Origin of the sequence: Streptomyces sp. NBC_01381, from assembly GCF_026340305.1 — a bacterium.
GTDB lineage: Bacteria > Actinomycetota > Actinomycetes > Streptomycetales > Streptomycetaceae > Streptomyces.
In genome coordinates this window covers 554,304-609,338 of record NZ_JAPEPI010000003.1, presented here as the reverse complement: position 1 = coordinate 609,338, position 55,035 = coordinate 554,304, and the positions used below count along the sequence as shown (strand labels likewise).

Below are 55,035 nucleotides of genomic sequence, written 5' to 3'. Positions count from 1 at the left end.
CCGCCGCGAACGCGACGGAAAGCAGCGGGAACAGCCACAGGATCGGACTGCGGTACGTGATGAGCAGCAGGACGGCGACGACGATCCCGGTGGCGATCATCAGGGTCGAGTCGAGGCTGTCGAAGACCGCGACCGAGTCGGTGAGCGAGCCCGCCGGGCCGCCGACCTCCACGTCCACGCCGGGTGGCGCGTTGGCGTCGGCGATCTCGCGGAGCTCGTCGATCTTGTCCGTGATCTCGTCCTCGGTGTCCAGCGGGACGACGGTGAGCAGTGCCTCGCCGTCGTCGGACGGAACGGGTCGCGAGACCTCTTCGCCCTTCGCTGCGAGCTTCTGGAAAGCGGCCGTGTCCGTGGCCGCGGACTTCTCCCGCGCACCGTCGCCCGTGTAGACGACGACAGCCGGCATGACCGGGTCCGTACGGAGCTTCTCCAGCTCCGTGTTGACCTGTGCGGACTCGGCGCCGCGCGGCAGGAAGGCATTGGCGCTGGAGTCCTCGACGTCACCGAGCTTTCCGGCCAGCGGGCCGAGGGCCACGGCAAGGATCAGCCAGGCGGCGAGGACAAGCCATTTGGAGCGACGCCCTGCGGGTGCACCGGCGACGCGCTGGAACAGCGGACGCATGAGTGGTCTCCTTGTGTGTGGTGATCGCGCCGCCGGTCTCGGCGACCGGCACGAGGCGCACGGGGCCCGCACCACGGCGCAGAGGTTGTGAGGACCTGCCGTGGCGTACGGGATGTGTGTGTCAGGGATGCGTTGTTCGCCCTTGGTGCGGCCGGGAGTTGGCGCTCCCGGCCGTACCGACAGCACTCGGGGAGTGCTATTCGATCTCGCGCATCATCTTCTCCACCGAGGCGAGGGACTGCCGGGTCTGGGCCAGCTCCTCGCGGGTGATCCGCATCTCCTCGGTCGAACGCCGGTGCAGCTCGACGTTGTCCTCAAGCAGCTGTGCGTACTTCAGGGCCAGCGTCTTGTACTGCTCTTCGCGTGAGGCCAGCATCCGGGCCCGCCAGGTGGCGGCGATCTGCCAGACGATGACGATCAGCAGGAGGAAGACTCCGGCCGCGCCGACGGCGCCGACCCAGTCGCCGACATACCCGTCGGCGGCGAGTGTCACCAGTTCTCCGTTCACTTCGCTTCCTCTTTCGTGGGTTCCGCAGGTGTGCGTGCGGTGGTCTCTTCGGGGCGGGTGTCGGTGAGGGTCCGGGTCGCCCGCGCCACCAGCTGTGGCGTCAACTCGTAGAGAAAGGGCGCCACTTCGAAGTACTTCATGGTCTTGCCGTCCTCACTCGTCTCCAGCGAGCCGACGATCAGGCCCGCACCCTCGAGGAGTTTCAGGTGCATGTGCAGCAGCGGGCGGCCCATGCCGATCTCGCGGGCCAGCGCGCTGACGTAGTTGCGGCGCTCGGTGAGCGCCGCAACGATCCGCATGCGGTGCGGATTGCTCAGCGCGCTGAGCGCCTTCAGCAGCTCGTCACCCGTCGGCTCCCGAGCCGGCTTCTCGGCCATCGCTGCCTCTCTCCTCCATGCCTGTCAAGAAAAGCTGACATCGGTCCAGGGTGCCTGTCAAAGATTCCTGACACATCTCAGGGGTATCTGGGGGGAAACTCAGGGTCGGATCGGGTGCATCCCCGACCTCGGCCACCGCTGGTGGCCGCGGCGGTGGGGATGTTCACCGGTCCGGACGCGGCGGTCAACGACCCCGGATACCGGCAGGCGGACCGGCCGCCAATAGCGATCCATCCGGCCACCCAGTCCGCAGCCATACCGTTGTTCCTCGGTGCCCTTGGAGCGGCCGGCAGTTGGGAGCTTCTCGCCGTACTTCCGCGACGGTCACCCGAAGGGCTCGACGCCCGGGCCGAGTTCATCGGATACGCGCGGTCGCAGGAGGTCTGTCTGGAAGAGCGCCATACGGGGCGCCCCGAGGCCTTCGTCCTCTGATCAAACCGCTAACCTCCGTACGTATGACCGATTCTCAAATACGCGACCGGGTCGCGGGTGAGCTCGCGAGACCGCCGGCTCGCCGCGTCCTGTGGCTCGCCGCCGGCGGCACCGCGGCCTTACTCGTCGCCGACCTCGCCACGCGCGCCTACAACCGGTACGACCCCATACCGACCGTCCGCAAGTTGGTGAACGTCGACGTCGAGGCCAACCTGGCCACCTGGTGGAACAGCACGCTACTGCTGGCCGTGACGGGCATGGCGCTGATCGCCGCGCTGCTCAGCGGGCGCGGCGCGCGCCCGGGGCGGTCGTCTTGGCTGGGTCTTGCCGCCGCGACTGCTCTGCTCAGCATCGACGAGACGGTCTCCTTGCACGAGCGTCTCGGCGAGGTCGGCCGGTCGTGGAAGGAGTGGGCCGGAGGGTCGCTGCCCACGCACGCCTGGGTGCTGCCCGGCGCGGTCCTCGCGGCGGTGGGCACCGTGTGCGCCGTGCTGTGGGCGCGGAAGCTCCCGCGTGACCTGCGGTCCGGGCTCCTTGCCGCGCTGGCGGTGTATCTGGGCGGGGCGCTGTTGACCGAGGCGTTCAACGGCTGGGCGCACGCGAACGGCCACAGCACCGTGCTCATGCTGGGAACGATCGTGGAGGAGGGTCTGGAGATGAGCGGCTGCATCGTCGCCCTCGCCGTCCTCAGCCGGTACGTGGTGCTGGAGCCTGCCCCGGCGTCGGGGCGCGCGGCGGTCCGGCTGCGGGGCGACTAGGCCCTTTCGTCGGGGCCAGTGAGCGGGCCCAGAGGAAGAGACGCGTGCAATGTGGAGTCCGGTCGGATAGATGGTTGCGGGGGTCCTCTCGCAGCAACAGCTCGATCCGCGCCCATTGCACGTCAGTCGACGGATCCCCCGAGCAACGATCAGATGATCCGGACGAAACGTACGAGGCCAGACGGAGGCGGACCCACCAGACGCAGAGGCCGGCCAGGACAGCGGTGCGGCCGAGACCGCGCTCTAGCCGAGGCGTTTGTCGGCGAACCGAGTCGTTGCGCTGTCGCGCGGACCGCGAACGCCTGGTCCGGCAGCCGATGATCGCCCTGCTCAACGAGGTCGCGGACGCCGACCCCCGGTACGAGGACTTCTCCGTCTGGCACTACCGCACCGACTCCTGGTGGTGGCAGCACCAGAGCGCGGTGATCCGGCTCGGCCGCAAGATCGAGATCAATCTCCGGTTCTCCCTGGACGGCCTGCGGATCCAGGGCGCCTGGTGGTACCCCGATCCCGGCCAGGTGGACCTGTTCCGCAAAGCCGTGGCCTCCGAGGGGAGCGGCCGCGAACTGTCCGCCATCGTCGAGGACGTACGGAAGAAGGGCTACGACATCTCCGGGGACGTGATGAAACGCCCCCCGCGCGGCTATCCGACGGACCACTCCCGTACGAACCTGCTGCGCCACCGTTCGCTGATCGCCGCCCGTCCCCTCGGCTGCGAGGAGTGCCTGCACACCCCCGAGACGGTCGGCCGGGTCCTCTCGGCCGCCGCCGACCTGGACGCCCTGCTGACCTGGCTGGTCCGCCACGTGAAGCACGCCGCCTGACATCACGAGAGCGCCGCGCGGCACGGGAGGAACAACACCCGGGGGCGCGCCCCCGGATCGACGCCCCCGGAGGGCACATCCGGCAGGAGTTGGGAATGCAGGCGCGGACCGGGGCGATGGCGATGCCCCGCGCAGCGCGATGTTGCGGTCGAGCATCCGGCGGCGGAACGACCCCCGCGTTTCCCGCCGTACGGCACCCCCACACAGCCGACCGCACCGCTGTCCCGGGTGATGGCGGGCCGTGAGACACCGAAGGTCAGCAATCTTGCCCGCCTGGGCCATCGCTCGGATCCGTATCGAGTTCGAGCCGTCACGACAAGCTGCACGCCCCGCTACTGCGTATCTGCATCCGCGACATCGGGCCCGGCATGGACACCCGCACTGCCCGCACTGCCCGCACGACCGGCGCCGACGCGGCTGAGGTCGACGGGCTCACGAGCAGCCCGCCCATCCTGCTTGCCGAACTCCACCCCGATACCCTTCTGCCCGCTGACGGCCTGTCGCTCCTGGCCACGTGCGCCAACGCCGCCACGCCGGACGTCTCACCGACCCACTTGGCACGCTCATCGCGCGTGCCCGTACGGCGGGATTCCGCTACCTGCAGCACACGGTCATCGTGCACGGCCACGCCGTCGGTGCCTCACTCTGGTTGGGCCACAAGTCGATCAAGACGGCCGTCGACATTGTGCCGATTGAGCAGCTCCACACGGCGGCCGAGTCGGCCGTATTGGAACGCCCTGACAAGTGCTGAGGCTGAGGCACACCCTGCGCACGCGTGCGGCAAATTCAGTGCTTGACCAGGACCTTCGCGCCCACGAGGACCAGCCCCACGAAGAGGTTGACCGCACCGGTCATGGCGACCAGCTGGCGCGGGGCACCGGCTCTGACGAGGGCCACGGTGGCCCAGCCGACCTGCTCGGCGAGGGCGACGCCGAGGGCAACCCACCCGGTGCCTTCGGGGCCGAGCCCCAGCGAAGGACACACCACCACGGCGGCAGCCGGCGGGAGCGCGACCCCGACGATCGGCCATTCCCTGCGTGCCTCGCGGCGGATCACCTCCCACGACAGCGCCTGATGCGCCAGCTTGTCGCCCACAATGCGGGCGTAGACGTGCGTGATCCAGAAGACCAGACCGTTGGTGAGCAGCATGACCACGAGCTGGAGCCGGGGGAAGGGACCCAGCGTCCCCACCGCGGCAATGACTGAGGCGGCAAGGAGCGAGCCGTAGACCGCGCCGGAGTAGTCCCGGGCCGCTGCTTCTGCCGGTTCGAGGCTGCGATGATCCATGCCCTCAGAATGCCGAGCGATCTGGGCCGCACGTCGACACCGCGCCCGGCAGGATCTGGTAAGCGGCACGGTCGCGTCGTACCGCCGCTACCGCGTCCGGAGGACCTTGACACCATCGCCCGCGCCCACGGCGCCAAGGTCAGACCCGCAGTCGGGTCACCCAAGCCTTCAGAGGGGCGCACCCTCACCAGGCGTACGTCGAGGGCGCGCCCGGGATGGTCGTCGCGGTTCAGCGAGCTGGGCGAGGGTTCCTGTCCCAGCCGATCGTGCGCTCGACCTTCTACCGGCCGGGGGGGGCAACGCCGCAGCCGCGAGCGTTCCTTGGCCGACGCCCTTGCCTGGCGCCGCGTCGTGTGTGCGCGAGGACCACGGCGACGAGTGCGAGCCGCTCGCCCTGCACGCGGACACCCGGTGGTGTGGGCGGAAGTGGGAGTACCCGCAGAGAGCTGTACGGAAGGGTTTGGCCACCTCGGGGCCAAACCCTTCGTGCTGTCTGTCCCTACGTCGCCGGAGGTCCGTGCCAGTGAACCGGTCCCTCCAGCAGATGCGCCTGTCCGGGAGGCCTCTTCCAGGGTCAACACGGCCGCACGTCACCGCGCATACTCCGGAGTGGTGCCCCGACGATCGTGCGCCGGGGCACACAGCGATTCGATCTGTGAGATCACTCGCAGGACATGGTCACGCTTGCCCGGAAGATGTGGCCGTAGTTCGGGTCGTCGAATACCTCGAAGACCTGGGGCTCACCATCGAGTTCACATTGGAACCTGCCGTCCCCGCTCGCCGAGACTTCGGCGTCGTCGATCGCGCCCTGCACCGCGACCTCGGCTGTCGGCCCGCGGCCGGCGCCGCAGTAAAGTGCTGCCGAGCCGGCGGTTGCGGGCGTGGCGACGGCCAGCAGGGCGGCGACTGCTCCGGCTACGAGGAGCCCACCCCGGGTCGTCCATCTGATTGGTCGCAGCATCTTCGATCCCTGCCTTTCAGCGGTCGGCCCCGTCGTATGACGGGCATCGGGTCGCGCGCTCAATCAGTGATACGGACGCCGCATGCCACATGTTCACCGCCTGGCCGCAGGCGGCGAGCGCGAAAGAGATGGGTTTGTGGATGGCGTGTCGGCCACAGAAGGCGCCCGACCCGCCGCGCCGCAGCACCTTGGAGTATGAGCGCGCCGACAGTCGTCCATCCGCCCGCCGGTTCTGGTGGCCGACGGGTGACGGTGCGCGAGGAGATCCTCGGCCTCGCGCACTCGGATCGTGACGTCGTCGAGTTCCTGCCCCGGGGTGGTGCGCCGGACGCGGAGGAGCCGCTCGACGACCCGGCGTAGGTGACATGGCGGGGCGGGCGGGCGCACCACTACGAGGCGGCGTAGCTCGGCGACGACGCAGGTACGGGCCCTTGGCTTACGGACACCTTGGGAGAGAGCCGCCCGGCACGGCGACAAAGCTTCACCCACCCCCCCCACTCGGTGTCAGCTCCCACCAACATTTCCGGCTCTGCGATCAACAAGTGCTGCCCAGACTGTGCTGGGTTCCACTGCTGTCCAGACGCACAGGATCACCGCGTCCGAGCGTCGCGCCGAGGAGGTGAAGGCGCCGGGCGCCGTCGCTTTATGCCACCTACGGTTGCGCAGGCCGCGCAGACCAGCCTCAGGAGGCCGCCTTCGCCGTGCGCGCCTGGATCCACGTGCGGATCGCGGACACGGTGGTTTCCGCGTGCTCCCGCATCATCGTCAGGTGATCGCCGGGGACGTCCACGACCTCGTGCGCCGACGGCCAGGACGTCCGCCAGTCGTCGGCGTCCGCGGAGGCCGTCATGGCGGGCGTGGGGAGCGAGGCGCGGACCAGGAGGGTGGGCGTGGCGACGGGCTCGGGATCCCAGTCGAGGAAGATCCGGTTGTAGGCGCCCACCGCGGCCAGGGTGCTGTCGTCGTCGGCGAAGTCGGTCCCTCCGGTCTCGCGCGGCGGTGGGGCGGCCAGGGACAGCAGCCAGTCCTTGCCGCTGTTGCGTGGGGTGATGTGGTACGTGTCAAGGAGTACGAGGCCGGTCGGTGCCCGGCCCATGCCTTCCAGGTGGTGGGCCACCAGGTGCGCCACATTGCCGCCCGCCGAGCGACCCACGATCGCGAAGGGCCCGTCACCGACATGCCGCAGCACGCTCTCGGCCTGGGTGCGCGCCAGGGCGGCGCGGTCCTCCGGCACCGCGGCACCGGCGCCGATGCCGATGCCGGGATGTGGGAACTCCAGGATGTTCAGGGTGCCCAGGTCGTGCTGGTCGTTCTGGAGTGCGTTGTGGAAGCGGGGGAAGTCTCCGCCGTCCGGTGCGAGCGACGGATGGTAGGCCGGGAAGTAGACGACGGTCGGCCCTCCGGGGGCGCGGCGTGCGTGGGCGCGGCGGCGCGGTGGCAGGGCGTGCTCGTGGCCTTGGGTGGCCGTGAAGGTGGGCAGCGCCCAGGAGGCGGTGACGAGCAGGTGCATCGCCGCCACCGGTTGCCCGGCGGCGCTGACCGTCCGGAAGAGAGAGGAGAGGGTGTACGTGGGGCGCTCGGCCCCGGGGGTTTCGGGCGCCCCAGGGGGCTCAGGGGCGGCTGCGGCAACTGCTTCGTCGTCCAGCATGCCGAGCAGGTGGCGTGTCAGTTCCTCGGCGGTGCGGTGCTCGAACACCACTGCCACCGGCAGTCGGACCTTGAGCGCCATGCTCAGCCGGTTGCGGAGCTGTACGGCGGTCAGGGAGTCGAACCCCAGCTCGGCGAGGGACTTGCCGACCGGCAGTGCGTCGGCGTGCGGGTACCCGAGCACCGCGGCCACGTCGGCCCGCAGCAGTTCCACAAGCGCCGACTCCCGTTCGTCCGGGGGCAGCTGGTCCAGGAGATTCCGCCAAGCTCTCGGCTCAACGGCCTGCTCGGAGCCGGAGCCGGAGCCGGAGCCCGAGGTCGTCGGGGCCGCGGTCGGCCGCTTCCGGTGGACGAATCCCCGTAGCGGCGCCGGGAGTTGCTGCTCCGTACTTGCCTGGAGCGCGGCTCGGTCGAGGAGTATCGGCGCGAGTACCGGCTCCGTCGAGCGCAACGCGGCGTCGAACAAGGCGAGGCCCCGCTGAGTCGACAGCGGCACGAGCACTTCACGTGGCTGTGGACGTTGTCGGGAGTGGTCGGGAACCAGCCCCGCCGCCATGCCGCCGGAGTGCTCCCACGGGCCCCATGCCAGCGAGAGCGTCGGCAGTCCTTCGGCGGCGCGGCGGTGGGCGAGGGCGTCCAGGAAGGCGTTCGCGGCCGCGTAGTTGCCCTGGCCCGCCCGGCCGAGCAGACCGGAGACGGAGGAGAACACGACGAACGCCGAAAGGCCCATGCCCCGGGTCAGTTCGTGCAGATGCCAGGCTGCGTCGGCCTTGGGCCCCAGCGCGGCCGCCATCCGATCGGGGGTCAGCGAGTCCAGCACGCCGTCGTCTAGGACCCCGGCGGCGCGCACCACAGCCGCCAGCGGCGGATCGCAGCGCTCGAAGACCCCGGCCAGCGCGGCACGATCGGCCGCGTCACAGGCGACGATGCCGACTTGCGCCCCCAACTTCTCCAGATCGACGCGCAGTTGCTCGGCTCCGGGCGCCTTCGGCCCACGGCGTCCGGTCAGCAGCAGATGCCGTACGCCGTGTTCCGCGACAAGATGACGCGCCACCTCCGCACTCAGCGCGCCGGTTCCTCCGGTGATCAATACCGTGCCGTCCGCACCGAAGGTGGCCACCACGGTGTCTTCGGCAGCATTACTGACCGCGGCCAGTCGCGGAACCGTCACCTGCCCGTCCCGTACCCGGAGTTGCGGCTCACCGGTGGCGACGGCCGCGGGCAGCAGCCGCAGTGACTCGGGACGCCCGTCCACATCCACCAGGACGATGCGACCGGGCAGTTCCGCCTGGGCCGTACGCACCAGTCCCCACATCGCCGCACCCGCCAGGTCCGGCACCGGGGCAGTGGCATCGCGCGTCACCACCACCAGCCGTGAGCCTGCCGCGTCCGGATCGCCCTGCCAGTCCTGCAGTGTCGTGAGCATGCGGTCGGTCGACTCGTGTACGGCCGACAGCAGGTCGGACCCGGTCGCGGCGGCGGAGACGGCGCTGACGGCTACGAACTCCGGGTGTGCGGCGGCGGTGGGCAGGAACCCGGCGAGGTTCAAGTCGTCCCGGCCCCGTACCGCCCATCCGCGGTCATCGGCGTCACCGGAGAGTTCGAGAGCGACCCATTCGGGGCGCAGCAGAGCCCTTGCCGCGAAATCGTCCGTCATCTCGGCCCGGTCGGCGGGGAGTTGACTCGTGGTCTCGGCCGGGAGTTCCCTCGTGGTCAGGGAGTCCACGGAGGCCACGAGTCGCCCGGCCGGGTCGGCGAGCGTGAGTGAGACCGTGTCTGCGCCGGTCCGAACCACCTGGACTCGCAGTTCCGTGGCTCCCGAGGCGTGCAGGCGCACCCCGCTCCACGCGAAAGGCACCCGCACCGTGCTCGTGCCGGCGGGTGCGGCGAACAGACACGCGTGCGCCGCGGCGTCGAACAGCGCCGGGTGCAGCCCGAAGCGGCCCGCTTCCCCGATGTGCGCCGCGGGCAGCCGGACCTCCGCGAAGACGTCGTCGCCGCGCCGCCAGACCGCGCCGACCCCCTGGAAAGCAGGCCCGTAGGCGAGTCCGGCATCGGCGACCGCGGCGTACGCGTCGGTGAGATCGAGTGCCTCGGCGCCAGGGGGAGGCCATTGGGTCAGCTCGTGCTCGTGCTCCGCCGTAGGCTCACTGCCCAGCCGACCGGAGACGTTGTGGGCCCAAGGGCCTTCGCCTTCCGACTCGCTGAACCCGTCGGACCCGTTGAACCCGTCGGACCTGTCGGACCTGTCGGACCTGTCGGACTCGCCGGACCCGACGGACTCACCGGACCCGACGGACCCACCGTAACCATTGAACTCGTCGGACCCATCCGGCCGCGAGTAGACGTCGACCGGCCGACAACCTGAGTCGTCCACCGCGCCCACCACGACCTGGACACGCACCCCCGCCGAACCGGACAGGGCGAGTGGCGACAGCATCACGAGCTCTTCGACCGCCTCGCAGCCCACCTCGTCGGCTGCCCGCACGGCCATCTCCACGAAGACCGTGGCCGGCACGATCACCCTCCCGGCGACGCGATGGTCGGCGAGCCACGGGTGCGTCACGAGGGACAGAAGGCCGGTCAGTACGGTCCGGTCCGTGCCCGGCACCGGAAAGGCGGGGCCCAGCAGCGCCGGAGCGTCGACGGCGGCCGTCCGCGGCGCGTCCAGCCAGTACCGTCGGCGTTGGAAGGCGTACGTCGGCAGGTCCACGAGCCGCGCGCCGGAGCCCGCGTACACCGCCGCCCAGTCGACATCCGCCCCGGCCACATGCAGCCGCGACACCGCTGACAGGAGCGTCTCCGGTTCGTACGCATCGCGGCCGGTGGCCGCGACGAGCACGGAGCCGCCATCGAACGCATCGCCCAGACAATCGGTGGCCGCCGCGGTGAGGGCGGGGCCGGGGCCGAGCTCCAGGTACGCCGAGACTCCGTCGTCCGCGAGCCTGCGTATGGCGTCGGCGAAGCGCACGGGCTGCCGTGCATGCCGCGCCCAGTACTCGGGCGAGCACAGCTCCGCGGCCTCTGCGACCCGGCCCGTCACGGTGGAGACGACCGGGATGCGCGGTGGCCGGAAGGTCAACGTCCGGGCGACGCCCAGGAATTTGTCGAGCATCGGATCCACCAGGGGTGAGTGGAAGGCGTGACTCACCCGCAGACGTACGGCCCTGCGGCCGCGCTCCTCGAGGTCGGCCGCGACCGCCAGCACCGCGCTTTCCGCTCCCGAGATCACCACCGAACGAGGCCCGTTGACCGATGCGACGGCCACCTGATCCCCGAACTCAGCCATATCCGCGAGGACTTCCTCCTCGGTCGCGTCGAGCGCCACCATCGCGCCGCCGTCGGGCAGCGCCTGCATCAGGCGGCCACGAGCGGCGACGAGCGTCGCGGCGTCGGGCAGATCGAGTACGCCGGCGACGTGCGCCGCCGCCAACTCGCCCACGGAATGGCCCACGAGGCGGTCGGGTCGCACGCCCCACGACTGAAGCAGCCGGAACAGCGCCACCTCGAAGGCGAAGAGTCCGGCCTGGGTGAAGTCCGTACGGTGGATGAGGTCCGCCTGGGGCGAGCCCGGTTCGGCGGACAGCACCGCGCTGAGCGGCTGGGGGAGACGGTCGTCCAGGTAGTGGCAGACCTCGTCGAAGGCTTTGGCGAACACCGGGAAGGCGACCCGCAGTTCGGCGCCCATCCGGGGGCGCTGGGCCCCTTGTCCGGTGAACAGGAAGGCCGTACGGATCCCCGGGTTCGCCACGCCTTGTACGACTCCCGGCGGGCGCCGCCCCTGCGCGAGTGCGCTCAGCGCGTCCACGAGCTGTGTCCGGTCACCGGCCGGCACCATCGCCCGATGAGTGAGTGCGGAGCGCGAGACGGCCAGCGAGTGGGCGACATCGGCGGGCAACAGGTCCGGCCGGTCCGCCAGTTCGGACGCCAGCCGCCGCGCCTGGGCGTGGAGGGCAGGTTCATCGGCGGCGGAAAGCAGCCAGGGAGCGGGGATCGGAGCCGGCACCGGTGCGGCTGTCTCCTGGCGGACCGCCGCCTCGTTCCGCGGCGGCTCTTCCAGGATCACATGCGCGTTGGTCCCGCCGATCCCGAAGGCCGAGACCCCCGCACGCCGCGGCCGGTCCGAGGCGGGCCAGGGGCGGGCGGTCGTCAGGAGCTCCACCCGGCCCGCGCTCCAGTCCACGTGCGGTGTCGGCGAGTCGGCGTACAAGCTCCCCGGCAGCTCGCCGTGCCGCATCGCCTGCACCATCTTGATGACGCCGGCGACTCCGGCGGCCGCCTGTGTGTGCCCGAGGTTGGACTTGACCGATCCGAGCCACAGCGGCTGCTCGCGGCCTTGTCCGTACGTCGCCAGAATGGCCTGCGCCTCGATGGGGTCCCCGAGCCGGGTGCCCGTGCCGTGGGCCTCCACCGCGTCCACGTCGTCGGCGCGCAGCCCCGCGTCCGCGAGTGCTCGCGCGATCAGCCGCTGCTGTGCGGGACCGTGGGGCGCGGTGAGCCCGTTGGACGCGCCGTCGGAGTTGACGGCGGAGCCGCGGAGCACGGCAAGGACCGGATGACCGGCCCGCCGCGCGTCGGACAACCGCTCCAAGAGGACGAGTCCCACACCCTCCGCCCAGCCCGTGCCGTCGGCAGCCGCCGAGAACGACTTGCAGCGACCGTCCGGCGAAAGGCCGCGCTGGCGGCTGAAGGCGAGGAAGGGGTTGGGCGTCGCCATGACCGTGACCCCGCCGGCCAGCGCCATCGAGCACTCGCCCGAACGCAGCGCCTGCGCCGCCCAGTGCAGCGCCACCAGCGAGGAGGAGCATGCGGTGTCGACCGTGATCGCGGGACCGCGCAGACCGTACACGTACGAGATCCGCCCGGAGGCCACGCTGCCGGTCGAGCCCAGGCCCAGGTGCGCCTCCAGCTCGTGGGGGCGGGTGAAGCGGGCGGCGTAGTCGCCGTGCATCACGCCGACGAACACCCCCGTGTCGCTCTCGCGCAGCGACGCCGGGTCGATCCCGGCGCGCTCCCACACCTCCCAGGACGTCTCCAGGAGCAGCCGCTGCTGCGGGTCCATCGCGAGCGCCTCGCGCGGTGCGATCCCGAACAGACCGGCGTCGAACTCCGCGGCCCCGTGCAGGAATCCACCATGCCGGGTGTACGAGGTGCCTATCCGGTCGGGATCGGGGTCGTACAGGGCGTCCAGATCCCAGCCGCGGTCGGCCGGGAACTCGGAGATGGCGTCCCTGCCCTGAGCGACCAACTCCCATAAGTCATCGGGTGAGTTGACGTCACCGGGATACCGGCAGCCCATCGCGACGATCACGACGGGATCGTCCTCGGAGGACTCGTGGTTCCGGCCCTGCCCGCCGTACGGCCGCGGGTGCTCCATGGGCTCGCCCTCGAAGAGCGCGACGCGCAGATACCCGGCCACGTCGGCCGGCGTCGGATGGTCGAAGACGAGCGTCGCCGGCAGGCTCAGCCCGGTCAGCGCACCGAGCCGGTCCACCAGCTCGACCGCGCCCACGGACGTCATGCCGAGATCGGCGAAGGTGCCGTCCGTGTCGGGCAGTTGGCCCGGCGCGCAGCGGCAGACCTCGGCCGTCTCGGTGAGCACGGTCTTGCGCAGGGCGCGTTCCTGCTCGTCGCGCGAGAGACGGAGGAGCCGCGCGCGCAGAGCGGTTTCGACCGTGACCGAGGCCGGCGGGGCAGGGGCGGCCAGCTTGTGGCGGGCGGTCTTGCCGGACGCGGTGCGCGGGACGGCGGCGATCTCGTGGATCTCGGTCGGCACTTTGTAGTCGGCGAGCCGGGTACGGCACCCGGCGAGTACCTGCCGTGCGTCGATCCCGTCCGGACCCGGTACGACGAAGGCGACCGGCACCTCGCCAAGCACGGCGTGCGGCACCCCCACCACCACGGCGTCGGACACGCCGGGGCACTGCAGCAGCGCTTGCTCGACCTCGGTCGGGTGGATGTTCTCGCCGCCGCGGATGATCAACTCGCTGACGCGGCCGGTGAGTCCGAGGTGGCCGTGTTCGACGCGGCGGCCGAGGTCGCCGGTGCGATACCAGCCGTCCCGCAGTGCGGAGGCCGTGGCCCCGGGCTGCCCGTGGTACCCCGTCATCAGGTTCGGCCCGCGCACCCAGACCTCACCCTCGGCTCCGTCCGGGACGCCCTCGCCGCTCCTCGGGTCGACGATGCGCACGTCCACGCCCGGGACGGGCAGCCCGCAGGAACCGTCGACCCTGGACCCTTGGGGACGGTTCGCCGTGATGGCGCCGCAGGTCTCGGTGCTGCCGTACATGTCGAGCAAGGGTGCCCCCGTGGCCTCCTCCACGGCCGCGCGCAGAGCGGGACCACTCGGTGCACCGGCCACGACACACACCCGGAGGGTTTGCGGGGCCTCTCCGGCTGAATCGACAAGCCGGTGATACGTGGCGGGCACGCCGGCCAGCATGGTGAAGGGCCCACCGAGCGCCTCGTACGCCGTGTGCAACTCCTGTCGCAGACCGTCCGGCGGCAGCAGCACATCGGCGATTCGGGCGCTCGCGCCCACGGCCGTGACGCCCAGGATCGCCAGCGAGTGGCTGAAACTGTGGAACAGCGGAAGGGGCCAGAGCAGTCGGTCGTCGGACGCGAGGCCGAAGATCGGGGCGTAGCAGGCGGCCACGGACCACAGCGCGGCCCGCTGCGTGGACAGCACGCCCTTGGGCCGGTTCGTGGTGCCGGAGGTGTAGAGCATCCAGGCCGGATCGTCGAGCCCCAGCAGGTCGATCTCGGCGGCACCGACACTCTCGGGAGCACCGACACTCTCGGCGGCACTGCCACTCTCGGCCGCGCTCTCGAACCGCGGGGCGCCGTCCGGCACCGGATCCGCCCCCGTGACCAGCACACCCAAGCGGTCGTACGGCGCTCCCAGGCGCCGGAGTTGCGCGAGGCGCGTGGCGTCCACGATGACGAAGTCGGCACCGCTGTCCTGAAGGAAGTGAGCCAGCTCGGTGTCGGAGGACCGCGGGTCGAGCGGGACGCCGACCATCCCGGCCCGCAGGACGGCGAGACAACTCTCCACCATCTCGACGCAGTTGCCGAGGCAGATCGCGACGCGGTCACCGCGGCGGAGTCCGGTACGGGTGACGTACCCCGCCAGCGCGCGGGTGCGCCGCTCCAGCTCGGAGTAGGTGACGCTGCGCCGGGAGTCGGTGTACGCGACACGCCGGGGCGCCGACTCGGCGTGCTCCTTCAGCAGTGCGGGAACCGGCCGGATCAGCTCGTCACGCGTCATGCTCCGCCTTCCACCTTCCTTGCGGTGTACGGGTGTTGAGCCTACGCGGACGCGGAACGGTGGCCGTCGTGGATCAGCCGCGTGAGCGACTCCACCCAACGCCGGAGGCGGAGAGCGGCGCCGCGGACGCCTACGGGTGCCCCCATTCTCGTACCGGTATAGTTTGACCGGTATAGTTATTGGCTACATGAGGAGGGCGCCGCATGATCGAGATCCTGAACCCCACCCTGCTGGCCCGGGCGAAAGACACCGGCGCCCTGGTCGCCGACATCCTGCAGACACTGAAGGGCCGAAGCGCGGTCGGCACGAACCTTCTGGACATCGACCGGTGGGCCGAGAAGATGATCGTCGAGGCTGGGGCGCAGTCCTGCTACGTCGACTACGCGCCGTCCTTCGGGCGCGGCCCGTTCGGCCACTACATCTGCACGGCCGTCAACGACGCCGTGCTCCACGGACTGCCGTACGACTACGCGCTTGCCGACGGCGATCTGCTGACCCTCGACCTCGCCGTCTCCAAGGGCGGAGTCGCAGCGGACGCCGCCATCAGCTTCATCGTGGGCGACGCGAAGCCGCCGCAGAGCGTCGCGTTGATCAGTACGACCGAGCGCGCGCTGGCCGCGGGGATCGCCGCCGCCGGGCCGGGGGCCCGCATCGGTGACATCTCCCATGCCATCGGCACGGTCCTCGGCGAGGCGGGGTACCGGATCAACACCGAGTTCGGAGGTCATGGCATCGGATCGACGATGCACCAGGACCCGCACGTCGCGAACACCGGGCGGCCCGGCCGCGGATACAAACTGCGCCCTGGGCTGCTCCTCGCCCTGGAGCCGTGGGTCATGGCGGACACCGCCCAGCTCATCACCGATCCCGACGGGTGGACACTCCGAAGCGCGACGGGCTGCCGGACGGCGCACAGCGAGCACACCATCGCCATCACCGACGACGGAGCCGAAATCCTCACCCTGCAGCAGTAGGCGCGGTCATGAGGCCGCGATGACCGCGCCGCCCGGTGAGCACGCTCACCCGGTGGGGCCGCCGGCGGCCTCCCGGCGTACGGTTTCGGCGACGCCGGAGAGTGCCGCGCCGAAGTGGCGGCGCTGTGCGGCGGTCAGGGGGTCGAAGACGAGTCGGCGCACCTGCGCGACATGCCCCGGCGCGCTGTCGGCCAGCTTCTGCCGGCCGCTGTCGGTCAGCGTGGCCAAGGTGTAGCGACCGTCGCTCGGGTCGATTCGGCGAGCGATCCACTCTCGCGCCTCGAAGCGGTCCATCAGCTTTGACAGTCGCGGGAGAGTGCTGTCGCAGTCCCGGGCCAATTCGCTGAACCGCATGGTGGCCTGATGCGCCATCGACAGTCGGGCGAGCACGCCGTACTCGAAGTTCGTGATGCCCGCGTCGCGCCGCAACTGGCGGTCCAGGGCCGCAGGCAGTGCGATCACGACGGTGAGAAGGTCCTGCCAGAGTTTCTGCTGCTCGGCGTCGAGCCACGGTGACGGTTCGTCCATGTGACCCATCCTACTTGCCTGGGCAAGAGACATCTGTTGCCCAGGCAAGTCAGTGCGGTCTACCTTGTGAGTTGCCCAGGCAAGTCAAATGCGGCCTCAAGGAGCTCTCTGTGATCAAGCTCAGCATCTTCCTGACCCGGCGGGCAGACCTCTCTCACGAGGAGTTCGTGGAGTACTGGACGCAGAAGCACACCCCGCTGCTCTCGAGCCTGCCCGCCGGAGAGGTCCCGGTCCGGCGCTACGTCCAACTCCTGCCCACCGACGACGAGATCCCCGGCATAACCACCGCCGCCTACGACGGCGTCGCCGAGGTGTGGGTCGACGACATCGCCGACGCCGCCCGCTGGTTCACCTCTGACACGTACACCACGACCGTCGCCGCGGACGAGGAGAACTTCCTCGACCGCTCCCGGACCCGTTTCCTCTACGCCACCGAGAGCGCGATCTTCGGCTGAACAACACCGACGCCGGGGGGCGAATCACCTGGGGGTTCTAAGTGACCGTGAGCACGATCTTGCCCTGGATGTGTCCTCGGGCGGCGCGTTCGTGCGCGGCCCGGGCGTCCGCGAGCGCGTACGTGCTGTCGATCGCGACGCGGACCGTTCCCGCGTCGAGCAGGCGTCCCAGTTCGGCGAGTTGCGCGCCGTTCGAGCGGACCTGTGCGACCGAGACCGTGACGCCCAGTTTCGCGGTCTCCTCTTCGTCGAATTCGCCGGGGAACACCGGGAAGAGGGCGCCGCCGCGCTTGAGCGTGCTCAGGAAGCGGCGGCTGTCGGGGCCGCCGACGGTGTCGAGAACGAGGTCGATGTCGTGCACGAGTTCCTCGGGGCGGCTCTTCGTGTAGTCGATGAACTGGTCGGCGCCGAGCTCGCCCAGGAACGATTCGTGCGCGCCCGATGCCACCGCGATGACGCGTGCGCCCTTCCATTTCGCCAGTTGCAGCGCGAAGTGCCCCACTCCGCCCGCGGCGCCGTTGATGAGCACCGTCGTGTCGCTGTCGAGTGCCGTCGGGCGATGCCACGCCTTCTGGAAGGGCGAAGGGCGGTCGTGTCCGAGCTCGATCAGGAACTGCCATGCCGTCAGTCCGGCCATGGGCGCACCGGCGGCGTGTACGTGGTCGATGCCGGCCGGCTTGCGTGCGAGGTCCGAGACGGGCGCGGTCACATATTCGGCGTATGCGCTGCCGTCGAAGCTGGGAAAGCGCAACAGGCCGAAGACCTCGTCTCCCACGGCCAGGCCGGCTGCCTCTGCCGCGTCCCCGGCGACGGCCTCGACGACGCCCGACACGTCCGTCCCCGGGATCACCGGCAGCCTGACCGTCGCTTCCGGCTCCCCGGGCACCTCGGTCAGCCCGCCGCGCAGGTACCAGTCCGGAGGGTTGATGCCGACCGCGTGTACGCGCACCAGAACCTCGCCCGGCCCCGGCTCGGGAATGGGTAACTCGTCGTCATGACGCAGAACTTCAGGGCCGCCGTGCTCATGGAGGCGGACCGCCCTCATCGTGTGTGTCGGCATCGTCTTCTCCTGCTCGCGCCGCGGGATACGCTTATGCGGATCAGCGATCCACATAAATGGATCAGTGATCCGAATATATGGACCGCTGATCCGGATAGTCAAGAGGGACAGATGCGGGCCGACGCCAGGAAGAACCGCGACCACCTGCTCGCCGTAGCGGGCACCGCCATCACCGAGCAAGGCGTCGACGTGTCCCTGCGCGACATCGCGCGCAGGGCCGATGTCGGGCTCGCGACGCTGCTGCGGCACTTCCCGACGCGCGAGGCGCTGCTCGAAGCCCTGCTCCGCACGAGCTTCGACGAATTCACGGCAAAGGCAGGCGAGTTCGAGACGTCCAGCTCACCCGAAGACGCCCTCGTCTCGTGGCTGCGCGACTGCGTCGCCTGGACGACCGAGTATCGAGGCGTGACCGTGCTGATGGCGGCCGCCATCGAGGACACCGAATCCGCACTCCACGCCTCGTGCGTCACCCTGCGCGCGGCCGGTGCGCGGCTCCTCGCCCGCGCCCAGGCCGCCGGCGTGGCGCGCAGTGATGTCGATGGCGCCGATCTGTTCGCGCTGGTGGCCATGCTCGCCTGGCTCGGCGATCAGCCCTCGCTCGCGCCGCGCGCCGACCGCCTCTTCGACGTTGTCGCGAGCGCGATTCTGACGAACGCAGGGAGCGGTCATGCCGAGCGGGAAAGCGGCTGACAGGCCTTACGAGCGGCGGCCGTCATGAGTGGTCGGTCTCCGCCCGGCGGAGCCCCACGGGGTCGAGGGTGAGGTAGAGGCCGGCCGACGCCTGTTCCGGTCGGGTGGGCAGCGGGACCATGTGGCTGGTTCCGTGGCCGGCGAGGCCCTGCGCGCGGTGGCCGTCGAGTGGTCGGCGGAGTCTGTCGATGAGGGTGGCGACGGCCTCGTCCTGGGCGTCGCCGAGGTCTTCGGCACCGGTCACGATGTTGAGGAACGACTCGTGCAGACGCAGGTCCTGCTGGTCGCGGTGGCTGAGGGTCTGGGCCTTGCGGAAGTACGCGTCGCGGCCGTCGTGGATCCGGTAGAAGGCGCCGACCAGGATGAGCAGGCGCTCGTAGGCGTGCCGGTAGGCGGTGCGGTAGAAGCGCTGGGCCGAGGCCTCGTCGATCTCGCCGCGCAGCACGCTGCCGATCGCGGCGGCGGAGAGCAGCCCGCTGTACATGGCCAGATGGACGCCCGTGGAGAGCAGGGGGTCCAGGAAGCAGGCGGCGTCCCCGGTGAGGTAGTAGCCGGGGCCGCAGAACTCCTCGGCCACGTAAGAATAATCGCTCTCCACCTTGAGGCCTGAGACGCGCTGCGCACCGTCCAACATGCGCTCGAGCAGCGGACATTGGGTGAGCGCCTGCGCGTAGAGGCGGTCGACGGAGCCGTGTTGATCGCGTGCCCGGTTGAAGGAGTGCTTGTCCGTCACCAGGCCGACGCTGAGGGTGCCGTCGTGGAGGGGGATGGCCCAGATTCATCCGTGCTCGGGCAGGGAGAAGACGCCGATCGCGCCCTCCGGTGTGTCCGGCAGGGGCGCGGCGCCGCGCAGTATCCCCAGGCGGCGACATTGCGGAAGACGTCGTGGAACCGGCGGGTGCGCAACTGGCGTGCGGCCAGGACTCCGGCCCGGCCGGAGGCGTCGACGAGGCACCGGAAGTGCGTCTGTCCGGCGCGGCCGTACCGGGAGGTCCAGGTGGCCGAGGTCGTGCGGTATCCGTCGAATCCGACACGGCGTACCTGTGTCTCCTCGCGCACCCGTACTCCCTGCGCGCGGGCATGCTCCAGGAGCAGATGGTCGAACTCGGAGCGGATGACCTGGAAGCTGTAGGCGGCGGGCCGGTCCGAAGTGTCGAACCGCAGTTGCCACTCCTGCCCGCTCCAGCCGTAGAAGGCTCCGGTCTTGCGGGTGAAGCCGTGGCGCTCGACCGCTTCGCGTGCGCCCATCACGTCCAGTACGGGCAGCAGCGAGGGCAGCAGGGACTCCCCGATGTGGTAGCGGGGAAAGCGGTCCCGTTCCAGCAGGGTCACATCGAAACCCTGCCGGGCGAGGAGGGTTGCGGCGGTGGCGCCTGCCGGTCCGCCGCCGGCGACCAGCACCTGGGTCCGCTCGTCCACGCCAAGCTCCTCGTCGTAGGGGGACCCGCGCTCCTCGTCGTAGGGAGCCGCGCCCGGCCCGCCCGGCGGCATGCCCGGAATGCGCCCTCCCTGCGGTTACCGGCCGTGACATCATGGTCACCGCCCCTGCCCAGTGGAGCCGGAGCCGCCCCCTACGCGCAAGACCGCCCCTTGCGGCCGACATCGAGGGAGGACGTCCGTGCAGGCAGCGCCGGAACATCTGACGGTGGGTCTGGAGGAGGAATACCTGCTGGTCGACCCGGTGTTCCGGAAGCTCGCTCCGCACAGCGTGAAGGTGGTGGCCGCGGCCGCGCCCGAACTCGGCACGCGGGTCGGTACGGAACTGACGCGCTATCAGGTCGAGGCGCGGACCGATGCGCACACCGACCTGTCCGCACTGGCGGAGCAGGTGCGCGCCATGCGGGCCGCGGTCGGCGTTGCCGCCGAACAGCAGGGGGTGCGCGCCATCTCCAGCGGAACGCCCGTCATCGACGAGCCCGCGCCGCCTCCCGTCGTCCCGGACCCGCGCTACAGGCGGAGCGTCGCGGACTTCCGCGCCCTTGACGACGAACAGACCGTCTGTGCCTGCCACATCCACATCGGCCTGCCGGACCATCCGGCAGGCACGCTTCAAGTCAGCAACTGGCTGCGGCCCTGGCTCCCGGTCCTCGTCGCCCTCCTCGCGAACTCGCCGTACTGGGCAGGGCGGGACACCGGTTACGCGAGCTGGCGCACGATGGTCTGGGCGCGGTGGCCGGTCGCGGGCCCACCGCCGTACTTCGAGTCCCCGGCCCACTTCGACGAACTCGTGGGCCGCTGTGTGGCCACCGGCGCGATCATGGACCGCAGCGCCCTGTACTGGGACATCAGGCCCTCCCATCACGTGCCCACCCTGGAGGTCCGCATCGCCGACGCGGCGTGCGCCGTCGAGGACACCGCCCTGCTCGCCGCCGTCGTACGGGCACTGGCGGCCACCGCGCTCCGCGCCATCGCGTCCGGTGAGCCGGCACCGCGGCCCGAGCCGGAGTTGCTGCGCGCGGCCTGCTGGCGCGCGGCCCGTGACGGGCTGACGGGCCACGGCGTCGACCCGCTCACCGGCCGTCTCGTCCCGGCGCGGACACACGTCCAGCGGATGCTGTCCTGGATCCGGCCCGCCCTGCACCGCCACGGCGACCTGGAGGTGGTCAGGGCCGGCTGGGCACGCCTGTGCGCGGAGGGCAACGGGGCCGACCGTCAACGGGCGGTCCACCGCCGCCGCTCGAACCTGCACGACGTGGTCGACCACTTGTCCTTGTCCATGAGCCCGCCGGCGGTGTCAACGGGGGACTGACCCTCCGGCGTTCCGGCCGTCTGCCGTTCGGCGGTGGCCGGCCAGGACGGGCAGCGCGCCTGCGGCCAGGAGGACGGCCAGAGCCGCGTAGCCGTAGGTGAGCGTGGCGGCGGTGGCGACGCCCGCCACGAGCAATGGCCCCCCGGCGTCGCCCAGTTCGCGGCCGAGTTCGGCCGAGCCCATGGTCTGGCCCATGCGCTCCTCCGGCGTCGATGCGGCGAGGGCGGCGAAGCCGAGCGGGGTGATCAGACCGGTGCCGGTGCCGATGAGGGCGGCGGCCGGCAGGACCCCGGCCAGGCCGGGCAGCATCGCGGCGGCGAGTCCTGCGGCGGTGATGAGCAGTCCGGCCAGTAGTCCGGTACGGGTGCTCAGGCGTCCGGCGTCCAGGGCGCGGCCGGCCTTGGGCTGGACGACGGCGGCGGTGGCGGCGAGGACGGAGACGGCGGCGCCGGTGGCCACGGTGCCGAGCCCGGCCGCGGCTCCCGAGACGGGCAGGAAGCCCACGCCGACGGAGAGCGCGGCGGTGGCCGCGGCGAGCGCGGCGGTCGGGGCGAGGAAGGAGCGGTCGGCCAGGCGCCGCGCGAGGTCGGCGACGGTCTGGCGCTTGCGGGGCAGCGGCGGTACGGCGGGGACGGCGAGCGCGGCCCACAGTGCGACGGCCGCCGCGCACACGGCCATCACCGTGAACAGCAGGCGCAGGCCGCCCGCCCAGACCAGGACGCCGCCGAGCAGCGGGCCGAGGGTGTAGCCGATGGACTTGTAGAAGCCGTAACTGCCGAACGCACGCCCGCGCTTGGCCGCCGGGTTGAGGCGGGCCACCAGCGCGGAGGCGGACGGGGAGAACGCGGAGGCCGCCGCGCCCTGGCCCAGGCGGGCCGCCCACAGCCAGCCGGGGCTGTCCGCGATGGCGTACAGGGCGGAGGCGGCGGCGAACGCGATCAGGCCGCCGAGCAGGACCGGCTTGCCGCCGATGCGGTCGGCGAGCGAGCCGAACACCGGCTTGAGGATTACCTCGGCGCCGTCATACAGGGCGAGCAGACCGCCCAGGACCAGGAGGGAAGTGACGGCGTCCGCGGAGAAGCCGCCGAGGTTGGCGGCGATGCCGTGCGCGCCGAAGGCGGTGGTGAACCCCGCCGCGTACAGCGGCCACATGGCCCGCTTCGGGGCGGCAGGGGCTATGGGCGGATGGCTCACGATGGGTCCTCGTCTCTGGCGTGCGGCGCGCCGAAGAGGCGCTCGGCATCTCCCGTACCTGGCTATGGGGCAACGGCACCGGCCGAGAGGAGTGTCGCAGCGGCGAGGCTGCCCCAAAGGGCGGTCGGGCCGTGGGGTGCCAGAGCGGTGATGACCGCCGGGGAGACGGCGAGGCCGAAGCCCGTGGAGAGCTCGAAGCGGGCGAGGGTGCGCCCCAGGGCATGGGCCGGGGCGAGGGCGGTGACGAGGGCGGTGGCGCTGCCCGCGTAGATGATCTCGCCGATGGTGCAGAGCACGGACACGGCGGCGACGGCCGGGGCGCCCCAGCCGTGTCCCGGCGAGGTGGCCGCGAGGAAGCCGAGGTAGGAGGCGGCGAGCACCACTCCGCCGAGAGCCAGGACGGTCCGCCGGGAGTAGCGGGACAGCAGGACGGTGACCGGTACCTGCAGGGTGACCACCAGGACCGTATTGGCCACGAAGATGCCCGCCGACCAGACCGGCGATGCGTGCAACTGCGTCACCAGGACCAGGGGGAGCGCGATTTCGGGGACGTTGAGGCAGAAGACGTAGACCACATTGGCGGCAAGCAGCGTGCCCATCCGAGGTGCGGGGCCGTCGGCCTCGGCGGGGGCAGCAGCCGGGCGCGCGTGCAGGTGGACCGACCACGCCAAGGCCGCCGCGGCGAGATAGGCGAGACCCGTGACGGCGGCCAGCGCCTGCAGGGCGGTGCTGCCGCCCGCCAGGCATGCGGTGGCGATGAGCGCGCCCACGCCCATGCCGGCGTTGCGCAGAGCGCGGCCTCCGGCGAGCGCGGCGTCGCGTTCCCGGCCGTGGGCGACCGTGGCGACGAGGGCCGCGTGGGCGGCCGGCCAGGCCTGGTTGCCGATGCCGAGGAGCAGCGCGGCCGTCGCGAACAGCCAGACGTGGCCTGCCGGGGTGGCGAGGAGCAGCGCCACGCCGGCGACCCGCACCAGCATCGACGCCGCCACGACCGTGCTGCGTGCGCCCCGGTCAAGCCAGCGGCCCACCGCGGGCATGCACACCAGGCCCGCGACGATGCCGGCCGTCATGGCGATGCCGGTGGCCGGGGCCGAAAGTCGAAGCACCGTCACGCCGTAGAGCAGCAGAAAGGGCCGCAGCAGGCCGGTGCCGAGCGCGTCCACGGCCAGGGCGGCGGCATAGCGGGGGCCTCCGGACGCACGGACGAGGGCGCGGGGGCGGATCTTGGTGGTGGTGGGCATGGAGCACACCGTGCGGTCGGCCGCCCGATGGGGCACGTGGGTTGACGGACTCCGTCAACCCACGTCTTCACCGGCCGTGCGGCCAGCGATGATGAAGGGATGACGTTGCGCATCGACATCACCGGCCTGCCGTCCGAGCACGTGCGGTTCGCGACCTCCCCGCTGGCCGAGCTGACCGCGATGCTGCACGTCCTTGCCGAACCCGGGCATCATCCGCGGCTCGCCGACTGGGCCGCGGACGTCTGGGCCGGCCTGGCGCCGGAGCTCGCCGAGCGGCTGCGCGAGTCGGAGTTCCTCTGGCGGTCCTCACAGGCCGACTTCCTGCTCCCGGCCCGGCCTCGGCCGAGCCTCGCCGAGGAGTTGGACGACGTGGACCGGATCGACGACGAAACGTATGTGACCGCCGCGCTCATCACCACCTGCGGCAGCAACCGGGTCCCCCTCGCCGTGCCGTCGCCGCTCACCGACGCGACCGCGCGCGAGCGGGCCCTGGACCTGGCCCAGGCCCGCGGCCCGCGCCAAGAGGCCTTCGTGGAACGGCTGCTCGCGGACCCCGCCGCCGTGCGGGCACGGGTGCGCCACAGCCTGGAACTGTGCGCCGGGGCTTTCTTCGACGCCGCCTGGGCGGGCGTCGCCGTACAGCTCGCCACCGACCTGCGCGTGAAGAACGATCTGCTGAAGCGCCAGGGCCTGGCGGCGGCACTCGCGTCGGTCTCCGGCGCGCTCACCCTGGCACCGGACGGCGACCACATCACCGTGGACAAGCTCCAGGACAAGGCGACCGCCGCCCACGGCAGCGGGGTCACCTTCATCCCCAGTGTCTTCGGCAGTCCACACCTGGCGGTGGTCCACACGCCCGGGTGGCAGCCGGTGGTGCAGTACCCCGTGGCCGAGCCGAACCCGCCGGTGCCGGTATCGCTGGAGACGGTCGGGCTGCGCCTTGAGGCGCTTGCCCATCCGATACGGCTGCGCCTCCTGCGCACCCTGGCCCGCGGCCCGCACACCACCGGCGAACTGGCCCACGCCTGGGAGCTGACGGCCCCGGAGGTCTCCCGCCACCTCGCCGTACTGCGCCGTGCCGGCCTGCTGACGGCCCGACGGCAGGGTCGCTACATCCGCTACACCCTCAATTTGCCCGCGATGACGACGCTGGGCACGGATCTGCTGTCGGCCGTGCTGCGTTAGGGGCCGTGGCGACGACCCGGCTCGTCCGCGTACCCGAGAGCGCCGCGACCGAGACCGCCGCGAGCGCGAGCACGACGCCCGCGACCGTGGCCGCCGTGACGCGCGTGTCACCGTGCGGCAGCAGCAGGTCGAGGGCGAGGGAACCGACCAACTGGCCGGTGATCGTGCACAGTCCGAGCACCAGGACGCCGAGCTTCTGCACCGTGGCGACCGCGATGGTGATGAAGGTGATGCCGACCAGACCGCCGAGATAGAGGTACGGCTCGGCCGGCAGGCGGGAGGGAAGCCCCGTCGCCACGGCGTGCACCAGGAAGACGGCGCTCAACGCGCCGGTACCCGCGAGGAAGTTGAAGAACGTTCCCGTGTAGGCGGATCCCGCGGCGTTCTTCACATGCCCGTTGACCGCCTGCTGCCAACTCACGCAGACGCCCGCCACCAGCGGGAGCGACAGCATGGCGTACGGGAACCCGCCGCCCAGTTTGTCCGCCATCGACAGACCCACGGCCGCGAGCACCAGCACCGCGCCGACGACCCGGCGCCGCGTGGGCCGCTGCGGTCCGGCGGGCCCGAGCCCCATCCGGTCGAAGAGCAGCCCTCCTGTGACCTGGCCCGCGACGATCGCGACCGTGAACAGGGCGACGCCGAGCGCGCCGACCGTCAGCCCCTGCGTGAGCACAAAGGCCGCACCGCCGAATCCGCCGAGCACCTGCCACCACTTGAGCCGCCCGCCGCGTACGTCCGAGAGCACCAGGCCCGCGCCACGGCGGGGCTTTCGCAGCACAAGGAGACCGAGGGCCAGCACCGCGAACCCTGAGCCGAACGAGATCACCGCGGCGGCGAAACCGTCACCGCCGAGCCCGGCGGCGAGCTCCCCGGTGATGCGGGCCTGCAGGGAGATCAGGGTGCCGGAGAAGACGGCGAGGAGCAGCCAGGGGGCTGCGGCGGCGGGCATGTGTGTACGACCTCTGGGTGGGCTTCGACGGTGGGTGGAGCGGCGTCCCGGAGGCGCCCGCATCGGGGAGCGGCGGCCGGGTCCATACCTTTCTAACCGATCAGCTCGCCATCGGGCAGGGCGGGCCGGATGACGAGACGGCGGGTCCCACCTCGGCGCAGGCCGCGACGGCAGGCGCACACCCCCCCCGCGACCGGCTGCGTCCGGTCGCGGCCGGGACCGTCGACCGGCCGCCCTGGGCCTCTGTGAGCATCGGGCTCCCAATGGCGGCGCGGCTCAGGAGACCGGTATGCGTACAGGGCAGGAATGGACGGCAGCGGTGCGGCTGTTGTGGCGGGCCGGGCCCCGGCACACCGTCGCACTCGCCCTGACCGTGGTCTGCGGGGCGCTCACCGGCCCGCTCGTCGTGGTCGCGACCGGGCGGCTCGTGGGCGCGCTGCCCGGAGCCGTGGAAGCGGGCGCCGGGTCGGCCGAGGCCCGGCACGCCGGGGTCGTCCCCACCGTGTTCGCGGCGCTGATTCTCGTACGTACGGGACTGCGCGCCCTGGAGGGCGGGCTCGCGGCGGTGCTGCGGCTCCGGGCGGCCGGCGTGGTGGAGGACCGGGCCATCGCCGCCGGGACGGGGCCGGACGGCATCGGACACCTCGAGGAGCCGGGCTACGCCGATACGCTGCGCCTGGCCACCGAGCCGGGCACCCGGCCTGACCAACTCGCCGCCCTGCTGCCGGAGATCGTGCGTCCCCGGCTCGAAGGGATCGGCCTGCTCGTCCTGTTGGCGCCGCTGGCATGGTGGGCGCCGCCGCTGCTCGGGCTCGCCGCGGTGCTGACCTACCGCTCCTATCTGCGTCTGTCGCGCCAGGTGCACGGCAGCATGGAGGCGGCCGGCGAGGTGATCCGAAGGGCGGGCTATCTGCGGTCACTCGCCGTGGATCCCGAGCCCGCCAAGGAGATACGTGTCTTCGGGCTCGGTGACTGGCTCGCCGACCGGATGACGGCCGTCTGGCAGTCGGGCATGGCCAGGGTGTGGGCCACCCGCGGGACGGCCGCGCGGCGCGCCTATGGCGCGGTCGGGTTCGTGGTGCTCGCGGAGGGCGTGGTCCTCGGGTACGCGGCGTTCGCCGCCGCGCGCGGCGACCTGAGCCTCACCCAGCTCGTGATCAGCGTCCAGGCGGCGCTCGCCCTGCCCGCGCTCGGCTGGATCGGCGATGACGACCTCATGGTGCGCGATGCGCTCCTTGGCCTGCGGTCGCTTGCCGCCCTTGAGCGGCGGGGGACCGCCGACGGCGCCCGGAAGGGGCACACGAGCGGCGGGGCGACGGAGGTGCGCCGCCGCATCGCCTTCGAGTCGGTGGACTTCGCCTATCCCGGCACGGACAAACCCCCCGTGCTGCGCGGCCTCGACCTGGAGATCCAGGCAGGGACGTCCGTGGCGATCGTCGGGGCGAACGGCTGCGGCAAGACGACGCTGATCAAGCTCCTAGCGCGGCTGTACGAGCCGGACGCCGGGCGCATCACCGTGGACGGCGCGGACGTGCGGGAGTGCGACGCACGGCAGTGGCGCCGGGGAATCTCCGTCGTCTTCCAGGACTTCGTGAAGTATCCGCTGACGCTGCGCGACAACGTGGCGATCGGCGCCGCGGACACCGGCGGCGACCCGCGCGCCCTGGAAGGCGCCCTGCAGCGCGCCCTGGAACTGGCCGACGGCGCCGAGCTGCCCCGCACGCTCGGGGCGGGCTGGGACACCGTGCTCTCCCGGCAGTTCGCCGGCGGCGCCGATCTGTCCGCGGGCCAGTGGCAGCGGGTCGCGCTCGCCCGCGCGCTGCTTGCCGCACGCTCGGGGGCCGTGCTCGTGCTCGACGAGCCCACCGCCCATCTCGACGCGCGCGCGGAGGCCGCCTTCTTCGACCGGTTCCTCACGGTGAGCGGGGGCGCCACCACGATCCTGGTCTCGCACCGCTTCTCGGGCGTACGCAAGGCCGATCTCATCCATGTCATGGACGGCGGGCGGATCGTGGAGAGCGGCACGCACGACGCGTTGATGGCGTCGGGCGGCAGGTACGCCCGGATGTACCGGCTGCAGGCGGAGCGATTCGTCGACGGTGACAGCGGACTCGACGATGCCGAGTTGCGGGACGGTGTCGCTGCCGACCGTGCACCCCGGGCGGCACCGCCTGCCGTGGCGGAAGGCCCCGCCGGATGCGACGTCCCCGAGGTCTCCGGACGCGGTTGGCGCGATGTGCTCGACGCGCTGCGCACCCTGGTCGTCGAGTCCTTCCGGGAGTCCTGGAAACTCGCCGTGCTCGGACTGCTGCTCGTGCCCGCCGCTGCCGGACTCGCCGCCCTGCAGGCCCTGTGGCTGAGGTCCATGGCCGAGGGCGCGCAACAGGAGCTGCTTGAATCCACGGTGACGGCGGCGCTCCTGCTCGTGGTGAGCCTCGGCGTGTGGGAGGCGGTCGAACTCGCCGCCATCGGGGCAAGGATCGGGCTCAGCGAGCGGGTGGGCTTCGCCTTCGACCGTCTCCTGGCCCGGCTCGCCGCGGGCATTCCCGGGCTGCGCCACCAGGAGTCACCCGCCTTCCAGGACCGGCTCCACCTGCTGCGCGACCGCACCCTGGCCATGGGCGCGCTGCTCAACTGGGTGCTCAACCTGCTCGAACAGCTCGGCGGCTTCCTGGTGACCGCCGCGCTCCTCGCCACCGTCCACCCGGCCCTGCTCGTCCTTCCGCTCATCGGGGCGATCGCCCTGCGTCTGCAGATCTCCGCCCGCGGCGTCATCGCCCGCTCCCAGGAGGCGACGGCGGCCGACTACCGGCTCGCCGCGCGCCTCGCCCGCCTCGCCACCTCGCCGGCGGCGGGCAAGGAGCTGCGCGTCTTCGACGCGGGGCCCGAACTGTGGGCCAGGGTAAGGGAGTTGCGCAGCCGCGCGGACGGGGTGAAGAGCCGGGCGCAGTGGCGGGTCACCGCGATCGGCTGCGCGGCCGGACTGCTCAACTCGATCGGCCTGATCGGCGCGGTCGCCTTCGTCGTGCATCTCGCGGTGACCGGACACACCGGCCTGGGTGCCGTGCTGCTCGCCGTCGTCCTTGCCGGAAGGTTCACCGCTCATGTCGGCGGACTCGTGCAGGCCACGGGCGCCGTCGTCGAACTCCTGCAGAGCGCCGAGCGGTTGCGCTGGCTGCGCGCGTACGCGGATCAGGCGAGCCTCGCGCCGGCGACGACCGCAGACTCGGGTACCGCATGGGCGCCGGTGCCTTCGAGGCTGCGGCAGGGCATCGCCGTCGAAGGTCTTTCCTTCCGCTATCCGGGCACCGCGGCGGCCACGCTGCACGACGTCGAACTGCTGCTGCCGGCCGGGGGAGTGGTGGCCCTTGTCGGTGAGAACGGCTCCGGGAAGTCCACCCTGGTCAAGCTGTTGTGCCGGATGTACGAGCCGACGCGGGGCCGGATCACGCTCGACGGGGTCCGCATCGACGCCCTCGCCCCGGAGCGGTGGCGCGAACGGATCGGCGCCGCGTTCGAAGACTTCGTACGCTTCGAGTTCACGCTCCGGGAGACGGTCGGCATCGGTGATCTGCCGCGCATCGACCACCCGCGGACCGTGGCGGCCGCTCTTGACCGGGCCGGCGCCGCCGACCTGCCCGGCACCCTGCCGGACGGCCCCGACACCCAGCTGGGCAGCCGCTGGGAGCGCGGCGTCGATCTGTCGACGGGCCAGTGGCAGAAGCTGGCGCTGGCGCGCGCCCTGATGCGTCCGGCACCCCTGCTGCGCATCCTGGACGAGCCGACCGCGTCCCTGGACGCGGAGACCGAGCACGTCATCTTCGAGCGGTACATCGAGGCCGCGCGCCGCCCCTGGCCCTACGGCGGTGATCCGGGCACGGTCACGCTGCTGGTCTCGCACCGGTTCTCGACCGTGCGGGGCGCCGACCTCATCGTCGTACTCGACCAGGGCCGGGTCGCCGAGACGGGCCGGCACGACGAACTCCTCGCCCAAGGCGGACTGTACGCGCAGATGTACGGAATCCAGGCGCGCGCCTACCGCTGACGGGCACACGGAAAGGAGCGCCGGCCCGGGCCGGCGCTCCTCCTGTTTCCACCCGCGGACTGCCTACGGGCTTTCTGCCCACCGACGGCTACGCGGCGGCGCCCTGCGGCACCACCCACGCCGGGTCGCGGGGCTCCACCTTGTTGGCGAAGGCCACGATCTGGGCGTACGCGGCCAGGTCGGCCATCGCGGACTGGATCCGGGTCAGCGCGGTGTCCGCGGCCGGGTCGTCGGTCCGCTCCAGCCAGTCACCGATGAGCACGGCCACGGCGAGAGTGCGCTCGCGCATGTCGTGGCAGATGCCCAGCGGGCCGCCCGTCCTGGCCTGCCAGGTGAACTCCTGCCACAGCTCGGCCGAGTGCGGCACCTGGCCGAGGCTGATGCCCGAGCGGTAGAGCCGGTCGTAGTCGAGCCTGCTGGCCCACGCGGCCGTCTCCGGGGTGAGGGTGCCCGTCGCGAGGATGTCGGCCACCTGGGCCAGCATCCGGGCGGCGGCGCCGAGCCGGTCCTTCGCGGCGGCGGCGTACACCGAGGCGGCGGCAAGACCGTCGCCGTGCTCGGCGAGTTCGAGCGCCCGGCACACCTCGCTGCTGGCCGCGGTCAGTTCGGTGCCCGCTGCCTGCGCCAGCTGCTTCTTGTCGCGCAGGTCCTCCGCGCTGAGGCTGAGGTACTTGTTGCAGACGGCGCTCATATCCTGTCGCTCCTTCCGTTTCCGGCGCCGACGACCGCGACGGCGCCGGGAGTCATGCCGAGGATGTTGATGACGGCCAGTGCCTGGCCGTAGATCCGGATGCGGTCGAACGCGGTGAGCAACTGCCAGGCCACGCGCTGCCAGTCGGCGGGACCCGCCTCGTCGGCGGATGCCGCGAAGCCGTCGAGGTCCGCCGAGAACGCGGAAAGCGCGGTGACGAAGTGGCCGAACGCCGCCTCGTCCCCGCCCTCTTCGTAGCGGAGCGCGATGGCCTCGATGGCGGCCCTGTCCAGCTGGACAAGGTCCGCGTCCCGCGCCGTGCCGAGCGTCTCGCGCACCGGGGCGGACCCGCCGCCCGCGGCCCGCAGCCGCTCGTCGTGGACCGGGTAGAAGCCCAGTTCCTGGGCGGCGCGGTGGGACGTGCGGTACTCCACGAGCCCGGCCTGGACCGCGGCGGCGGCGCAGCGCACCCGCAGGGCGGCCTGGCGCACGTCGTTGAGCTCCAGGTCGGAGTGCATCAGGTGAAGCTCACTGCCCGCCCGCATGAAGTGGGCCGAACCGGTGGCGATGGGCCCGTCCACGCGCTGGTACAGAGCTTGTTCGGCCACGCTGCCGTCAGGCAGGTTGGGGGCTTTGTTGCAGACCCTACTCATATAGGTCGTGCCTCCTTGGATGTCCGGCGCCGGTTCTCCGACGTCGGTCGTGCGGTGTTGCGGCGCCCGGTGTCCGGCACCCGGCGGGAAGCGGCACCAAACCGGCGGACGGCATTCCACGAATGCCGTAGTGACAGCCGGTGCGGTGCCCGGTCGCCGATACGCGGGATCCGAGCGGTAGTCGGATGTTCGCAACGAGCCCCTGGGGGCGGTCCGCCAAGTCGGGCACCACCGGACAGATCCGGATGGCCTCGGCCAGGCGACGGTCACAGGGCGTCGCCGGCGCGAGCCGGTGCGGAGGGTGCGAACGGTGTCTGAGACGACGGGGGCGGCGGAACACCCGCCGGACGGGGGACTGCGGGAGACGTCGGCAGGCGTCGGCCCGGTGGACCACGTGGACACGACGGACGCGCTGGCGGCGTTGCTGCGCCAGCTGCGCAGGCGCGCGGCGCGCAGGAACGGCGGCGCCCAGCTCACCTACCGGCAGCTCGCGGCGCGTACGGGCTGGGCGCACGGGGTGATCGGCGACTACTTCGCGGGCAAGACCCTTCCGCCGACGGACCGCTTCGACACACTGGTCCAGCTGCTCGGCGCGACCGGCCGCGAACTGCGGCTCCTCGCGACGGCCCGCGACCGCGTGGAGGAGGCGCGCCGCTCCCGCCTTGCCGTGGGCGGACGCACGGGCTCACCCGGCACGGACGACGCGGGACCGCTTCCGCCCGCCCCGCGCCAGCTGCCCGCGGATGTCCCTGAACTCCTGGGCCGTGGATGGGAGTTGGACGCGCTCGACGTGCTCCGCCCGGGGCCGCGGGGCGGCGGCCCCGTCGTGGTCGCGCTCGACGGGCCCGGCGGTGTCGGCAAGTCGGCGCTCGCCGTGCATGCCGCCCATCGGCTCGCCGACCGGTTCCCCGACGGTCAGCTCTATGCCGACCTGCGGGGTTCACGCCACGACGAGCGTCCCGTTCCGCCCGCCGACGTCCTGCGGCGATTCCTCTGCGCGCTGGGTGCGCCGAGGCTGTATCCGTGCCGCGCGGCGGACGCGGCGGCGGCCTACCGCACGCTGCTCACCGAGCGCCGGGTCCTGATCGTCCTGGACAACGCCCGCGACGCCGCCCAGGTTCGCCCCCTGCTGCCCGCGGCGCACGGCTGCGCGGTCCTGGTCACCAGCCTCGGTGTCCTCGCCGCCCTGAACGGCGCGAACCACCTCCACCTGACACCGCTGCGGCCCCCCGAGTCCATCGCGGTGCTCGAACTCTGGGCGGGGCAAGGGAGGTTGGGCGCCGAACGTGACGCCGCCGAGGCGATCGCGCGCCACTGCGGTCACCTCCCCCTGGCCCTGCGCATCGCGGGCGCCCGCCTCGCGGCACGCCCCCGCTGGCCGGCGCGGGAACTCGCGGGGCGGCTCGCCGACCCCGCGCGCCGCCTGGCGGAGCTGTCCTTCGCGGACCTGGACATGCGTGCGGCCCTGGAAGCGGGCCACAGAGAGCTGCTGACCCGCGGTCCCACCGGCCGGGCGGCGGCTCTCGCGCTGCCGCTACTGGCCCTGGAACAGGGCGAGTTGACGGTGGCGGAGGCGGCAGCGACCACGGGCGGCGCGCCGTCGGCGACCGAGGTGATCCTGGAGCAGCTGCTCGACGTGCAGTTCCTGGAGTCGCGGGCGCCGGGCCGCTACCGCTTCCACCCGCTGACCCGGCTGTTCGCCCGGATGCTCCCTTGAGCGGCCCGGTCAGTCGGCCAGTGCCGCGAGCTCCGCGTCGGCGCGCTCGGTGACCAGGGCGAGGACGCGGCCCGCGGCGACCAGGTCGTCGGAGGGTATTCCGCCCCAGATACGGGCGGAGACGGGTGCGGTCTCCGCGCCGACGGCGGCGGTCAGCTCGCGCCCCGCATCCGTGGCGCGAAGGTGCGCGCCGTCCACGGCCAGCAGCCGCTTGGCGAGGAGTTCGTCGAGCGTGACGCGGATGTCGGCAGGATCGGCCTTGAGGGAGCCCCGGACCTGGGCGACGAGCTCGTCCGGCGTCTGCGGGCCGTCGGCGGTGATGGCGGCGCGCAGCGCGATCTGCTGCTGGTACGTGATGCCGTGCCGGGCAAGGACGTGCTCCAGGACGCCCCGGGCGGCGTAGTGGGCCAGGGCGAGGTCGCGTGCGTTGGCGACAGGTGCGGTGGTGGATGCGGTGGTGGTCATGGTGGTGTCCCCTGAGTGCTCTCGTCGTTCGGTCGGGATGGAGCGAGAGGTGCGTCGAGCAGGGTCTTCAGTTCGTCGGTGAACGCGCGCGTCCGCTCGGCGTCGAGCCCGCCGAGCGGCTCCAGCAACTGCTGAAGCAGTTCCTGGACCACCGAGATGGCCTGCCGCGTGACGGCCTGGCCCTGCTCGGTGAGGGCCAGCTGGACGGCACGCGGATCGCGGGGATCCCGGGTGCGCTCGATCAGCCCGGCCGACTCCAGCGCACGCGCCAGCTTCGATACGTACAGCGCCTCCAGGCCGGTGTGGTCGGCGAGCCGGCGCTGGCTGGGCCGCTCGCCGGTGCGCTGCATGCCGTACAGCGAGGCGACCAGTGAGTACTGCGCGTGGGTGAGGCCCAGTGGAGCGACCGCGCGATCGACCGCGACGCGCCACTTGTTGGCGAGTCGCCATACCAGGAAGCCGGGCGTGGGACCCGGTGAAGCCTTGCTCATGGCAAATAGAGTACATGGCTACTATGTCCATGGCTACTAATTTCGAGTTCGGATGCGGGCCGGGTCCGGAAGCTTCCGGCGGCTTCCGGCGGCTCTACGCGATGTTCACCAGCTGATTCCGGCCGCCACCGGCAAGTGGTCGCTGCCGGTGGCCGGCAGGGTCCACGCGCTCGCCGGCTGCACGCCCCTGACCAGGATCTGATCGATCCGCGCCACCGGGAACCTCGCCGGCCAGCTGAAGCCGAAGCCGTCCCCGGCCGCGTCCTGGACCGAGTGCAGCCGCGAGGTGATGCCGGCGAACGCGCGGTCGTCCGTGGTGCCGTTCAGGTCGCCGAGCAGCACCACCCGCTCGTTCCGCTCGGCGGCGACGGCCTCGGCGAGCGCCTGCGCGTTGCGGTCCCGGCTCTCCGTCCAGAAGCCGCTCCTGGGCATCACGCGTACGGACCCCAGGTGGGCCACGTACACCGCGAGCGGCCCCTGGTCCGTGGCCACCGTGGTGCGCAGCGCCCGGTTGGAGGCCAGCTTGACATCGGCCGGCTTGGTGTCACCCAGCGGCCCGACGTCCTGCTGGGTGTCGACCGGCCGCGTGTCCGACAGCGGCAGCTTGCTCCACAGCCCGACCGTGCCCTGCACCGTGTGGTGCGGGTAGGTCTTCGCCAGTTCCTTCTCGTACGCGCCACGGGCCCGCGGGGTGATCTCCTCCAGCGCCAGCAGGTCCGCACCGGAGGCGGCCAGGTCGCGGGCGGTGCCGGACGGGTCGGGGTTCTCGGCGCCGACGTTGTGGCTCACCACGGTGAGGTCGCCGCCCGAGTGGGACTTGTCGGTGAGCAGCCCGCCGAAGAGGTTCAGCCACACCGCAACCGGCAGCAGCAGCGCGACCACCGCGGAGGCGGAGCGTCGCCAGAGCCCCGCGGCCAGCAGCACGGGGACGAACAGGCCGAGCCACGGCAGGAGGGACTCCACCAGGCTGCCGATGCCCCCGATCCGGTTCGGGATCCGCGGGTGCAGCAGCAGGAGCAGACCGAGCAGCAGCGCCGTCGCCGCGAGCAGCGGGCCGCGCTTCCAGGGCTCCGGGCGGGAGAAGGCGCGGATCGCCCGGCGGATGCGCGTGCGCCAGGTGCCGGAGCCGCCCTGTCCTGTCTCCGCCGTGGCTGCCGTAACTGTCGTGTCCGCCGCGTTCGCAGTGTCGGCAGCGCCCGCCGTGCTCGTCCGCGTCATCGTCTGTCCTCGTTCACTGCCGGTCACTGCTGCATCCTCGGGTCCTGGGTGGGGTCGGCGTACATCCGCGGGCAACCACGGTCGATCGCGTCGGTGCGCAGTTCGTAGTGCCAGGGTTCGTTCTTGTAGATCTGGCACAGCCCGTACTCGGCACCGTGCTCGGACAGCCACGCCGTCGCATCGGAGCGCCCGATGTCGACCGCGTCGCCCGACACGTGCGGCGACGTCTCCGCGGTGGCCACCCAGCGAGCGGCCTCCTCTTCGGACCCGTACTTGGAGACCGCCTCGCGAAGGAGCTGATTCTGGTGCTCCGGGGAGCGCCAGCCGCTGTTGACGTGGAACTCGACCCCGTCGTCCGCGGCGGCCGTCGCGGCCTGGCGGAGGGCCTTGAGCAGACCTGGATCGAGGTTGGTCACGGCCGGACTCGAGTCGTCTAAGGACAAGGGAGGGGAGAGCGACGAGCGGGCCGAGGAGGACGAGAGCTTCGGCACCTGGTGGACGAGGGCCGCGGCGATCACCGCCATGACGACTGCCAGGCCGACGGCAAGGAGCCATCGAAGCCGGCGGTTCGGTATCCGGCGGTTCGGCGTTCGTGCTGCTGGTGGGGTTCGAGTCATGGTGCCAGTCAAGGCAGCGCGATGTTGCCGGCCCGTATGCGGTTTTCGATACGTCGGCGATATGCCCCGGCTCGTAGCCTTGATGACATGCGTGTGCTGATTGTCGAGGACGAGCCCTATCTGGCAGATGCCATCCGCGACGGCCTTCGCCTGGAAGCGATCGCCGCCGACATCGCGGGTGACGGCGACACCGCTCTGGAAATGCTGAGCATCAACGCGTACGACATCGCCGTCCTCGACCGCGATGTCCCCGGCCCTTCCGGTGACGAGATCGCCCAACGCATCGTCGCCTCCGGCAGCGGCATGCCGATCCTCATGCTCACCGCGGCCGACCGGCTCGACGACAAGGCCTCCGGGTTCGAACTCGGCGCCGACGACTACCTCACCAAACCGTTCGAGCTTCGAGAGGTCGTCATGCGGCTCAGGGCGCTCGACCGCAGGCGCGCCCACACCCGGCCACCCGTGCGCGAGATCGCGGGCCTGCGCCTTGATCCGTTCCGCCGCGAGGTCTACCGCGACGACCGCTATGTCGCGCTCACCCGGAAGCAGTTCGCCGTGCTCGACGTCCTCGTCGCTGCCGAAGGCGGTGTCGTCAGCGCCGAGGAACTCCTGGAGCGCGCGTGGGACGAGAACGCCGACCCGTTCACCAACGCCGTGCGGATCACCGTCTCGGCACTGCGCAAGCGTCTCGGCGAACCCTGGATCATCGCCACCGTGCCGGGCGTCGGCTACCGCATCGACACGCAGCCGGAGACCGGACCCGAGGGAGGCGAGCGTGGATAGGGCACCTGGGCGGAGCGTTCGCCTCAAACTCACCCTCAGCTACGCCGGATTCCTCATGGTGGCAGGCGCCTTGCTGCTCGCGGCGGTGTGGGTGTTCCTCCTGCGGTACGTCCCCAATCGCGCGACGCTCATCAACCCCGACGACAGGCCCGACGGTGTCTTTCCCGTCCGGTCCGTCCTCCTTGACGTCTTCGCTCCGAGGGCGGCCGCCGTACTGGTGTTCCTGCTGGTGTTCGGTCTCGTCGGAGGGTGGATCCTCGCAGGACGCATGCTCGCCCCGCTGACCCGCATCACGGACGCCACCCGCATGGCCACGCACGGATCGCTCTCGCACCGGATCCGGCTGCCGGGCCGCAAGGACGAGTTCCGCGAACTCGCCGACGCCTTCGACGCGATGCTCGCCCGGCTCGAAGCGCACGTCGCCGAGCAACAGAGATTCGCGGCCAACGCCTCGCACGAGCTGCGCACCCCACTGGCGATCTCGAAGGCACTTCTCGACGCGGCCCGCGCCGACCCGGACCACGACACCGGCGAGGTCATCGACCGCCTCCACACCGTCAACACCCGGGCGATCGACCTCACCGAGGCGCTGCTCCTGCTCAGCCGCGCCAACCAACGCTCCTTCACCCGGGAGCGCGTCGACCTGTCCCTCATGGCGGAGGAAGCCACCGAGACACTTCTGCCCCTCGCGGAAAAACACGACGTCACCATCGAGACCCGCGGTGACATCACCCCCACGACCGGATCGCAGGCGCTTCTGCTGCAGCTGACCACGAACCTCGTGCACAACGCGATCGTCCACAACCTGCCGGAAGAGGGCGCCGTGTGGGTCACCACCACCGTCCGCCCCAAGACCGTGGCGCTCACGGTCGAAAACACCGGCGAGCAGCTCACCCCACAGCAGGCCTCAGCACTCACCGAACCGTTCCAGCGCGGGACCGAGCGCATCCACACCGACCACGCGGGCGTCGGCCTCGGTCTGGCGATCGTCAAAACCATCGCCCAGGCACACGACGGCACCCTCACCCTCACCCCACGTCCCACCGGCGGGATCCGCATCACTGTGGAGCTGCCCGCGGCATCCCCGCACGCCGACAGGTGAGGAATCAGGGCGCAAGGGGCACCCTCACTGCTCGTACCAGCCCAACGCGCCGCCACCCTCCGACGGGTCGAACGACTGGTGCAGGCCCACCAGGGCGGTGACCAGGCGCGGGTCCCAGTCGTCGCCGAGCACCCGGTACTCGTCCGCCACACCCCGGAAGACCAGACGCGCCCGGCCCGACGGGTCGCGCCAGATCACCCGGCGCGGCGCCCCGAAACCGCCGTCGCCCTCGCCCAGCAGAGACGTGATGCCCCACACGACGCTCAGCGGCAGGCCGATGGGCCACCACACCGCCCACCACAGCAGACGTCCCCGATAGCCGCGCAGGGCAGGGCCGTTGACCGGCTCCACGGTCCACTGCGTACGGCCGAACCGCAGCAACGGGCGGCGGCGGAGCGTGATCCGGGCGAGCGGTGCGCCGTACGGGTCCTCGACGCGGTAGACGCCGGCACGTCCGCTCACGCGGGAGCCGAGGGGTTGCTCGGTCGTCACCCGCGCGATGGGGGCCTGCCCGTCGGCCACGATGTGGAAGGCGCGCTCGGAGCGCCGCCGCGCGGGCTCGGGCGCGCCGGGGTCACGGCACAGCCGGCCGATCTCGCGCGCCGCCTCGCGCCGTTCGCCTTCGCCGAGGCTCACGACGATCGGTGGCGTCGTCGCGTATCTGACGTGGTACGTCACTCGCCCTTGGGCCACGTTCTTGCCTCTCCCCGTTCCCCGGCTGTCCGCCGTCATGATCTCACCGCCGGTCGGCGGCCTCGGCTCCGTATGATCGCGTCATGTTGGTTACGACTGTTTCCGGAGGCTGAACAGGCATGACAGAGCGCAGAGTTGTCATCGTCACGGGTGGCGGGACGGGCATCGGTGCCGCCACCGCCCGGCAGTTGCGCGCGGCCGGGCACGAGGTGGTCGTCTCCGGGCGTCGCCCCGAGCCGTTGCGCCGCGTCGCCGAGGAGACCGGGGCGCTCGCCCACCCCGCCGACGCCGCTGATCCCGCGGCCGTCGCGGGACTCGTCCAGGCGGCCACCGAGACCTACGGACGCCTCGACGGTCTGGTGCTCAACGCCGGGATCGGCCGCAGCGGAGCGGTCGGCGACATCTCCGACGAGGACTGGGACGCGGTCCTGCGCACCAACCTCACCGGCCCCTTCCAACTGCTGCGCGCCGCGCTGCCGCACCTCCTTGACGCGCGCGGCTCGGTGGTCGCCGTCGCCTCGGTCGCCGCGCTGCGCAACGGCGTGGCCAACGCGGCGTACGCGACGTCCAAGGCGGCGCTGCTCCAGCTGTGCCGGTCCCTCGCCGTCGACTACGGCAAGGACGGCCTGCGCGCCAACACCGTCTGCCCCAGCTGGATACGCACAGAGATGGCCGACCGGCGGATGAACCGGTTCGCCGAGGAGGCCGGGCTCGGGGACGGCGGCGCCGACGCCGCGTACGAAGAGGCGACGCGGCTGGTCCCGGCGGGCCGCCCCGGGCAGCCGGAGGAGGTCGCCGAGGCGATCACCTGGCTGCTCTCGCCCGCCGCCTCCTTCGTCAACGGTGCGACGCTCACCGTCGACGGAGGGGTGACGGCCGTCGATCCCGGAACGGCCGCGTTCGACTTCAGCATTGCGCCGCGCGGCGGGGGCGCGGGCCAGGCCGGGAACGCGGGCCAGGCCGGGAACGCGGGCTAGGAGTAGCGCTCGATGCGGAGTTGGGCCGGTGGGTAGGGCGCGGAGGAGGTCGTGCCCACCGACCAGTAGCCGCCGTCAGGGCCGGGGATCCGGGTCAGCGCCTCCGGCATGAAGGTGGTGGCGGTCTCCGGGCCCCGCTCGCTGACCCAGGCCGTGCCGTCCCACCGCAGATAGTGGGCGCGCTTCTGGTCCCAGAAGTCCCAGCCGGCGATCCGGTCCGGCCTGCCGTCGGCGTCCCCGACGATGCCGCTCAACAGGCCGACGCCGAACGGGGCCTTGACGTCGGTCCACTGCGTGCCGTCCCAGTGCTGCAGCGTGACGCCGGGCGGCTTGCCGGGCGGTCCGCCCACGCCGTACGCGAAACCGGTCAGCCAGATGTCGTCGTGCGCGACCGGCAGCAGACCGCTCACCGAGGCGCGGATCCCGAGCTGGCGTGGCACCACCGTCCAGGCGCCGTCCCACCGGGCGATGATGTCGCCGAAGACCCACACATCGCCGCCGGGCGCGACGTGGACGCCCGTCGGTGTGGGCGCGGCCTCGTCCGGCAGCGGACTGCACCAGCGCCATGTCCGGCCGTCGCCGTGCAGCAGCCCGGCACGGTCGCCGTGCCGCCCCGACACCCAGAAGTCGCCGTCGGTGCCGGACGCGACGTCCGTGAGCCGTGTCCCCGGCTCGCCCCGGCCGGGGAAGTCCGTCTCCCGCCAGGTCGTGCCGTCCCAGGCGAGGAGCTGGTCGTGTCCCGCCGTGTCGGTGCCGAGCGCCCAGGCCGCGCCGCCGGGCGGGCCCGCGGCGACCGCGCGCAGACCGCCGCTGTACGTCAGGTGGGAGAGGTCGGTGGGCGACCAGGCGGAGCCGTCCCAGCTGAGGGCGACCGGGGTGCCGAGGGTGCCGCCGTTGCGGCCCTGCTCGCCCACGGCCCAGGCCGCCGCGGGCCCCGCGGCGGCGACCGCGGCGAGATGGGCGGCCTCCTGCCCGGCCGGGGCGGGCACCTCCTGCCAGGAGCCGGCGGCTAACGGTCCGGTGGCCGATGTCCGTCCCGTGGCGGCGCCGGCCGACGGCAGGGGCACGGCCAACCCGGCGCCGGCGGCGGCAAGTCCACGGACGAATGCGCGTCTTCGCATGAAGAGTCCTTCCTCGGATGGGTGCCCGGTCACCCTGAACCGGGCGCCGTGCGGTGTCTATGCATGCGTATGCGTAATTCGGGGCGTCGGTAGGGTGGGCGGCTTGAGGAAGGTGACTTCCCTGAGGGGGACTTATGAGTGCCAGACCGAATCGATCGACGCGGACGAAGATCGCTCCGGTGAGTGTGCAGGTCTGTCCCGTCGGCCCCGTCGTCGACATCGTCTTCAGCCGCTGGGCCACGCCGATCCTCTGGACGCTCAACGAGTACGGCCGCCAGCGCTTCGTCGAGCTGGAGCGGGGCATCGAGGGGATCACCCCCAAGGTGCTGACGCAGCGGCTGCGGCAGCTGGAGCGCGACGGCCTCGTCGTCCGCACCTACTACCCCGAAGTGCCGCCGCGCGCGGAGTACGAGATCAGCGAACTGGGGCGCAGCCTCGGCCCGTTGTTCGCCACGCTCGCCGAGTGGTCCACCGCCAACCTGGACCGGATCGAGCAGGCCCGCATCGACTACGACGAGCCCGCGGAACGGCCGTCGGCTCAACACCCTTGATAACGTCGGGCGTTCACTGAGGGGTGGACACAGAAACATGACAGTAGCGAGCGGCACCTTCCGCATCGGCGGCGAAATCGGCGTACGGCGGCTGGGGTTCGGGGCGATGCGGCTGCCCACCGAGCACGGGGCGCCCCGGGAAGCCTCGATCGCGGTGCTCCGGCGCGCCGTCGAGCTGGGCGTCACGCTGATCGACACGGCGTTCATGTACGGATGGGGCGCCAACGAGGAGCTTCTGGCCGAGGCTCTGTATCCGTACCCGGACGACGTGCTCATCGCGACCAAGGTCGCCATCGAGCAGCCGGCTCCCGGTGCGGAGGCACAGATCAACGGGCGGCCGGAGTTCCTCAGGGACCAGGTCGAGCAGGCCCTGCGCCGGCTGCGGACCGAGCGGATCGAGCTGCTCCAGATGCACCGGCTCGACCCGAAGGTCCCGCTCGCCGATCAGCTCGGCGTGCTCCGGGAGCTCCAGGACGACGGCAAGGTCGGCCACATCGGCCTGTCCGAGGTGACCGTCGACGAGCTCGCGGAGGCGCGGCGGACCGTCGATGTCGCGAGCGTGCAGAACCGCTACAACCTGCTCGACCGCGAGCACGAGAGCGTGCTCGACGCCTGTGCCGCCGCGGGCATCGCCTTCCTGCCCTGGCGCCCGGTGCACCCCGCGGCATCGGCCGACACGGCCGAGATCGCCGCTGTGGCGGCCGAACTCGACGCCACGGCCGCGCAGATCGCCCTCGCCTGGCTGCTCGCGCGCTCACCGGTCGTGCTGCCGATTCCGGGCACCGCATCGATCGCCCACCTGGAGGAGAACGTCGCCGCGGGAGGCCTCCGGCTCAGCGACGAGCAGTGGCGGCGCCTTGACGGGATCGGGGCGCGGTGAGCCGCTACGGCTGCTCGGCGGGGCGGTCGATCCGGTAGAGGTGGTGAGCGCGGTCGTCGACGGGATTGTCCGGCTCGAGATCGACGTCGGCGACGCGGCGCATGCCCGCCTTCTCCAGGGCGCGCCAGGACGCGGGGTTGCCCACGTGGACCGGGACGAGCATCGCCGTCGCGTCGGGATGGTCGCTCCAGGTGGCCTCGATGACCGCCCGGAGCATGAGCGTGCCAAGGCCGCGGCCGGCCCGGCGGGGGTCACCGATGAGGTAGTCGATGGACACGGCACCCGCCGGCACCTCGGCCTGGTCCACCAACTCGGCCACATACTCGGGGTAGTCGGCGAGGCGGCAGCGCTGTACGAGACCGAACGGCTCGCCGTCGAGCAGCATGAGCAGGTCCTCGGACGGCTCGTCCCCGCGCGCCGCGGGACCGAAGTCACGCGCCACCGCCTCGGGAGAGGTCTCGTGGTTCCACCACCGTGCGACGTGCGGCTGCAGCAGCCACTGCCGCAGCAGCGGGAAGTCACGCTCGGCGAGCCTGCGCCAGGTGATCTTCGGGGCGCCTTGTGGGGTCGGGGAGTCTGGGCCGGTCATGGAGCCGACGGTAGTGCCCCCAGGCCGTTGGAAGTACCGCACATGCTCGCCCTGGCGGGGCCTGCCGTCAGGCGGGCGATGCACCGGCGTTCGAGGCCGTGATGGGAGGTATCCGTGTTCCGCGAAGCGGGCAGGGAAGGCCGACGACCAGGCCCGCTTCACGGAACACGGATGCCGTCCTGGCGGACCGCGCGTATGCGTCCCGCGCAGGCGTCCCGCGCAGGCGGATGAGCGGGCCGTCGCCCCCCCAGGCCGCACTCCACCTCGCCGCCGTCCTCATCTGGGCGCGGTGCCGACCGAGCAGGGATGACGATCAGCTGTCGCAGAAGAACAGTTCGAGATCCTCCATGGACCCCGGCCCGGTCAGGAAACCCTCGGCCTGGGCGATCTCCTTCTCCGGTGGTATCCGACGCTCTCGAAGAAGCTGCGTCATCCATTTCTCGCCCTGCCCGCCGATCGCATAGATGCCGGACAGCAGCGCGGCCATACCCGCAGGGCCCTTCGGACTGCGCCCGACGACGGGTTCGAGTTCCCACCCCCCTGCCCGGGCGGCAAGCCGGAGCACCCCGGCCCAATTGGCGATCCGCCCAATGCGTACGTGCCACGAGTCCTCGGTGAACGGCGCCGGCCGACCTCCGTGCAGGGCATTGGTCGCGGCCATGATGTCCGCCACCACCTGCCGCTCCACGGCATCACGAACCCAGCGCCCCTCCTGCGCTTCCTCGATGGCGGCCGCCCACCACTCCCATGCGCTGTCCAGCCGGGCCGTGAATGTATCCATCCCGGCAGAATCCCACGCGGCCCAAGAGACACCTCCTAGGGGTGCCACCGGGGCAAACCCTGACGCGCGACGGCCAGTCAGGAGGATGTGGCGCCAGGGGAGTGACGACAAGGCTGTTGCCCATGAAGAAGTCAACGCGAAACGCCGCCCTGCTCGCCGCATCGGCCGCCGTCCTCAGCCTCACCGCGCCGCTGACCGCGACAGCCTCAACTGCCGTTGCTCGCACACCTCTTGACTGGAAGAAGTGCGAGGGGAGCCGCCTCGACCCGCGCCAGGAGTGCGCGACCGTCGAGGTCCCCATGGACTACTCCGACCCCGACGGCAAGAAGATCGACATCGCCGTCTCGCGGATCCCCAGTGAGAAGCCGGAGGCGCGCCGCGGAGCCCTGTTCCTGATCCCCGGCGGGCCCGGTGGATCGGGCATCGACAACCCCTCGGGCAAGGGGCAGAAGCTGCCGCAGGACGTGCGGGACGCGTACGACCTGATCGGCCTCGATCCCCGTGGGCTCGGCCGCTCCACCCCGGTCAGCTGCGGCTTCGAACACGGCGACCTCGCGACATCGAGACTGCGCCCCTGGCCGGGCGCCGACGGGTCCATCACGGAGAACATGACCGCCGCGCGGCGCATGTCGGACGCCTGCGAGCGCAACGGCGGCGATCTCATCCGGCACATCAGCACCGCCAACGAGGCCCGCGACCTCGACCGCATCCGGGCGGCGCTCGGCGAGCGGAAGATCTCCGCGTGGGGCGTCTCCTACGGAACGTACGTCGGCGCCGTCTACGGCCAGCTCTTCCCGCACCGCACGGACCGCGTCGTGCTCGACAGCAACGACGACCCCGATCACACGCGGGTCTCCCGCGGTTGGGTCGCGGCGCACGAGGCCGGGGTCGAGGACACCTTCCCCGAGTTCGCCAAGTGGGCGGCGGCGCCCGGCAATCCGGACCGCCTGGCCCGGACGGCGGCCGAGGTGCGCCCCATGTTCCTGCGCCTTGCCGCGCAGCTCGACCGCGAGCCGATCCCCTGGCCCGGCGCCAACCCCGAGAAGCTCAATGGCAACGCACTGCGCCAGACCTTGCTCAGCGCGCTCTACGACCCCGACGACTTCCCCGACCTCGCCAAGCTGATCATCGCCGCACGCAAGGGCACCGTGCCGCCCGCGCCCCCGGCACCGCCCGAGGAAGTGCTGCAGAACGTCGTCTCGGTCGGCGCCGCGACCCTGTGCAACGACATCGAGTGGCCGAGGTCAACGGCCGCGTACGAGAAGGGAGTTGCGGAAAGCCGTGCCAAGTTCCCGCTGACCGCCGGGATGCCGCGCAATGCGATGCTGTGCGCGGCCTGGCCCTACCGGCCGAAGGAGGCGCCGGTCCGGATCACCGACACCGGCCCCTCCAACATCCTGCTCGTTCAGAACGAACGCGACCCGGCCACCCCGCTCGGCGGCGCCCTGAAACTCCGCGCCGCCCTCGGCGAGCGCGCCACCATGGTGACCGTCGACTCCACCGGCCATGACGCCTACCTCGCCAACGGCAACGCGTGCGGCGACCGGACCGTCTCCCACTACCTGGCGACGGGGGAGCGGCCGGGGCGGGACAAGTACTGCGACTAGAGCGGCTGTCGCGACCGGCGCGGTTCAGCGCTGCCGGTGACCGGTGCGGGCCTCGGCGGTGGTCTTCAAGTCGCCGAGCCAGCCTTCGAGACCCTGGCGGAGGATCTCGGTCGCGGCGGGGACGTCCGCCTCGACCTGGTCCCCGGTGTGGGTCTCTTCGGTGCGTACGAGGACACCGCCCTCGACCTTCGTGAAGGTCCATACGTGAACACCGTCGATGCGCAGTCCCTCGGCGATCCCGGGGCCGGTCCAGTGGATGCAGGAGCCGCGCTTGAGCTGCTCGACGGTCGAGGTGATGTCCAGACTGGTGGCGGGAGTCGCGGGGTTGGGCGGTATCGGGGTCGTCCACCGGAACGCCGAGCCCTTCCGCAGGGGGCCGTGATCGAGGCGTTCCACGGACGTGACCGGGGCCTGCCAGGACGGCCAGCGCTCCACATCGGTCTGCAGCTTCCAGATGGTGCTCAGCGGCGCGTGAATCACCTTCTCGGTCCGGTACCGGACGTCGGCCTTGGGATCGACGCCCTCTCCGCGGCAGGTGAGCGACTTGCCGGGGTGCGGGGTGGCTCCGGCGGGCACGGCGGCGGTGCCGAGGACACCGGCGACGGCGAGCGGGACGGTGAACAGGGCGGCGCGGATGCTGGTGCTGCGGATCCGGGACATGGAGGTCTCCTTGCTGGTTGCTGGTTGCTGGTTGCTAAGCGGCTATGGCGAAGTCCGGTGCGGTTCGGGTGTGCCCCGAAGGGGCGCGGGGAACTGCGCGGCCAGCCACGACACAGCCGCAGACGAGCGACGGCACCCTCGCGGCACTTCCCGCGGAGGGCCGCGTCAGCCATACGGCGAGCGGGATCGCGAAGGCGACGGCGACCGGCGTGGCCGCCCGCCGCACTGCCCGGTCGGGGACGCGGCGGAGCGCGCCGGCCACCGCGATCACGACCGGGACGCCTGCGACCAGGGCGAACTGACCGACCACCATGACGGGGACCGCCCAGGCGGAGACGGTCACCGGCAGCGGAACGCGCCGGACTGCGCGGGTGGGGCGTGACTCGACCGTGGTTGCCATGACGTTCTCCTCATCCGTGGCGTTACAGCTTCACGTGGTCGTTAGAAGTTGTAACTCGTCACGGGCCAGGCCGTCAACGGTTTGCGTGATAATCTCTAACTAAATCTTGAAGCTGTAGCCAAATGGGCGGGGAAGGTGGCAGACCATGGCGAAGACGGACGCGCAGACCCCGCGCGAGCGCTACCGCACCCAGGTGCGGGCCGAGGTCAAGGAGCGCGCGTGGGAGCAGATCGCCGCGGCGGGGGCGTCCGCGCTCTCCCTCAATGCGATCGCCAAGCAGATGGGCATGAGCGGACCCGCCCTGTACCGCTACTTCGCCGGCCGCGACGAGCTGATCACCGAACTCATCCGGGACGCGTACCGAAGCCTCGCCGACACCGTCCACGCGGCCGCGGCGGACGGTGCCGACCTGGCCGGCCTTGCACACGCCTTGCGGGACTGGGCACTTGAGGACCCCAACCGGTACTTCCTCATCTACGGCACCCCCGTCCCCGGCTATCACGCGCCCGAGGACATCACCGGCATCTCCTCCGAGATCATGGCCACCCTGCTCGACGCCTGCGCGGAGCTCGCCCCGGACGGCCCCGCGACGCCGTTCGGCACCCACCTGGAAGACCACCGGGACTGGGCAGGCGGCCACCCCGCACCGCCCGCGACCCTCCACCGGGCGCTGTCCTTCTGGACCCGGCTGCACGGCGTCCTGTCCCTGGAACTCGCGGGCCACTTCGCCGGGATGGGCTTCGACCCCGCCCTGCTCTTCGCGGCCGAACTGGACGACCTGCTGGCGCGGCGCACTTGACGTCACGCGCGGTACGACGTCCCCTCGCACCGGCGGGCGTGCGCCGCACGTCAGGCCAGCAGCTCCGCCGTGTCGAGATACGGCCTGCCGAGTTCCTCGGCGCCGAAGTCGAGGACGTAGAGCCCGGTGGACACCCGCTCGAGGAAACCCCACTCCCAGATCGCCGTCGCCGCCACCCCGCTCCGGGCAGCGAGCAGCGCGCAGTACGAACGGGCCAGGGCGGCGGCATCGCCTGCCAGCAGCTCCGGGCACCAGTCGCGCAGCACCACCCCGAGGTCGTAGGCGGGGTCGGCGAGGGACCCGTCGGGGTCCACGAAGACGAAGCCCTGCTCCGACCCGGCCCGGGGAGCGAGGGTGCGCAGCGCGTTCCCCGCGTGCGGGTCGCCGTGGACGACGACGCAGCGGTCGGGGTCGAACGCGGCGGCCTTCCGCTCGGCGAACTCCAGCGCCCGCGCCACGACACGCTCCGAACACGGCCGGCCAAGGCTCTCCCAGAGCCGCCCGACCAGCTCGCCAAGCGCCCGCGCCTTCTCCAGCGCGGGATCCACCGTCAGCCCCTCCGCGCGAGGCACACGCCAGGCCCGCCGCAGCAAGGCGCACAGCGTCTCCATCTGCTGCCGGGGCGGGAGCCCGAGCCGGTCCATCGGCGGCCCGAGGGCTTCCAGGAGCATCGCGTGACATTCGACGTCGTGGGCGAGCAGTTCCGCGTACCCCTGTCCTTCCGCGAGCCGAAGGGTGCGCACTTGGCTAGCGAAGTCGCCCTCCGGCAGGGCGAGTTTGAGCACCGCGTCCCGGCCGTCATGGGTGCGCGCGTGGGCCACGTACGAGGACGTTCCCCCGGCCAGTGGAGGGCCCACGCTGATCGACCACCGCCGCGCCAAGTCCTCCACGAGCCCGGGAAGCCGGCGGAGCCACGCCTCACCGAACCCTCCAAGGCTCATGGCCTTCCGGCGTACGACGGGCTGTACCTCGACTGCGTACTCGCTCATGGCGCTGATTGTCCGCGCGGCGCCGCGCACATGAGACGTTGGGCGTCCGCGGCGCCGCGTCCGCGTACGACCGACGGGAAGGATCAGCGAACCATGCCGGAACCAGTCGAGGCGCCCGTCATCCTGAGCAATGAACCGGGCTCCTTCGCGTGGCGGGTGCTCGCGGAGCGGCATCCGGCGCTGATCAAGAAGGTGCGGGACGCCTTTCCCTATGGGCCCGAGCAGCACCGCGCCCTTGACGCCCTCCTTGCGCAGGCGACGGACGGCGTCATCGAACCCCTCGGGCCCGGCGCGCATGACCGGGAGCTGTGGGAGGGGTGGGGGAGCGGCCACTTCGGCCGCTCGTGGTTCGATGTGCCCTTTCTCTGGGCGGAGAGTTACTTCTATCGCCAACTCCTCGAAGCGGTCGGGTACTTCGAGGCCGGCCCCTGGCAAGGGATCGATCCCTTCCGCCCGTTCAAGCAGGCGGAACTCCAGACCGTGGAGGCCGCGGAGGAACTCGCCGCGCTCGACCGGCCGGTGGACCCGGCGGCTCCCGAAGCCGAGGACCAGGCCCTGCTCCTCAGCGCCCTGTGGGGCAATCGCGCCGATCTGGGGTTCCGCATCGGTACGGAGGGCGACGCGGCCGATGCCGTCGACTCGGGGCTCGTGGCCGACCAGTCCGAGCTGCTGTGGTCCCTGCTGCCCGAAGGCGGCCGTGGCGCGCTGTGCCTGGTCGCGGACAACGCCGGGCGTGAGCTGCTGCCCGACCTCATCCTCATCGACCACCTCCTGAACCGGCAGCGGATCGAGCGGGCCGTCCTGCACGTCAAGCCGTACCCGTACTACGTCTCCGACGCGACCACAGCCGACGTGATCGACTGTGTGGGCCACCTGACCGCTGCGCCCGGCGCGGCGTCCGAGGTCGGCAGGCGCCTGTGGGCGGCGATGGGCAGCGGCCGGCTCACCGTCCGCGCCCACACCTTCTCCTGCGCCCCGCTGCCGTACGCGGAGATGCCCGACGACCTGCGCCAGGAGTTCGCCGACGCCACCCTGACGCTGGTGAAGGGCGACTTGAACTACCGGCGCCTGGTCGGTGACCGGCTGTGGCCCGCGAGCACGCCGTTCGCGGAACCCACGGCGTACTTCCCCGGCCCGGTGGCCGCGCTGCGGACACTGAAGTCCGACGTGATCGTCGGCCTCGACGCGCGGACCGAGGCCGCGCTGACCGCCGAGCACGGCCAGGCATGGCGTACGAGCGGGACGCACGGCCTGATCCAGGTGCGAAGCCCCAAGGACGCTTGAGGCCGGGCCGTGCTATTCACCCCGGCCGGCAGCGTTCTCCCGCTCGGCCGCCACGATGGCGAGGAGTCCCGGAAACCGCTGCTCGACGTCGGCCCTGCGCAGGGTGGCCATCCGGCTGTTGCCCCGTGAGACCTGCTGGACAAGGCCTGCCTCGCGCAGCGCGCGGAAATGGTGCGTGACCGTCGCCTTGGAGACCGGCAGTTCGAAGGAACTGCACGTCCGCGCCGTGCCGTCGGGCGCGGCTGCCAGCTCGCGCACCACGCGGCGGCGCAGCGGGTCCGCCAGCGCGGCGAGCACCGGGCCGAGCTCCATCTCCTCGACGGTCGGGTGACCTTCGTCGTCGGGCATCCGGGTTCCTTTCGGTGGGCGCGGCCCCGTAGGTACGACTTGCATCATACCTTCGGGGTCGCTAGCGTCCGGCAGGTACGAATTTCGCCGTACCTAGCGCCATCGACGTATCCATGTGCGTATTCATCGAGGAGAGAACCTTCATGACTCAGCCCTTCACGCTCGTCGGCATCGCTCGCCCCAAGCCCGAACGCGCCGCGGAGCTGAAGCGGCTCCTGCTCTCGTTCGTGGAACCGACCCGGCAGGAGCCCGGCTGCCTGCAGTACCACTTCCACGAGGACCGCGACGAGCCGGGCGTCTTCGTCTTCTACGAGGCCTGGCGCTCCCAGGGCGATCTCGACGCGCACCTGGACCTGCCCCACATGCGCGACTTCTGGGAGCGGCGGATGGACTACCTGGAATCCGACCTCGACATCCGCTACCTCACGATGCACAGCCCTTACTGACCGACTGATAGTGTGTTCGGCGTTCGTGTTCGACCGGATTGCTGAGGAAGTCGGGAGGTGGGGTTGATGACCGCGCTCAAGGCCGCTGCCATGCGCACCGCCCGGACCGCCCTCACGTCCCGGGTCGCGGCCTGACCTCAGCCGGATGTGCCCCGCCGGGAGCGTGAGCTCGCGGGGCGACACTCACACGAACCCACCATGAAACGGATTCGCATCCATCATGTTCACCATGCCCACCATGAGCGACGAGTGGATCACGCGCGCCGAGACCGGCGCTGACATCCCCGCCATCCGCGACATCGTCCTCGCCGCGTTCGACACGTCCGCGGAGGCCGACCTCGTCGACGCGCTGCGTGCCGACTCGTCCTGGCTGGACGGCCTTTCCATCGTCGCCACCGACCGGGACGGCAAGCCCGTCGGACACGCGCTGCTGACCCGCTGCCACATCGGCGACACGCCGGCCCTGTGCCTGGCCCCCGTCGCCGTGCTGCCCGGGTACCAGAAGACCGGTGCCGGGTCCGCGGCCATCCGTGCGGCGCTTCAGGCCGCCAAGGACCGGGGCGAGCGCTTCGTCACCGTCCTCGGGCACCCGGCGTACTACCCGAGGTTCGGGTTCTCGCGTGCCTCCGTCCACGGCATCGGCATCAGCATCGACGTCCCGGACGAGGCCATGATGGCCCTCGCCCTCGACGCCGCGCACCCGCTGCCCGGCGGCACCGTCCGCTACGCCGCACCGTTCGGCATCTAGCCCGATCCCGATCCAGGGCCCGCCGTGCCGGGGCTGCTCCACAGTCCCGGCACGGCTCCTGGCATCATCGAGGAATGTCTGACTTGATCATCGCCGCCTGTGACGGAGCCGCGAAGAAGAACCCCGGACCCGCGGCCTGGGCCTGGGTGGTCGCCGACGCCGACGGCACCCCGCGGCGCTGGGCGGCAGGACCGCTCGGCCACTCGACGAACAACGTGGCCGAACTGACCGCACTGGCCGAGCTGTTGGAGGCCACGGACCCCGCGCTCCCGCTGGAGGTCCGGATGGACAGCCAGTACGCGATGAACGCGGTCACCAAGTGGATCGCCTCCTGGAAGCGCAACGGCTGGCTGACCGCGGCGAAGAAGCCGGTCGCGAACAAGGAGCTCGTCGTACGCATCGACGCACTCCTGCAGGGCCGCGCGGTCACGTTCCGGCATGTCGCGGCCCACCAGGTGGACGGCGACCACCTCAACGCGATCGCCGACGTGGCGGCCAGCGACGCCGCCACCTCGCAGCAGCCGGCCGGCACCGCCCACGGCGCGCAGGAGATCCCACAGCCGCGCCCCGAGCGCATGACGGCCGCGCCCCGCGCACGCAAGGCCACCGCCGGACGCACCGCCAAGTCGGCCTCCGGCAAGGCGACTTCGGCCCCCGTCATCAAGGCCAAGTTCCCCGGCCGCTGCCACTGCCAGAAGCCCTACGAGGCCGGCGAGAAGATCACGAAGAACGCGCACGGCTGGGGCCATGTGGAGTGCCGGGACGCCTAGGGATCGTCCGGCGGATCATGGGCCGAGCTAGGGTCGGACCGAGGTGAGGGCCGGCCAGTGCCCTAATCGTGTTGACCGCCCCCGGCAGGCAGTGCTGGAGTCGGCACGTGGACAGCATCCCCGCCAACCGGCGGCTCTGGAACCAGATCAGCGGCGCCTACCAGCACGAGCACGACCCGCAAATCGGCGCCACACCCCGGCTGTGGGGCATGTACTCCATCCCCGACGCGCACCTGCACGCCCTGGGCGACGTCACCGGCAAGCGCGTCCTCGAACTCGGCTGCGGCGCCGGCCAGTGGTCCAGGGCGCTCGCCGCCGAGGGCGCCACCGTGGTCGGGTTCGACCTGTCCGAAGCCCAACTCGCCGCAGCGACCCGCGCGATGGGAGCGGCCCGCTACCCGCTGGTGCAAGGCGCCGCCGAACAACTCCCCTTCGCCGCCGACAGCTTCGACCTGGTGTTCTGCGACTTCGGTGGGCTCAGCTGGGCGCCCCCGCACCTGGCCGTCCCGCAGGCCGCACGCGTCTTGGGCCGAGGCGGGCGCCTGGTGTTCAACGTCGCCAGTCCATGGTTCGAAGCTTGCTACGACGAAGCCGCCAGGCGCGTGACCACGACGCTGCAGCAGGACTACTTCGGGCTGAACACCATCGCCGAAGACCACGGCGCGACCAGCTATCAGCTCACTTACGGCGACTGGGTCAAGGTCCTGCGCGGCGCGGGTCTCATCATCGACGACCTCATCGAGCCGCGGCCCGAACTCGGGACACCCAACGGCTACAACGAAACCGACCCACCCGACTGGGCACACCGCTGGCCGGCGGAACTGCTCTGGGTAACCCACAAACCGTAAGTTCCGCCGCGCCGAGACGCGAAGGCATCCCCTCGCCGGGCAGGCCCTAGCGCGGGAGGCGTCAGCCGAAGGCGCTGAACACCGCCTCGGCGCGGTCGCCCTTGGACGGCTTCGTCGAAGGGCTCTTCGCGCTGCAGGCCGAGGACCGTGGTCTCAACGACGCGCTGGCCCAGCGGTTTCCCCAGGCCACCGAGGTGAACGACGCCTGCCGCCGCGGCTTTCGGCATGTGGAGCGGATCATCGGGCGGGCGCACGAGAGCGGGCAGCTGCGCCATGATTTCGAACCGGCGGACCTGGTCACCCTGACCTGGGCCATGGCGCAGGTGATCCGGGAGTCGATGGATGCGGCGCCGCACGCCTGGCGGCGCTGTCTTGCCTTCTGCCTCGACGGACCGCGGGCCGCCGCCGCCCGTCCCGTCGCCGTGCCGGCCCTGACCGAAGAGCAGCTCGCCGAGGTCATGCGCAGGTGAGCGGCCGCTGGCCAGATCCTTGCGGTGCATGGCCGTCTGGCCACTGATGTTGGTCCGGGGCGCGGCGGAGGATCGATGGCATGAAGATTCTCTGGGTGTTCGCCCATCCCGAAGGCCGGTCCCTCAACGGGGCGTTGCGTGACGACGGCGTACAGACGTTGCGTGAGCTCGGGCACGAGGTCCGCGAGTCCGATCTGTACGCCATGCGGTGGAAGCCCGTGGTGGACGCCGACGACTTTCATCGGGAGTCGATGGACCGGCTGCTGGTCGGCGCAGAGCAGGAACATGCCCATGCGGCAAGGAAGTTGAGCGAGGACATCGCGGGCGAGCAGGAGAAGATCGCCTGGGCCGACGCGCTGGTGTTCCAGTTTCCGATGTGGTGGTTCGGGCCGCCCGCCATCCTCAAGGGGTGGTTCGACCGGGTGCTCGTGCAGGGCTTCGCCTTCGGGCTCCAGGACGATGCGGGGCGGACCCTGCGGTACGGGGACGGCGGGCTCGCCGGGAAGCGTGCCCTGGTCGTCACCTCGGTCGGTGCGCGGGAGTCCGGGTTCGGGCCGCGCGGCGTCCATGGGCAGGTGGACGAGGTCCTCTTCCCGTTGCTGCACGGCGTCTTCTGGTACACGGGGATGGCCGCGCTCCCGCCGTACGTCGTCTACGGCGCCGACCGTCTCGACGCCGCCGGGTACCGCGCCCGCACTGCCGAACTGCGCGACCGGCTCCGCGAGCTGCCCGTCACCGCCCCGCTGCCGTACCGGCACGAGCACGGCGGCGACTACGACGACGATCTCGTCCTGCGCCCGGAGGTGGCCCCGGAGCTGACCGGCGTCGCGGCGCACCGTTCGGGGCGGGCCGAACAGGCCATATCGGCCGATCCGGCGCCCGTATTCGGGAGGCACCTGAGGCCCGCGACCCCTGGCAACGGGCGGGCGTGGAGGGCGTCGTAGGGTCGGTGCATGACCCGCTTCGAGGTAGTCACCCGTGTCGCCGCGCCGCCAGAGCTCGTCTTCGACATCTCGCTGGACGTCGATGTGCACACCGCGTCGATGGCCGCGTCCGGGGAGCAGGTCATCGGCGGCGTCGCGGCCGGCGGCATGCTGCTGGGGGAGTCCGTGACCTGGGAGGCAAGGCACTTCGGCGTGCGGTGGCGGATGACGTCCCGGATCACCGCCTTCGACCGGCCGGGACACTTCGTCGACGAGCAGGTGTCAGGGCCTTTCAAACGGTGGCACCACGCCCACCACTTCGAGCCGGACGGGCAGGGCGGCACCGTGATGCGCGACGTGATCGACTTCGCCGCACCGCTCGGCCCGCTGGGCGCCCTGGCCGAGTGGGCCGTGCTCAACCGCTATATGCCGCATCTGATCCGGACCCGCAACGGCCACGTCAAGGCGGCTGCGGAGGCGGCCCGGTCGTGACCGGGGCGCGGAACCAACCCGAGGACACCTCCGCCGCGTTGACGGACGGCGACTTTCGACGACGACCTCGACGACGACCACGCCATGTGTCTCGTCGCCGTCAGCACCGTCCCGACAAAGGCGGCCGCGGCCCCCGCACTGACCAGGGCTGACCGGCGCCGACCCGCGAGAGGAAGCAGCTCGATGGACGCCCCCGCCCCGCTGACGGACGACGACCTCGACGGGATCGAGGAGATCGCCGCGACCGCGACCCCCGGGCCCTGGCATGTGCGTCAGCTCGACGACGACCACGCCATGAGCCTCGTCGCCGTCAGCACCGTCCCCGACACCGGACACGCCGAGCGATGGCCCGATTTCGACCACGGTGAGATCGTGGCCGCCACCCTCGTTCAGCGGCCGCGCTACGTCGATGCGGCGGACGGACGCTGGGACGAGAACGCCCGGTTCATCGCACGCGCCCGCGAAGACGTCCCCCGCCTCGTCGCCGAGGTCCGCCGCCTTCGCCGACTGCTCGAAGCCGGCGGCCGCCGACCGGGCGACGGTCCGTGCGGCGACTCCTGATCACACGCCCACCGGCACCGCACTACGCGGATCCCCCTGCGCCACGTCGCGCGCGACCTCCCGGGCCGTCCTGGTGAACGCCTCGATCGCACCCGTGTCGTCGCCCGCGCGCCACACCATGCCGTAGCCGACCGGCTCCGCGTCGGTGAAGGGAACGTACGCGACACCAGGTCGCGCGTAGTACGTACCGGTGTGCGCGGGGGCGAGCAGCGCGCCCTTGCCGGCCGCGGCCAGCATCAGCGCCTCCTGCATGTTGGTCACGCCGGGGCCGCGGGCGATCGGGCGGCCGAGCGGCGTGTGGGACGGGACATGGTGTTCCAGCCAGTATTCGGGCACATCGCCCGCGATCGTCAGCAGCGTCACGTCCGCCAGATCCTCGGGCGACACCGCGTCCCGCCCGGCCAGCGGATGGCCCGCGGCGATCGCGAGGACCCGCTCCTCCGCGAGCAGCGCGGGACCGGCGCCCAGGTCCGCCTCCTCGACCGGGAACTCCGTGAGCTGGACGTCGAATTCGCCGTTGCGCAGCTGCCCGTAGGGATCGGAGAGCGGCACCTCGCAGATCTCCACGGCGAGACCGGGGTGGCTCGCGCGCAGCGCCTCCGTCG

At 71.7% G+C, this 55,035-nt stretch carries 56 protein-coding genes and 1 pseudogene (2 of these 57 running past the window's edge); 29 read left to right on the top strand and 28 right to left on the bottom strand.

The window, feature by feature from the left end:
* From OG453_RS41110 to OG453_RS41100, 3 genes are all read right to left on the bottom strand, one after another.
* A protein-coding gene (locus OG453_RS41110; RefSeq protein WP_266873825.1) for an MMPL family transporter crosses the window boundary here: on the bottom strand, nt 1–622 show its beginning. 1,478 nt of this gene lie to the left of the window's left edge; 622 of the gene's 2,100 nt are visible here — the first part of the coding sequence; the start codon lies at nt 620–622; its stop codon lies off the left edge, out of view.
* A 196-nt stretch (nt 623–818) separates the two neighbouring features.
* Nucleotides 819–1,130 (bottom strand): hypothetical protein, encoded by a 312-nt coding sequence (locus OG453_RS41105; protein ID WP_266873824.1) that lies wholly within the window; start codon nt 1,128–1,130, stop codon nt 819–821.
* Nucleotides 1,127–1,507, bottom strand: a complete 381-nt coding sequence (locus tag OG453_RS41100; protein WP_266873823.1) for a winged helix-turn-helix domain-containing protein — start codon at nt 1,505–1,507, stop codon at nt 1,127–1,129. Before OG453_RS41100 ends, OG453_RS41105 begins: the two co-directional genes overlap by 4 nt.
* Before the next feature lie 114 nt (nt 1,508–1,621).
* Between OG453_RS41100 and OG453_RS41095 the strand changes: the two genes are divergently transcribed.
* From OG453_RS41095 to OG453_RS41080, 4 genes are all read left to right on the top strand, one after another.
* Entirely contained in the window at nt 1,622–1,939 is a 318-nt protein-coding gene (locus OG453_RS41095) for a hypothetical protein (protein ID WP_266873822.1), read from the top strand.
* Between the two features lie 23 nt (nt 1,940–1,962).
* On the top strand, nt 1,963–2,697 hold the full coding sequence (locus OG453_RS41090) for a hypothetical protein (protein WP_266873821.1): 735 nt from the start codon (nt 1,963–1,965) through the stop codon (nt 2,695–2,697).
* A 275-nt stretch (nt 2,698–2,972) separates the two neighbouring features.
* Nucleotides 2,973–3,521, top strand: a complete 549-nt coding sequence (locus OG453_RS41085) for a DUF2461 family protein (protein ID WP_266873820.1) — start codon at nt 2,973–2,975, stop codon at nt 3,519–3,521.
* Between the two features lie 514 nt (nt 3,522–4,035).
* Complete coding sequence (locus OG453_RS41080; RefSeq protein ID WP_266873819.1) at nt 4,036–4,272, top strand: hypothetical protein; 237 nt, start codon at nt 4,036–4,038, stop codon at nt 4,270–4,272.
* A gap of 35 nt (nt 4,273–4,307) precedes the next feature.
* Here the strand turns inward: OG453_RS41080 and OG453_RS41075 are convergent, their stop codons facing one another.
* Nucleotides 4,308–4,808, bottom strand: coding sequence for a hypothetical protein (locus OG453_RS41075; protein ID WP_266873818.1), 501 nt, complete (start codon nt 4,806–4,808; stop codon nt 4,308–4,310).
* Nucleotides 4,809–5,469: 661 nt separating this feature from the next.
* Nucleotides 5,470–5,769 carry a hypothetical protein gene (locus OG453_RS41070; protein ID WP_266873817.1) on the bottom strand — a complete coding sequence of 100 codons (300 nt, stop codon included), beginning with the start codon at nt 5,767–5,769 and terminating at the stop codon, nt 5,470–5,472.
* A 195-nt stretch (nt 5,770–5,964) separates the two neighbouring features.
* Between OG453_RS41070 and OG453_RS41065 the strand changes: the two genes are divergently transcribed.
* Nucleotides 5,965–6,129: a hypothetical protein gene (locus OG453_RS41065; protein WP_266873816.1), complete on the top strand. Its 165-nt coding sequence runs from the start codon at nt 5,965–5,967 to the stop codon at nt 6,127–6,129.
* Nucleotides 6,130–6,451: 322 nt separating this feature from the next.
* On the opposite strand, the gene OG453_RS41060 is transcribed toward OG453_RS41065, so the two are convergent.
* Nucleotides 6,452–14,683 carry a type I polyketide synthase gene (locus tag OG453_RS41060; protein ID WP_266873815.1) on the bottom strand — a complete coding sequence of 2,744 codons (8,232 nt, stop codon included), beginning with the start codon at nt 14,681–14,683 and terminating at the stop codon, nt 6,452–6,454.
* Nucleotides 14,684–14,886: 203 nt separating this feature from the next.
* On the opposite strand from OG453_RS41060, the gene map reads away from it, so the two are divergent.
* Nucleotides 14,887–15,657, top strand: a complete 771-nt coding sequence (map, locus tag OG453_RS41055) for a type I methionyl aminopeptidase (protein ID WP_266873814.1) — start codon at nt 14,887–14,889, stop codon at nt 15,655–15,657.
* Nucleotides 15,658–15,702: 45 nt separating this feature from the next.
* Here map and OG453_RS41050 read toward each other — a convergent pair whose 3' ends face one another.
* The gene (locus OG453_RS41050; protein ID WP_266873813.1) at nt 15,703–16,185 is read right to left on the bottom strand and encodes a MarR family winged helix-turn-helix transcriptional regulator; all 483 of its coding nucleotides are present in this window, start codon (nt 16,183–16,185) and stop codon (nt 15,703–15,705) included.
* 110 nt (nt 16,186–16,295) lie between these two features.
* Here OG453_RS41050 and OG453_RS41045 point away from each other — a divergent pair, with 110 nt between their 5' ends.
* A complete protein-coding gene (locus OG453_RS41045; RefSeq protein ID WP_266873812.1) occupies nt 16,296–16,640 on the top strand; it encodes an EthD domain-containing protein in 345 nt (114 codons plus the stop codon).
* A 37-nt stretch (nt 16,641–16,677) separates the two neighbouring features.
* Here OG453_RS41045 and OG453_RS41040 read toward each other — a convergent pair whose 3' ends face one another.
* The gene (locus OG453_RS41040) at nt 16,678–17,700 is read right to left on the bottom strand and encodes an NADP-dependent oxidoreductase (protein ID WP_266873811.1); all 1,023 of its coding nucleotides are present in this window, start codon (nt 17,698–17,700) and stop codon (nt 16,678–16,680) included.
* Between the two features lie 111 nt (nt 17,701–17,811).
* On the opposite strand from OG453_RS41040, the gene OG453_RS41035 reads away from it, so the two are divergent.
* Nucleotides 17,812–18,390: a TetR/AcrR family transcriptional regulator gene (locus tag OG453_RS41035; RefSeq protein WP_266873905.1), complete on the top strand. Its 579-nt coding sequence runs from the start codon at nt 17,812–17,814 to the stop codon at nt 18,388–18,390.
* Nucleotides 18,391–18,412: 22 nt separating this feature from the next.
* Here OG453_RS41035 and OG453_RS41030 read toward each other — a convergent pair whose 3' ends face one another.
* Nucleotides 18,413–19,123, bottom strand: coding sequence for an NAD(P)/FAD-dependent oxidoreductase (locus tag OG453_RS41030; RefSeq protein WP_266873810.1), 711 nt, complete (start codon nt 19,121–19,123; stop codon nt 18,413–18,415).
* Entirely contained in the window at nt 19,120–19,881 is a 762-nt protein-coding gene (locus OG453_RS41025; RefSeq protein ID WP_266873809.1) for an NAD(P)/FAD-dependent oxidoreductase, read from the bottom strand. The genes OG453_RS41030 and OG453_RS41025 overlap by 4 nt, the downstream gene beginning before the upstream one ends.
* A 127-nt stretch (nt 19,882–20,008) precedes the next feature.
* Between OG453_RS41025 and OG453_RS41020 the strand changes: the two genes are divergently transcribed.
* Nucleotides 20,009–21,139, top strand: a complete 1,131-nt coding sequence (locus tag OG453_RS41020; RefSeq protein ID WP_266873808.1) for a glutamate--cysteine ligase — start codon at nt 20,009–20,011, stop codon at nt 21,137–21,139.
* Here OG453_RS41020 and OG453_RS41015 read toward each other — a convergent pair.
* Together OG453_RS41015 and OG453_RS41010 are read right to left on the bottom strand one after the other, a co-directional pair.
* On the bottom strand, nt 21,125–22,291 hold the full coding sequence (locus OG453_RS41015; protein ID WP_266873904.1) for an MFS transporter: 1,167 nt from the start codon (nt 22,289–22,291) through the stop codon (nt 21,125–21,127). The two genes, OG453_RS41020 and OG453_RS41015, sit on opposite strands and share 15 nt — an antisense overlap.
* Nucleotides 22,292–22,395: 104 nt before the next feature.
* Nucleotides 22,396–23,574: an MFS transporter gene (locus OG453_RS41010; protein WP_266873807.1), complete on the bottom strand. Its 1,179-nt coding sequence runs from the start codon at nt 23,572–23,574 to the stop codon at nt 22,396–22,398.
* Nucleotides 23,575–23,673: 99 nt separating this feature from the next.
* On the opposite strand from OG453_RS41010, the gene OG453_RS41005 reads away from it, so the two are divergent.
* Nucleotides 23,674–24,759 (top strand): DUF5937 family protein, encoded by a 1,086-nt coding sequence (locus tag OG453_RS41005; protein ID WP_266873806.1) that lies wholly within the window; start codon nt 23,674–23,676, stop codon nt 24,757–24,759.
* Here OG453_RS41005 and OG453_RS41000 read toward each other — a convergent pair.
* On the bottom strand, nt 24,701–25,711 hold the full coding sequence (locus OG453_RS41000) for a DMT family transporter (protein ID WP_266873805.1): 1,011 nt from the start codon (nt 25,709–25,711) through the stop codon (nt 24,701–24,703). The genes OG453_RS41005 and OG453_RS41000 overlap by 59 nt on opposite strands.
* Before the next feature lie 289 nt (nt 25,712–26,000).
* On the opposite strand from OG453_RS41000, the gene OG453_RS40995 reads away from it, so the two are divergent.
* The gene (locus tag OG453_RS40995; RefSeq protein WP_266873804.1) at nt 26,001–29,756 is read left to right on the top strand and encodes an ABC transporter ATP-binding protein; all 3,756 of its coding nucleotides are present in this window, start codon (nt 26,001–26,003) and stop codon (nt 29,754–29,756) included.
* A gap of 88 nt (nt 29,757–29,844) precedes the next feature.
* Here OG453_RS40995 and OG453_RS40990 read toward each other — a convergent pair whose 3' ends face one another.
* Together OG453_RS40990 and OG453_RS40985 are read right to left on the bottom strand one after the other, a co-directional pair.
* Nucleotides 29,845–30,447: a hypothetical protein gene (locus OG453_RS40990; RefSeq protein WP_266873803.1), complete on the bottom strand. Its 603-nt coding sequence runs from the start codon at nt 30,445–30,447 to the stop codon at nt 29,845–29,847.
* Nucleotides 30,444–31,100 (bottom strand): hypothetical protein, encoded by a 657-nt coding sequence (locus tag OG453_RS40985; RefSeq protein ID WP_266873802.1) that lies wholly within the window; start codon nt 31,098–31,100, stop codon nt 30,444–30,446. Before OG453_RS40985 ends, OG453_RS40990 begins: the two co-directional genes overlap by 4 nt.
* 310 nt (nt 31,101–31,410) lie before the next feature.
* Between OG453_RS40985 and OG453_RS40980 the strand changes: the two genes are divergently transcribed.
* Nucleotides 31,411–32,817 (top strand): helix-turn-helix domain-containing protein, encoded by a 1,407-nt coding sequence (locus OG453_RS40980; protein WP_266873801.1) that lies wholly within the window; start codon nt 31,411–31,413, stop codon nt 32,815–32,817.
* 9 nt (nt 32,818–32,826) lie between these two features.
* On the opposite strand, the gene OG453_RS40975 is transcribed toward OG453_RS40980, so the two are convergent.
* The 4 genes from OG453_RS40975 to OG453_RS40960 form a co-directional block, all read right to left on the bottom strand.
* Entirely contained in the window at nt 32,827–33,282 is a 456-nt protein-coding gene (locus OG453_RS40975; protein ID WP_266873800.1) for a MarR family transcriptional regulator, read from the bottom strand.
* Nucleotides 33,279–33,773 (bottom strand): MarR family winged helix-turn-helix transcriptional regulator, encoded by a 495-nt coding sequence (locus OG453_RS40970; protein ID WP_266873799.1) that lies wholly within the window; start codon nt 33,771–33,773, stop codon nt 33,279–33,281. Before OG453_RS40970 ends, OG453_RS40975 begins: the two co-directional genes overlap by 4 nt.
* 105 nt (nt 33,774–33,878) lie before the next feature.
* Nucleotides 33,879–34,991: an endonuclease/exonuclease/phosphatase family protein gene (locus tag OG453_RS40965; protein ID WP_266873798.1), complete on the bottom strand. Its 1,113-nt coding sequence runs from the start codon at nt 34,989–34,991 to the stop codon at nt 33,879–33,881.
* A 23-nt stretch (nt 34,992–35,014) separates the two neighbouring features.
* Complete coding sequence (locus OG453_RS40960; RefSeq protein ID WP_266873797.1) at nt 35,015–35,608, bottom strand: M15 family metallopeptidase; 594 nt, start codon at nt 35,606–35,608, stop codon at nt 35,015–35,017.
* 87 nt (nt 35,609–35,695) lie between these two features.
* Here OG453_RS40960 and OG453_RS40955 point away from each other — a divergent pair, with 87 nt between their 5' ends.
* The gene (locus OG453_RS40955) at nt 35,696–36,391 is read left to right on the top strand and encodes a response regulator transcription factor (RefSeq protein ID WP_266873796.1); all 696 of its coding nucleotides are present in this window, start codon (nt 35,696–35,698) and stop codon (nt 36,389–36,391) included.
* Complete coding sequence (locus tag OG453_RS40950; protein ID WP_266873795.1) at nt 36,384–37,493, top strand: HAMP domain-containing sensor histidine kinase; 1,110 nt, start codon at nt 36,384–36,386, stop codon at nt 37,491–37,493. Before OG453_RS40955 ends, OG453_RS40950 begins: the two co-directional genes overlap by 8 nt.
* A gap of 24 nt (nt 37,494–37,517) precedes the next feature.
* Here the strand turns inward: OG453_RS40950 and OG453_RS40945 are convergent, their stop codons facing one another.
* The gene (locus OG453_RS40945; RefSeq protein WP_266873794.1) at nt 37,518–38,186 is read right to left on the bottom strand and encodes a hypothetical protein; all 669 of its coding nucleotides are present in this window, start codon (nt 38,184–38,186) and stop codon (nt 37,518–37,520) included.
* A 119-nt stretch (nt 38,187–38,305) separates the two neighbouring features.
* Here OG453_RS40945 and OG453_RS40940 point away from each other — a divergent pair, with 119 nt between their 5' ends.
* Nucleotides 38,306–39,163 carry an SDR family NAD(P)-dependent oxidoreductase gene (locus OG453_RS40940; RefSeq protein ID WP_266873793.1) on the top strand — a complete coding sequence of 286 codons (858 nt, stop codon included), beginning with the start codon at nt 38,306–38,308 and terminating at the stop codon, nt 39,161–39,163.
* Here OG453_RS40940 and OG453_RS40935 read toward each other — a convergent pair.
* A complete protein-coding gene (locus tag OG453_RS40935) occupies nt 39,160–40,284 on the bottom strand; it encodes a hypothetical protein (RefSeq protein WP_266873792.1) in 1,125 nt (374 codons plus the stop codon). The genes OG453_RS40940 and OG453_RS40935 overlap by 4 nt on opposite strands.
* A 134-nt stretch (nt 40,285–40,418) precedes the next feature.
* On the opposite strand from OG453_RS40935, the gene OG453_RS40930 reads away from it, so the two are divergent.
* Complete coding sequence (locus OG453_RS40930; RefSeq protein ID WP_266873791.1) at nt 40,419–40,835, top strand: helix-turn-helix domain-containing protein; 417 nt, start codon at nt 40,419–40,421, stop codon at nt 40,833–40,835.
* Nucleotides 40,836–40,872: 37 nt separating this feature from the next.
* The gene (locus OG453_RS40925) at nt 40,873–41,715 is read left to right on the top strand and encodes an aldo/keto reductase (protein ID WP_266873790.1); all 843 of its coding nucleotides are present in this window, start codon (nt 40,873–40,875) and stop codon (nt 41,713–41,715) included.
* Nucleotides 41,716–41,719: 4 nt separating this feature from the next.
* Here OG453_RS40925 and OG453_RS40920 read toward each other — a convergent pair whose 3' ends face one another.
* Nucleotides 41,720–42,304: a GNAT family N-acetyltransferase gene (locus OG453_RS40920; RefSeq protein WP_266873789.1), complete on the bottom strand. Its 585-nt coding sequence runs from the start codon at nt 42,302–42,304 to the stop codon at nt 41,720–41,722.
* Nucleotides 42,305–42,381: 77 nt separating this feature from the next.
* On the opposite strand from OG453_RS40920, the pseudogene OG453_RS40915 reads away from it, so the two are divergent.
* Nucleotides 42,382–42,531, top strand: a pseudogene (locus tag OG453_RS40915) (IS5/IS1182 family transposase); the annotation flags it as partial.
* Between the two features lie 86 nt (nt 42,532–42,617).
* Here OG453_RS40915 and OG453_RS40910 read toward each other — a convergent pair.
* Nucleotides 42,618–43,085, bottom strand: coding sequence for a hypothetical protein (locus tag OG453_RS40910; RefSeq protein ID WP_266873788.1), 468 nt, complete (start codon nt 43,083–43,085; stop codon nt 42,618–42,620).
* 122 nt (nt 43,086–43,207) lie between these two features.
* On the opposite strand from OG453_RS40910, the gene OG453_RS40905 reads away from it, so the two are divergent.
* Entirely contained in the window at nt 43,208–44,692 is a 1,485-nt protein-coding gene (locus tag OG453_RS40905; protein WP_266873787.1) for an alpha/beta hydrolase, read from the top strand.
* A 24-nt stretch (nt 44,693–44,716) separates the two neighbouring features.
* On the opposite strand, the gene OG453_RS40900 is transcribed toward OG453_RS40905, so the two are convergent.
* Together OG453_RS40900 and OG453_RS40895 are read right to left on the bottom strand one after the other, a co-directional pair.
* Nucleotides 44,717–45,352 carry an SRPBCC family protein gene (locus tag OG453_RS40900; RefSeq protein WP_266873786.1) on the bottom strand — a complete coding sequence of 212 codons (636 nt, stop codon included), beginning with the start codon at nt 45,350–45,352 and terminating at the stop codon, nt 44,717–44,719.
* Nucleotides 45,353–45,386: 34 nt separating this feature from the next.
* Entirely contained in the window at nt 45,387–45,752 is a 366-nt protein-coding gene (locus tag OG453_RS40895) for a hypothetical protein (protein WP_266873785.1), read from the bottom strand.
* 145 nt (nt 45,753–45,897) lie between these two features.
* Between OG453_RS40895 and OG453_RS40890 the strand changes: the two genes are divergently transcribed.
* Nucleotides 45,898–46,551: a TetR/AcrR family transcriptional regulator gene (locus OG453_RS40890; RefSeq protein WP_266873784.1), complete on the top strand. Its 654-nt coding sequence runs from the start codon at nt 45,898–45,900 to the stop codon at nt 46,549–46,551.
* Nucleotides 46,552–46,601: 50 nt separating this feature from the next.
* Here the strand turns inward: OG453_RS40890 and OG453_RS40885 are convergent, their stop codons facing one another.
* Nucleotides 46,602–47,540 (bottom strand): aminoglycoside phosphotransferase family protein, encoded by a 939-nt coding sequence (locus OG453_RS40885; protein ID WP_266873783.1) that lies wholly within the window; start codon nt 47,538–47,540, stop codon nt 46,602–46,604.
* 93 nt (nt 47,541–47,633) lie between these two features.
* Here OG453_RS40885 and OG453_RS40880 point away from each other — a divergent pair, with 93 nt between their 5' ends.
* Nucleotides 47,634–48,824 (top strand): damage-control phosphatase ARMT1 family protein, encoded by a 1,191-nt coding sequence (locus tag OG453_RS40880; RefSeq protein ID WP_266873782.1) that lies wholly within the window; start codon nt 47,634–47,636, stop codon nt 48,822–48,824.
* 12 nt (nt 48,825–48,836) lie between these two features.
* Here the strand turns inward: OG453_RS40880 and OG453_RS40875 are convergent, their stop codons facing one another.
* Nucleotides 48,837–49,172 carry a helix-turn-helix transcriptional regulator gene (locus OG453_RS40875; protein WP_266873781.1) on the bottom strand — a complete coding sequence of 112 codons (336 nt, stop codon included), beginning with the start codon at nt 49,170–49,172 and terminating at the stop codon, nt 48,837–48,839.
* A gap of 143 nt (nt 49,173–49,315) precedes the next feature.
* On the opposite strand from OG453_RS40875, the gene OG453_RS40870 reads away from it, so the two are divergent.
* The 8 genes from OG453_RS40870 to OG453_RS40835 all read left to right on the top strand — a co-directional run bounded on the left by OG453_RS40870 (nt 49,316) and on the right by OG453_RS40835 (nt 54,430).
* Entirely contained in the window at nt 49,316–49,618 is a 303-nt protein-coding gene (locus OG453_RS40870) for a putative quinol monooxygenase (RefSeq protein WP_266873780.1), read from the top strand.
* Between the two features lie 238 nt (nt 49,619–49,856).
* On the top strand, nt 49,857–50,366 hold the full coding sequence (locus OG453_RS40865; RefSeq protein ID WP_266873903.1) for a GNAT family N-acetyltransferase: 510 nt from the start codon (nt 49,857–49,859) through the stop codon (nt 50,364–50,366).
* Nucleotides 50,367–50,440: 74 nt separating this feature from the next.
* Nucleotides 50,441–51,136, top strand: a complete 696-nt coding sequence (locus OG453_RS40860; RefSeq protein ID WP_266873779.1) for a ribonuclease H — start codon at nt 50,441–50,443, stop codon at nt 51,134–51,136.
* A gap of 107 nt (nt 51,137–51,243) precedes the next feature.
* Nucleotides 51,244–51,984, top strand: a complete 741-nt coding sequence (locus OG453_RS40855; RefSeq protein ID WP_266873778.1) for a class I SAM-dependent methyltransferase — start codon at nt 51,244–51,246, stop codon at nt 51,982–51,984.
* Between the two features lie 101 nt (nt 51,985–52,085).
* Nucleotides 52,086–52,454: a hypothetical protein gene (locus OG453_RS40850; protein WP_266873777.1), complete on the top strand. Its 369-nt coding sequence runs from the start codon at nt 52,086–52,088 to the stop codon at nt 52,452–52,454.
* An 80-nt stretch (nt 52,455–52,534) separates the two neighbouring features.
* Nucleotides 52,535–53,398, top strand: coding sequence for an NAD(P)H-dependent oxidoreductase (locus tag OG453_RS40845; protein ID WP_266873776.1), 864 nt, complete (start codon nt 52,535–52,537; stop codon nt 53,396–53,398).
* A 9-nt stretch (nt 53,399–53,407) separates the two neighbouring features.
* The gene (locus OG453_RS40840) at nt 53,408–53,869 is read left to right on the top strand and encodes an SRPBCC family protein (protein ID WP_266873775.1); all 462 of its coding nucleotides are present in this window, start codon (nt 53,408–53,410) and stop codon (nt 53,867–53,869) included.
* A 183-nt stretch (nt 53,870–54,052) separates the two neighbouring features.
* Nucleotides 54,053–54,430: a hypothetical protein gene (locus tag OG453_RS40835; RefSeq protein ID WP_266873774.1), complete on the top strand. Its 378-nt coding sequence runs from the start codon at nt 54,053–54,055 to the stop codon at nt 54,428–54,430.
* On the opposite strand, the gene OG453_RS40830 is transcribed toward OG453_RS40835, so the two are convergent.
* On the bottom strand, nt 54,431–55,035 hold the 3' portion of the coding sequence (locus OG453_RS40830; RefSeq protein ID WP_266873773.1) for a LysR family transcriptional regulator. It continues 325 nt past the right edge of the window; only the last 605 of its 930 coding nucleotides appear in the window; its start codon lies beyond the right edge, outside the window; its stop codon occupies nt 54,431–54,433.

Bases quoted from the DNA above. Each gene is read 5' to 3' on its own strand.
- OG453_RS41100 (WP_266873823.1), bottom strand. From the start codon at position 1,507: ATGGCCGAGAAGCCGGCTCGGGAGCCGACGGGTGACGAGCTGCTGAAG.
- OG453_RS41090 (WP_266873821.1), top strand. From the start codon at position 1,963: ATGACCGATTCTCAAATACGCGACCGGGTCGCGGGTGAGCTCGCGAGA.
- OG453_RS41075 (WP_266873818.1), bottom strand. From the start codon at position 4,808: ATGGATCATCGCAGCCTCGAACCGGCAGAAGCAGCGGCCCGGGACTAC.
- OG453_RS41070 (WP_266873817.1), bottom strand. From the start codon at position 5,769: ATGCTGCGACCAATCAGATGGACGACCCGGGGTGGGCTCCTCGTAGCC.
- OG453_RS41065 (WP_266873816.1), top strand. From the start codon at position 5,965: ATGAGCGCGCCGACAGTCGTCCATCCGCCCGCCGGTTCTGGTGGCCGA.
- OG453_RS41060 (WP_266873815.1), bottom strand. From the start codon at position 14,683: ATGACGCGTGACGAGCTGATCCGGCCGGTTCCCGCACTGCTGAAGGAG.
- map (WP_266873814.1), top strand. From the start codon at position 14,887: ATGATCGAGATCCTGAACCCCACCCTGCTGGCCCGGGCGAAAGACACC.
- OG453_RS41050 (WP_266873813.1), bottom strand. From the start codon at position 16,185: ATGGACGAACCGTCACCGTGGCTCGACGCCGAGCAGCAGAAACTCTGG.
- OG453_RS41040 (WP_266873811.1), bottom strand. From the start codon at position 17,700: ATGCCGACACACACGATGAGGGCGGTCCGCCTCCATGAGCACGGCGGC.
- OG453_RS41035 (WP_266873905.1), top strand. From the start codon at position 17,812: ATGCGGGCCGACGCCAGGAAGAACCGCGACCACCTGCTCGCCGTAGCG.
- OG453_RS41025 (WP_266873809.1), bottom strand. From the start codon at position 19,881: ATGCCGCCGGGCGGGCCGGGCGCGGCTCCCTACGACGAGGAGCGCGGG.
- OG453_RS41015 (WP_266873904.1), bottom strand. From the start codon at position 22,291: ATGTGGCCGCTGTACGCGGCGGGGTTCACCACCGCCTTCGGCGCGCAC.
- OG453_RS41010 (WP_266873807.1), bottom strand. From the start codon at position 23,574: ATGCCCACCACCACCAAGATCCGCCCCCGCGCCCTCGTCCGTGCGTCC.
- OG453_RS41005 (WP_266873806.1), top strand. From the start codon at position 23,674: ATGACGTTGCGCATCGACATCACCGGCCTGCCGTCCGAGCACGTGCGG.
- OG453_RS41000 (WP_266873805.1), bottom strand. From the start codon at position 25,711: ATGCCCGCCGCCGCAGCCCCCTGGCTGCTCCTCGCCGTCTTCTCCGGC.
- OG453_RS40995 (WP_266873804.1), top strand. From the start codon at position 26,001: ATGCGTACAGGGCAGGAATGGACGGCAGCGGTGCGGCTGTTGTGGCGG.
- OG453_RS40990 (WP_266873803.1), bottom strand. From the start codon at position 30,447: ATGAGCGCCGTCTGCAACAAGTACCTCAGCCTCAGCGCGGAGGACCTG.
- OG453_RS40985 (WP_266873802.1), bottom strand. From the start codon at position 31,100: ATGAGTAGGGTCTGCAACAAAGCCCCCAACCTGCCTGACGGCAGCGTG.
- OG453_RS40975 (WP_266873800.1), bottom strand. From the start codon at position 33,282: ATGACCACCACCGCATCCACCACCGCACCTGTCGCCAACGCACGCGAC.
- OG453_RS40970 (WP_266873799.1), bottom strand. From the start codon at position 33,773: ATGAGCAAGGCTTCACCGGGTCCCACGCCCGGCTTCCTGGTATGGCGA.
- OG453_RS40965 (WP_266873798.1), bottom strand. From the start codon at position 34,991: ATGACGCGGACGAGCACGGCGGGCGCTGCCGACACTGCGAACGCGGCG.
- OG453_RS40960 (WP_266873797.1), bottom strand. From the start codon at position 35,608: ATGACTCGAACCCCACCAGCAGCACGAACGCCGAACCGCCGGATACCG.
- OG453_RS40955 (WP_266873796.1), top strand. From the start codon at position 35,696: ATGCGTGTGCTGATTGTCGAGGACGAGCCCTATCTGGCAGATGCCATC.
- OG453_RS40940 (WP_266873793.1), top strand. From the start codon at position 38,306: ATGACAGAGCGCAGAGTTGTCATCGTCACGGGTGGCGGGACGGGCATC.
- OG453_RS40935 (WP_266873792.1), bottom strand. From the start codon at position 40,284: ATGCGAAGACGCGCATTCGTCCGTGGACTTGCCGCCGCCGGCGCCGGG.
- OG453_RS40930 (WP_266873791.1), top strand. From the start codon at position 40,419: ATGAGTGCCAGACCGAATCGATCGACGCGGACGAAGATCGCTCCGGTG.
- OG453_RS40925 (WP_266873790.1), top strand. From the start codon at position 40,873: ATGACAGTAGCGAGCGGCACCTTCCGCATCGGCGGCGAAATCGGCGTA.
- OG453_RS40920 (WP_266873789.1), bottom strand. From the start codon at position 42,304: ATGACCGGCCCAGACTCCCCGACCCCACAAGGCGCCCCGAAGATCACC.
- OG453_RS40910 (WP_266873788.1), bottom strand. From the start codon at position 43,085: ATGGATACATTCACGGCCCGGCTGGACAGCGCATGGGAGTGGTGGGCG.
- OG453_RS40905 (WP_266873787.1), top strand. From the start codon at position 43,208: ATGAAGAAGTCAACGCGAAACGCCGCCCTGCTCGCCGCATCGGCCGCC.
- OG453_RS40900 (WP_266873786.1), bottom strand. From the start codon at position 45,352: ATGTCCCGGATCCGCAGCACCAGCATCCGCGCCGCCCTGTTCACCGTC.
- OG453_RS40895 (WP_266873785.1), bottom strand. From the start codon at position 45,752: ATGGCAACCACGGTCGAGTCACGCCCCACCCGCGCAGTCCGGCGCGTT.
- OG453_RS40890 (WP_266873784.1), top strand. From the start codon at position 45,898: ATGGCGAAGACGGACGCGCAGACCCCGCGCGAGCGCTACCGCACCCAG.
- OG453_RS40885 (WP_266873783.1), bottom strand. From the start codon at position 47,540: ATGAGCGAGTACGCAGTCGAGGTACAGCCCGTCGTACGCCGGAAGGCC.
- OG453_RS40880 (WP_266873782.1), top strand. From the start codon at position 47,634: ATGCCGGAACCAGTCGAGGCGCCCGTCATCCTGAGCAATGAACCGGGC.
- OG453_RS40875 (WP_266873781.1), bottom strand. From the start codon at position 49,172: ATGCCCGACGACGAAGGTCACCCGACCGTCGAGGAGATGGAGCTCGGC.
- OG453_RS40870 (WP_266873780.1), top strand. From the start codon at position 49,316: ATGACTCAGCCCTTCACGCTCGTCGGCATCGCTCGCCCCAAGCCCGAA.
- OG453_RS40865 (WP_266873903.1), top strand. From the start codon at position 49,857: ATGAGCGACGAGTGGATCACGCGCGCCGAGACCGGCGCTGACATCCCC.
- OG453_RS40860 (WP_266873779.1), top strand. From the start codon at position 50,441: ATGTCTGACTTGATCATCGCCGCCTGTGACGGAGCCGCGAAGAAGAAC.
- OG453_RS40845 (WP_266873776.1), top strand. From the start codon at position 52,535: ATGAAGATTCTCTGGGTGTTCGCCCATCCCGAAGGCCGGTCCCTCAAC.
- OG453_RS40840 (WP_266873775.1), top strand. From the start codon at position 53,408: ATGACCCGCTTCGAGGTAGTCACCCGTGTCGCCGCGCCGCCAGAGCTC.
- OG453_RS40835 (WP_266873774.1), top strand. From the start codon at position 54,053: ATGGACGCCCCCGCCCCGCTGACGGACGACGACCTCGACGGGATCGAG.